46 protein-coding genes and 3 pseudogenes (1 of these 49 running past the window's edge) are annotated in these 57,671 nt (G+C 38.7%); 13 read left to right on the top strand and 36 right to left on the bottom strand.

Translation table 11 applies throughout. The features are described 5' to 3' along the window. Nucleotides 1–421 carry the 3' portion of an EamA family transporter gene (locus tag H9631_RS14050; protein WP_191813824.1) on the top strand. Its footprint begins 443 nt before the window's first position, so only the last 421 of its 864 coding nucleotides appear in the window; its start codon lies beyond the left edge, outside the window; it ends in the stop codon at nucleotides 419–421. Between the two features lie 201 nt (nucleotides 422–622). Here the strand turns inward: H9631_RS14050 and H9631_RS14045 are convergent, their stop codons facing one another. Together H9631_RS14045 and H9631_RS14040 are read right to left on the bottom strand one after the other, a co-directional pair. Then, nucleotides 623–823, bottom strand: a complete 201-nt coding sequence (locus tag H9631_RS14045) for a cold-shock protein (protein WP_191813822.1) — start codon at nucleotides 821–823, stop codon at nucleotides 623–625. A 966-nt stretch (nucleotides 824–1,789) separates the two neighbouring features. Next, nucleotides 1,790–2,341, bottom strand: a complete 552-nt coding sequence (locus H9631_RS14040) for a hypothetical protein (RefSeq protein WP_191813821.1) — start codon at nucleotides 2,339–2,341, stop codon at nucleotides 1,790–1,792. Nucleotides 2,342–2,688: 347 nt separating this feature from the next. Between H9631_RS14040 and H9631_RS14035 the strand changes: the two genes are divergently transcribed. From H9631_RS14035 to H9631_RS14025, 3 genes are all read left to right on the top strand, one after another. Next, nucleotides 2,689–3,564, top strand: coding sequence for a YitT family protein (locus H9631_RS14035; RefSeq protein WP_191813818.1), 876 nt, complete (start codon nucleotides 2,689–2,691; stop codon nucleotides 3,562–3,564). 517 nt (nucleotides 3,565–4,081) lie between these two features. Then, on the top strand, nucleotides 4,082–6,403 hold the full coding sequence (locus H9631_RS14030; RefSeq protein ID WP_191813816.1) for a glycerophosphodiester phosphodiesterase family protein: 2,322 nt from the start codon (nucleotides 4,082–4,084) through the stop codon (nucleotides 6,401–6,403). 1,117 nt (nucleotides 6,404–7,520) lie between these two features. Then, entirely contained in the window at nucleotides 7,521–8,273 is a 753-nt protein-coding gene (locus H9631_RS14025; RefSeq protein ID WP_191813814.1) for an IclR family transcriptional regulator, read from the top strand. 60 nt (nucleotides 8,274–8,333) lie between these two features. Here H9631_RS14025 and accC read toward each other — a convergent pair whose 3' ends face one another. The 10 genes from accC to H9631_RS13975 all read right to left on the bottom strand — a co-directional run bounded on the left by accC (nucleotide 8,334) and on the right by H9631_RS13975 (nucleotide 16,891). Beyond that, complete coding sequence (gene accC, locus H9631_RS14020) at nucleotides 8,334–9,689, bottom strand: acetyl-CoA carboxylase biotin carboxylase subunit (protein ID WP_191813812.1); 1,356 nt, start codon at nucleotides 9,687–9,689, stop codon at nucleotides 8,334–8,336. 11 nt (nucleotides 9,690–9,700) lie between these two features. Next, on the bottom strand, nucleotides 9,701–10,210 hold the full coding sequence (gene accB / locus H9631_RS14015) for an acetyl-CoA carboxylase biotin carboxyl carrier protein (RefSeq protein WP_191813810.1): 510 nt from the start codon (nucleotides 10,208–10,210) through the stop codon (nucleotides 9,701–9,703). Nucleotides 10,211–10,351: 141 nt separating this feature from the next. Further along, nucleotides 10,352–10,534, bottom strand: coding sequence for a helix-turn-helix domain-containing protein (locus tag H9631_RS22885; protein WP_404801746.1), 183 nt, complete (start codon nucleotides 10,532–10,534; stop codon nucleotides 10,352–10,354). Nucleotides 10,535–10,596: 62 nt separating this feature from the next. Further along, a complete protein-coding gene (locus H9631_RS14005) occupies nucleotides 10,597–12,030 on the bottom strand; it encodes a sodium:solute symporter family protein (protein ID WP_191813806.1) in 1,434 nt (477 codons plus the stop codon). Nucleotides 12,031–12,042: 12 nt separating this feature from the next. Then, nucleotides 12,043–12,210: a hypothetical protein gene (locus H9631_RS14000; protein ID WP_185830664.1), complete on the bottom strand. Its 168-nt coding sequence runs from the start codon at nucleotides 12,208–12,210 to the stop codon at nucleotides 12,043–12,045. Between the two features lie 24 nt (nucleotides 12,211–12,234). Beyond that, nucleotides 12,235–12,999 carry a LamB/YcsF family protein gene (locus H9631_RS13995; RefSeq protein ID WP_191813804.1) on the bottom strand — a complete coding sequence of 255 codons (765 nt, stop codon included), beginning with the start codon at nucleotides 12,997–12,999 and terminating at the stop codon, nucleotides 12,235–12,237. A 21-nt stretch (nucleotides 13,000–13,020) separates the two neighbouring features. After that, nucleotides 13,021–13,944: a 5-oxoprolinase subunit C family protein gene (locus H9631_RS13990; protein WP_191813802.1), complete on the bottom strand. Its 924-nt coding sequence runs from the start codon at nucleotides 13,942–13,944 to the stop codon at nucleotides 13,021–13,023. Nucleotides 13,945–13,983: 39 nt separating this feature from the next. Next, nucleotides 13,984–14,706, bottom strand: a complete 723-nt coding sequence (gene pxpB / locus H9631_RS13985) for a 5-oxoprolinase subunit PxpB (protein WP_191813800.1) — start codon at nucleotides 14,704–14,706, stop codon at nucleotides 13,984–13,986. A 562-nt stretch (nucleotides 14,707–15,268) separates the two neighbouring features. Beyond that, nucleotides 15,269–15,553, bottom strand: a complete 285-nt coding sequence (locus H9631_RS13980; RefSeq protein WP_191813798.1) for a hypothetical protein — start codon at nucleotides 15,551–15,553, stop codon at nucleotides 15,269–15,271. Nucleotides 15,554–15,688: 135 nt separating this feature from the next. Next, nucleotides 15,689–16,891, bottom strand: a complete 1,203-nt coding sequence (locus H9631_RS13975) for a CdaR family transcriptional regulator (protein WP_191813796.1) — start codon at nucleotides 16,889–16,891, stop codon at nucleotides 15,689–15,691. A 551-nt stretch (nucleotides 16,892–17,442) separates the two neighbouring features. Between H9631_RS13975 and H9631_RS13970 the strand changes: the two genes are divergently transcribed. Beyond that, nucleotides 17,443–18,924: a sodium/proline symporter gene (locus tag H9631_RS13970; protein ID WP_191813794.1), complete on the top strand. Its 1,482-nt coding sequence runs from the start codon at nucleotides 17,443–17,445 to the stop codon at nucleotides 18,922–18,924. 352 nt (nucleotides 18,925–19,276) lie between these two features. Here H9631_RS13970 and H9631_RS13965 read toward each other — a convergent pair whose 3' ends face one another. Beyond that, entirely contained in the window at nucleotides 19,277–20,290 is a 1,014-nt protein-coding gene (locus tag H9631_RS13965) for an ornithine cyclodeaminase family protein (protein ID WP_191813792.1), read from the bottom strand. A 468-nt stretch (nucleotides 20,291–20,758) separates the two neighbouring features. Here H9631_RS13965 and H9631_RS13960 point away from each other — a divergent pair, with 468 nt between their 5' ends. The 3 genes and pseudogenes from H9631_RS13960 (at nucleotide 20,759) to H9631_RS13950 (ending at nucleotide 23,483) form a co-directional block, all read left to right on the top strand. Next, a complete protein-coding gene (locus tag H9631_RS13960) occupies nucleotides 20,759–21,544 on the top strand; it encodes an SDR family NAD(P)-dependent oxidoreductase (RefSeq protein ID WP_191813790.1) in 786 nt (261 codons plus the stop codon). 70 nt (nucleotides 21,545–21,614) lie between these two features. Next, nucleotides 21,615–22,778 carry an NAD(P)/FAD-dependent oxidoreductase gene (locus H9631_RS13955; RefSeq protein ID WP_191813787.1) on the top strand — a complete coding sequence of 388 codons (1,164 nt, stop codon included), beginning with the start codon at nucleotides 21,615–21,617 and terminating at the stop codon, nucleotides 22,776–22,778. Nucleotides 22,779–23,210: 432 nt separating this feature from the next. After that, nucleotides 23,211–23,483 (top strand): annotated as a pseudogene (locus H9631_RS13950) (VOC family protein). Nucleotides 23,484–23,744: 261 nt separating this feature from the next. Here the strand turns inward: H9631_RS13950 and H9631_RS13945 are convergent. From H9631_RS13945 to H9631_RS13900, 10 genes are all read right to left on the bottom strand, one after another. Beyond that, nucleotides 23,745–24,587 (bottom strand): malate synthase, encoded by an 843-nt coding sequence (locus H9631_RS13945; RefSeq protein WP_191813786.1) that lies wholly within the window; start codon nucleotides 24,585–24,587, stop codon nucleotides 23,745–23,747. 1,051 nt (nucleotides 24,588–25,638) lie between these two features. After that, complete coding sequence (locus tag H9631_RS13940) at nucleotides 25,639–27,318, bottom strand: hydantoinase B/oxoprolinase family protein (RefSeq protein ID WP_191813784.1); 1,680 nt, start codon at nucleotides 27,316–27,318, stop codon at nucleotides 25,639–25,641. Nucleotides 27,319–27,331: 13 nt separating this feature from the next. Then, nucleotides 27,332–29,365, bottom strand: coding sequence for a hydantoinase/oxoprolinase family protein (locus H9631_RS13935; protein WP_191813782.1), 2,034 nt, complete (start codon nucleotides 29,363–29,365; stop codon nucleotides 27,332–27,334). A gap of 201 nt (nucleotides 29,366–29,566) precedes the next feature. Further along, nucleotides 29,567–29,806: a hypothetical protein gene (locus H9631_RS13930; protein WP_191813780.1), complete on the bottom strand. Its 240-nt coding sequence runs from the start codon at nucleotides 29,804–29,806 to the stop codon at nucleotides 29,567–29,569. A gap of 25 nt (nucleotides 29,807–29,831) precedes the next feature. Further along, on the bottom strand, nucleotides 29,832–30,836 hold the full coding sequence (locus H9631_RS13925; protein WP_191813777.1) for a DMT family transporter: 1,005 nt from the start codon (nucleotides 30,834–30,836) through the stop codon (nucleotides 29,832–29,834). Further along, complete coding sequence (locus tag H9631_RS13920) at nucleotides 30,817–31,146, bottom strand: hypothetical protein (RefSeq protein WP_191813775.1); 330 nt, start codon at nucleotides 31,144–31,146, stop codon at nucleotides 30,817–30,819. The genes H9631_RS13925 and H9631_RS13920 overlap by 20 nt, the downstream gene beginning before the upstream one ends. 349 nt (nucleotides 31,147–31,495) lie before the next feature. Beyond that, entirely contained in the window at nucleotides 31,496–32,215 is a 720-nt protein-coding gene (locus H9631_RS13915) for a FadR/GntR family transcriptional regulator (RefSeq protein ID WP_191813773.1), read from the bottom strand. A gap of 957 nt (nucleotides 32,216–33,172) precedes the next feature. Further along, a complete protein-coding gene (locus H9631_RS13910) occupies nucleotides 33,173–34,066 on the bottom strand; it encodes an endonuclease/exonuclease/phosphatase family protein (protein WP_318246812.1) in 894 nt (297 codons plus the stop codon). Between the two features lie 337 nt (nucleotides 34,067–34,403). Then, nucleotides 34,404–34,613, bottom strand: a complete 210-nt coding sequence (locus H9631_RS13905; RefSeq protein WP_191813769.1) for a hypothetical protein — start codon at nucleotides 34,611–34,613, stop codon at nucleotides 34,404–34,406. 582 nt (nucleotides 34,614–35,195) lie between these two features. Then, complete coding sequence (locus H9631_RS13900; RefSeq protein ID WP_213021246.1) at nucleotides 35,196–35,504, bottom strand: helix-turn-helix domain-containing protein; 309 nt, start codon at nucleotides 35,502–35,504, stop codon at nucleotides 35,196–35,198. Nucleotides 35,505–35,714: 210 nt separating this feature from the next. Here H9631_RS13900 and H9631_RS13895 point away from each other — a divergent pair, with 210 nt between their 5' ends. From H9631_RS13895 to H9631_RS13875, 5 genes are read left to right on the top strand one after another with little or no spacing between them, the layout of a single operon-like run. Continuing rightward, complete coding sequence (locus tag H9631_RS13895) at nucleotides 35,715–36,833, top strand: ABC transporter ATP-binding protein (protein WP_191813767.1); 1,119 nt, start codon at nucleotides 35,715–35,717, stop codon at nucleotides 36,831–36,833. Between the two features lie 28 nt (nucleotides 36,834–36,861). Continuing rightward, nucleotides 36,862–37,767 carry an ABC transporter permease gene (locus H9631_RS13890; RefSeq protein WP_191813765.1) on the top strand — a complete coding sequence of 302 codons (906 nt, stop codon included), beginning with the start codon at nucleotides 36,862–36,864 and terminating at the stop codon, nucleotides 37,765–37,767. 2 nt (nucleotides 37,768–37,769) lie between these two features. After that, a complete protein-coding gene (locus H9631_RS13885) occupies nucleotides 37,770–38,552 on the top strand; it encodes an ABC transporter permease (RefSeq protein ID WP_191813763.1) in 783 nt (260 codons plus the stop codon). 17 nt (nucleotides 38,553–38,569) lie between these two features. After that, complete coding sequence (locus tag H9631_RS13880) at nucleotides 38,570–39,628, top strand: polyamine ABC transporter substrate-binding protein (protein ID WP_191813761.1); 1,059 nt, start codon at nucleotides 38,570–38,572, stop codon at nucleotides 39,626–39,628. 36 nt (nucleotides 39,629–39,664) lie between these two features. After that, nucleotides 39,665–41,059: an NAD(P)/FAD-dependent oxidoreductase gene (locus H9631_RS13875; protein ID WP_191813759.1), complete on the top strand. Its 1,395-nt coding sequence runs from the start codon at nucleotides 39,665–39,667 to the stop codon at nucleotides 41,057–41,059. A 657-nt stretch (nucleotides 41,060–41,716) separates the two neighbouring features. Here the strand turns inward: H9631_RS13875 and H9631_RS13870 are convergent. The 13 genes and pseudogenes from H9631_RS13870 to H9631_RS13815 all read right to left on the bottom strand — a co-directional run bounded on the left by H9631_RS13870 (nucleotide 41,717) and on the right by H9631_RS13815 (nucleotide 57,605). Next, the gene (locus H9631_RS13870) at nucleotides 41,717–41,869 is read right to left on the bottom strand and encodes a hypothetical protein (RefSeq protein WP_191813757.1); all 153 of its coding nucleotides are present in this window, start codon (nucleotides 41,867–41,869) and stop codon (nucleotides 41,717–41,719) included. 120 nt (nucleotides 41,870–41,989) lie between these two features. Further along, nucleotides 41,990–42,283: pseudogene (locus tag H9631_RS22880) on the bottom strand (transposase); the annotation flags it as partial. Between the two features lie 403 nt (nucleotides 42,284–42,686). Continuing rightward, nucleotides 42,687–44,528: an AIPR family protein gene (locus H9631_RS13860; protein WP_191813753.1), complete on the bottom strand. Its 1,842-nt coding sequence runs from the start codon at nucleotides 44,526–44,528 to the stop codon at nucleotides 42,687–42,689. A gap of 12 nt (nucleotides 44,529–44,540) precedes the next feature. Next, complete coding sequence (locus tag H9631_RS13855; RefSeq protein ID WP_191813751.1) at nucleotides 44,541–45,554, bottom strand: PD-(D/E)XK motif protein; 1,014 nt, start codon at nucleotides 45,552–45,554, stop codon at nucleotides 44,541–44,543. After that, nucleotides 45,547–48,240 carry a Z1 domain-containing protein gene (locus H9631_RS13850; protein WP_191813749.1) on the bottom strand — a complete coding sequence of 898 codons (2,694 nt, stop codon included), beginning with the start codon at nucleotides 48,238–48,240 and terminating at the stop codon, nucleotides 45,547–45,549. The genes H9631_RS13855 and H9631_RS13850 overlap by 8 nt, the downstream gene beginning before the upstream one ends. Beyond that, nucleotides 48,221–49,702, bottom strand: a complete 1,482-nt coding sequence (locus H9631_RS13845; protein ID WP_225221043.1) for an ATP-binding protein — start codon at nucleotides 49,700–49,702, stop codon at nucleotides 48,221–48,223. The genes H9631_RS13850 and H9631_RS13845 overlap by 20 nt, the downstream gene beginning before the upstream one ends. Before the next feature lie 94 nt (nucleotides 49,703–49,796). Beyond that, on the bottom strand, nucleotides 49,797–51,560 hold the full coding sequence (locus tag H9631_RS13840; protein ID WP_225221042.1) for a DNA cytosine methyltransferase: 1,764 nt from the start codon (nucleotides 51,558–51,560) through the stop codon (nucleotides 49,797–49,799). A 392-nt stretch (nucleotides 51,561–51,952) separates the two neighbouring features. Further along, nucleotides 51,953–53,584 (bottom strand): DUF2075 domain-containing protein, encoded by a 1,632-nt coding sequence (locus tag H9631_RS13835; protein ID WP_191813744.1) that lies wholly within the window; start codon nucleotides 53,582–53,584, stop codon nucleotides 51,953–51,955. A 689-nt stretch (nucleotides 53,585–54,273) separates the two neighbouring features. Next, complete coding sequence (locus tag H9631_RS22875) at nucleotides 54,274–54,642, bottom strand: cytochrome P450 (RefSeq protein ID WP_191813833.1); 369 nt, start codon at nucleotides 54,640–54,642, stop codon at nucleotides 54,274–54,276. Continuing rightward, nucleotides 54,579–55,076, bottom strand: a complete 498-nt coding sequence (locus H9631_RS22610; RefSeq protein ID WP_191813742.1) for a cytochrome P450 — start codon at nucleotides 55,074–55,076, stop codon at nucleotides 54,579–54,581. The genes H9631_RS22875 and H9631_RS22610 overlap by 64 nt, the downstream gene beginning before the upstream one ends. Continuing rightward, nucleotides 55,076–55,254, bottom strand: a pseudogene (locus tag H9631_RS22375) (DEAD/DEAH box helicase family protein); the annotation flags it as partial. The pseudogene H9631_RS22375 and the gene H9631_RS22610, both read right to left, overlap by 1 nt. Before the next feature lie 189 nt (nucleotides 55,255–55,443). Beyond that, nucleotides 55,444–56,085 (bottom strand): DUF6037 family protein, encoded by a 642-nt coding sequence (locus H9631_RS13820; protein WP_225221041.1) that lies wholly within the window; start codon nucleotides 56,083–56,085, stop codon nucleotides 55,444–55,446. Between the two features lie 590 nt (nucleotides 56,086–56,675). Continuing rightward, nucleotides 56,676–57,605, bottom strand: coding sequence for a reverse transcriptase domain-containing protein (locus tag H9631_RS13815; protein WP_191813740.1), 930 nt, complete (start codon nucleotides 57,603–57,605; stop codon nucleotides 56,676–56,678). Nucleotides 57,606–57,671: the final 66 nt, after the last annotated feature.

The following is a 57,671-nucleotide window of genomic DNA, read 5'->3' as shown; positions in this document are numbered from 1 at the left end:
AAAAGCTGTTTTCTACGGATTATTGACTGGTTTACTCATCTCTTTCTACACCCTGTTGGATAAGGGAGCTGTTAGTTTTATTCTTATATCTCCATTACTGTTAAACTATGGTTCCATCCTTGGGCAATTTCTGCTGATGACTCCTTTGGCTTTAAAAAAGAAACAAAAAGTGAAGAAAGAATGGAACTTGAATAAAAAGAAGGCAATCGGAGTGGGTATTTTAAGCCCGCTTGCTTATCTTCTCGTGTTGATAACGATGCAATTTACACCCGTGAGCCATGTAGCTCCCGTTCGAGAGATTAGCATTCTAATCGGAACAGTCATGGGAACCAAAATACTGACAGAGGGAGTGGGGATAAGAAGGCCCACTGCCGCAGTCATCATGGTCATTGGAATCATCTCCGTGGCCTTAAGCAATTGAGTATGGGGTCAGACCCCTTTAATGAAGTAAAGGGGTCTGACCCCAGCAACACAAAAGATACATATTCTTTCATACTCAAGTGTGGTAAGCTTATTTGAACAGACGACCAACATTTTTGAGTTAATGGCTGACAAAGCAAGGATTTTTTGTATTTTATGCATAAAAAAACAGGCCCCGTTCAGGACCTGTCTTAGGCTCATATTAAACCTTTTGAACGTTTGTAGCTTGTGGGCCACGTTGACCTTCTTCAACATCAAAAGTTACCTTTTGACCTTCGTCTAAAGATTTGAAGCCTTCACCTTGAATCGCTGAGAAATGAACGAATACGTCTTCTCCTGCTTCGCGCTCGATGAATCCAAAACCTTTGTCTGCATTGAACCACTTAACTGTACCTTGTTCCATAATTGTTGCCTCCTGGTGCGATTATCCGCACATTGTGTTACTATCCTTGCTCAAATACTTAGACGAAAATCAAAAACTCTTCTCAATCTGAAAGAGAGCAAAAATAACTCCTCTTAAGAGTAACAAATCTGTCTTAAAATAGCAAATCTTTCGACCCTGGTCTGTGCATAAAACTTAGCTAGAACTATAATAACCGATAACTTTCTAAGAAAAATTTTAATATTTGGTTTAGAATAAATGACGAAAAAACAGACATGTCTTTAATGGAGTGGGGTTAGCTTAAAGCTGATAACTACGCGGCTAAATGGGTTATAAATTAGTTGTGACATTTTATTTTTTTCAACGTGAGCTTTAAACTTCATAAAAAATTTTAAAAAAACAAAAAATAATTGGATTTAAGATGATTTTCTGGAACTTTCCGGTAATATGTAAGTAAAGATATTTCTTAGAAATAAAATGATACTTTCTGCAGGCAGGTGATATTTCAACTGGCATAAGACATTTAATAGACATCTTAAAAGCTAGTGACGTTTATTAAATTTGATACATAACAGCTCTTTTTCAAGAGACTTTATAAAGAAAAGGAGATTCATTTATGGAAGTTCAAAAGGATTTTTTAGTGCGTTTTATAATTTATCCAGTTTTTTTTTGACTGGGGTTATAGTCCTTTGTACTATACGGAATAACTGGGAAGATCTTGATACTACGGTAGGAATTCTCCTAGCCTACTATATTCTTATGTCTTTTTGGTTTTACTATGATTTGAGAAAAATGGAGAAGTAAGGATTGACGTCTGTCTGCTTTTATATAAATGGATGTTTAAAAGATGTTTTTTCATTGGTTTTGATAAGTGAATAGGAGAACAAAACCTTGTAAATCGGTGGAACAATTCCTAGTAGTAATGAACCTGCTGATTGTTTTTGGGGGCTTGAAAAAGCCCCAGTTCATAACATCATGCTGCATTAATTATTCATAACTGATTTCCGGAATTTCTCCGAACGCTTCTTCTGCATTCAATTCCGTAGCAATTTCGTCTGTGCCCGGATGATAAAAGTAAAAAGCTCCCATCCGTTCTCCGATCGCCGCCAAATAAATCATTTTTGTCCCATCACTTAACTGAGCATCACTCAAACCAAGTGCCCGAGATTTATCATCCAATACCTCTGGATTTAAGAAAAATAATTTCGTCACTGCAGCAAATTGTTCTTCTTTCGTCACCTCCAACTGATTTGGTTCATCATGAATGCGGTTCATCACTTCCACGTACTTAGCATTATTCGCCAACTCCGGATGAATATAGCTTTCATCATTTTGATTTTCCGCATTAACGTTTGGTTCTTCCTCTTCAGCAGCCTTTTCCTCTTCTTTCTCCGGCTTAGAGACTTCTTCTTTCTTAGACTCGGATTCTTTTTCAACAGCCGCCTCTTTCGGAGTCGAAACTGGGTCACCCTCTCCTTTGCTGCAGGCCGCTGTCAGCACGACAACTACACTAAGAAAAATGTACGCAAAATATCTCATTCTATCTCTTCCCCCTTAAGTTTTACCCAAAAGTAAGTCTACCATAAAAATTAGAGGGTTCCTGTTCATTCATAATCTGCTTCTGAATCAATGATAGCCAACAACCAGCTTAACCTGTAAGCTTATCCACTACATTTTATGGACAAAATGAAAATAGTCCATCACTAATATGGAAAACAAAGAAACTATCAGGGAAACGAAACTGCAAAAAGTGGTTGATGAAAATTAAGCCTCGCAAATCTTATGTAAAAATGCTTCTTGACGTGATTTTTCCACTTCTCAATCCTTTACAGCTTTCCTCTATTCTATGTTAAGATGGCAATGGCATTTTTTAAAGAAAGGACTGAATGAAAATTTTAAAGCCAAAACCAAAAGCAACATTGATTATTGAATATCTTTCCATCATTTTTGGCGCCGCTTTGGTCGGTTTAGCCTATAATATTTTTTTCCTGCCGGCCAGACTGGCAGCAGGAGGAGTATCTGGTATCAGTACAATCCTATATGAGTTGTATCAATATAACCCCGCCTATGTGCAATGGCTCATCAATATCCCGGTCTTTTTCGTCGGTCTTGCGCTTCTTGGCAAAGATTTCACCTTAAAGACGCTGGTCGGAACTTTCTTCGTTCCATTCACCATCTGGCTCAGTTCTGACATCCCTTTTACGATTGATAATCCTTTACTGGCAGCCATTTATGGGGGAATACTTCTAGGCATAGGCCTTGGCATCGTTTATCGTGGAAAAGGATCGACCGGAGGGCTTGCGACTGTCGCACAAATCGTAAAAAAATTCACAGGCCTATCCAGTGGCTACTCACAGCTCATTGTCGATGGGCTCGTTGTTATCACTTCTGCATTCGTCTTTAACCTCGAACTTGCTCTGTACGCGATGATGGCCATTTATGTGACAAGTAAAGTGATCGACTTTGTCCAATTGCAAAGTTCACCATCGAAGCTGGTGCTCATCATCACCGAGCAGGAAGAAAAGATTCAGACCATCATTAAGGAGGAAATTGACCGTGGTTTGACAAAAATCCGTACAATCGGCGGATTCTCTAATCAGGAAAAAACAATGATCCTTTGCGTTGTTGAACAGCAGGAAGCTGTTTATTTGAAAAAAGTACTACAAGAACAAGAACCTGCTTCTTTCGTCGTCTTCCTCAATGCATCCGAAATTCTTGGAAGAGGCTTTTCCTTATCTAAATTTCACGAAACCCCAAGGTAAAAAAGTTAAACCCATGATCCGAAACAGAATTGTTTTCGGGTCACGGGGATTCTATAGGATGATCCAAACTTCAATGCTATGTAATTCTCTCTCCTCCTTGAAGGCTTCGAGCTTAAACAATAGCCACAACTCCCGCTAATACTGTAATTACCATTCAAACAGGACTATTACACGTGAACTGCGAAGCTACACTGATAGAGCCTCGCAACCCAACAATCAATTCCACCAACAACAATCATGACAAGATTTTCCACTTTCTATTTGTCTTTGATAAGACGCCAAACTTTTGCCTTCATAATGCGAGCGTCTTAACAAATGACAAAATATTACACAATCCACCTTATTTCTCCCTATGCAATATTTAGTCCAAGCTGCTCACGCCTTAGCAAAAAAGAACTACCTTTGTAAAATTACAGTAAATCTATTGTAAATATTTGTATATTAGTCTATCTGGAGAATGATGAATGCTTTATACTTCTGACTGTGATTAGCATCTCTTTTATGAGGAGGAATTGGAATGGAAAACAAGAAAGTTATGAAACTAGCTCTCACCACCATCATTATGTTTATCACTGCTGCAAGCTTTACCTTCAATCCTGGCAATACTGTCCATGCAGAGCAGTCGGTATTGGTAGAAGAGAATTTTGATCAGGTGAATGGCGATTTGCCAAATGGGTGGAAAACCATTGAAGGACAAGCTACAGTCGAGAATGGAAAGTTAAAGTTAACCTCACCATCTTCTTTAGCACCAGCCAGAGTAGTCGTACCCCTCCCCGATAAAAATGAAAACATTGTTTTTGAAGCTGATATGACATTTGAATCCGCAGTCGAGGACACGCGCTGGGCATCCTTGATGTATAGAGTTCAATCTGAAAACTATCCCTATTACCAAACTGCCATTCGAAGAGGAACAACTGCCCTAAACGGGGTTGAATTTGCTGAGCGCAATGCTCAAAACCAATGGGTTGTCCCGGAAGCAACATTTTTCACGGAAAAATTTGAGTACAATAAGCCGTACCGGATCAAGATCATCGTTAGCAAAAACCGTGTACAGCAATTTATTAATAACAAGCTTGTCATCAATTCAGACCAGGCAACAAACTTGACGAACGGCGACATCGGCTTTCAAGCAAACGGATCAACTGTCCTTTTTGACAATGTGAAGGTATCGACATTTGACCAGGACCTGCCTCCAGTCGATAACTCAGGTGCTTTCCTTCCGGTAGAAACTGAAACAAATATTATTAATGCACCAACATTGATCGGCAGCTCTCTTGCAGAAGCAACCAATTCAAACACAGCATCCGTCCTCCTGAAAGTTGAACGGGATGGCTCCGGAAAATTAATGACAAACGATCAGCCGCTTTCTACAGCACTGTCATCCGTTCAAAATAAACACATTCCAATCCTGCAAATCGAGCAAAAGGGGATGGAGGAAGATGTTGTTGCGATTTTAAATGAGACACAGACAACAGACGTACATATCGTCTCTTCCAACCCGGCAATAGTAAAAGAAATCACAACGCTGATGCCAACAGCTCGCGGTGGAATCGTATATACTAAAAATTCTTTTAACAAACATGACCTTAATCAACTCGTTCGTACTGTCCATTCAAGCAATGCCAAAGTTGCGCTCATCCCGCAAAAAGTACTCACGTTAGAAACTGTTCACTACTTGCATACAAGAATGGTGTCAGTGTGGGGATTGGGAGCCGAAACAGAGGATGCTTCCCATCATCTTATCCATACTGGTGTGGATGGAATCATCATGGGCAATCCGGCTGTCACTATTGAGGCACTGGGAAAATACCCAGAGAATACAATTGTTCAACGACCAATCGTTGCCGCACATAGGGGCGTTCCGTCTTTGGCTCCGGAAAATACAATGGCTGGTTATCAGCTTGCATACGATTTGGGTGCGGACCAAATTGAAACAGATTTGCAGCTTACGAAAGATGGACACCTCGTCATCATGCATGATACCACTGTAGACCGGACAACAAACGGGAAAGGAGCAGTAAGCAGTCTCACATTGGAGGAAATCCGCCAGCTTGACGCTGGAATCAAGTTCGGCGAAGAATTCGCTGGTGAAAAAGTTCCAACCTTTCAGGAGTTTTTACAAGCATTCAAAGGAAAGGATGTTATCCTTCTCGTTGAATTAAAAGATGAAGGCATTGAGGAGCAAGTGATGAAGGAAATTCAGGACAAAGGCATGATTGACCAAGTCGTACTTCAAAGCTTCAATCTTGGCAGCATGGTGAAAAGCTATGAATTGAACCCTGAAATTCCAATTGGATATCTCTACTCTGCTGGAGTCCCAGAGGCACAAAATGCAAAAATCAAAAATGCAAAAAAAATGATGAACTATGGAACAACTCACAACGTTACACTCAATGCAAGCTACGGAAGCACCTACACGGAATTCATCCAATACATGCGACAACGCGGCATGCTGACAATGCATTGGACCTTCCGTGATGAAGAACCGTTCCGTGACAAACTAGCACAAGGACTGATCGGACCAATCACCGACTACATGCAATGGCTCACAGATTCACCAATCAGCTTGGAAACGCCAATTAAGAAAATCAACCTTAAAACAGGTAAAACATCCACTGTCCGTGCAAAAGCTTTCGTAGACTACCGTACTGCAAAAAAAGAAAACATCGCTTCAGAACTGTTCGTAACAGAAAATACTGATGTGGTCAAAATCAACGGCAATACAATCGAAGCCGTCTCCCCTGGAACGGCCCAAGTATTCGTGAAACACACCTTCACCATGTTGGGGCAGGAATGGAATGTTGTCGGCGAACCCATTGAAGTACATGTAAATAAATAAAGCTTCTACAGAAAAATCCGGAACGAATCGGTGTTATCGAAAGACTGTTAACAAATTATGAAACAGATAAAAGACAAATGATGATACCAGGTTTCTATTATATCGCCCTCACTCCTAAACTTTTTATAATGGCTATTCTCGAATCTACTCTTTTTAGAACATAGCTTTATAAGAAGCTCTGGAGCGAACAAAACTTGAAAAAGCATTAAATAACTGAAAAACCACCACTGATTCGTATAGCCTTGGCACAAAAATTATTTGGTCAGTTTGATTTTCACACACCTTGTCACCCCATTATGATGTTGATTTAGATTTTAATCCTCATCATTTAAGGGATGACAGGTGCTTTTTATTATTTTGCAAAAATACATAGATAGTGAAGAGTATCATATTTCCGAAAAACTTTTATGAACTTTGTATGTTATGATTTCTGAATAAATTTCATTAAATATTTTGTATAACTTCGCTTTTTGTTATTGTGAGATTTAATAGCTCTCCCCCTCAAACTCTATCTTTCCTCCCCTAACTTAATAAAACCGGATTCATCCACGGTAAGGCCCTTCGTTAGGCTGCCATAAACCAGGAAACTTCAAACCTAATAAAGACCAATAACCATAGTTAGAGAAATTCCTAAACTTTTCAATAAAACTGGCATTAATAATATTCCAAATGAAGGCCCCCCCAATTCTACTCATAACTGTCGCAAATCCAACTACCATAGAACTCACTTCATTAGAAACAAGCCATTAAGATATATAAGGTGGGTAAATGAAAGCATACCGATTCATAAAAGTAGGAAATCTTAAACAGCCGTATAAGAACTGACCGACGTCTCATGTTTCTCATAAAAACAAAAACTCCGGATATCACTCCCATTAAACCGAATAACTAGCGGCACTTAAGAACAAGGTGTTTAAAGCCGTTCAAGTGAATCGGTTCAAATAGGTGATAGGAGCAAGATATAAACAACCTAGTCTAGAAATCAGTGTCTCTATAGAATCTCATTAAAAGATTATCAAGAGTATGCTAAACTAAACAGTAATCACTAACTAAGCAATAAAATAGGATAATTATTTTTTTACTAATTTTATACATGCATTTTGAAGGAGACAGACCAATGAATGTAACGATTGTCCGAGCAATGGATATTCTTGATCTTTTCATTTTTCACTCAAAATTAAACTTGCAGGAAATCATTCAGCTTTCAGGCAGGCCAAAAACTTCAATATTAAGAATACTGCAATCATTTGAGACTATTGGTTTTTTGGAAAGAGACAGCAATGGAGACTATTCTCTTGGATTAAAGCTTCTACAGCTAGGACATCTAGTCTCGGAAAGGTTAGATATCAATCAGCTTGCCATGCCAATTATGGAGGAGTTGTATCAAAAAACAGGAAAAACTATCATGCTGTCCTTGCTACAAGGGGATAAAGTGATTACAGTTGCATCTTTGGAGACCGAGCATCCGATAAAAATTGGTTCAAGTATAGGCAGACAGACACCCCTTTATGCAGGTTCCCCCGCACGGATAATTTTAGCTTTTCAACCGGAGAAAAAGCAAAAAACATATTTAGATAGCATCTCCCTGCAAAAAATTGCGTCCAATACAATTACGGATAAAGATCAGTTAAGTGAAGTTTTAAACAAGAATATTAAAGACAAATACGTCCTTAGTCATTCAGAAGTAAATGATCATACAACAGGATTGTCCGCGCCGATCTTCAATCATAAAAACGAGGTTTTTGCAGCCATCACCATTGCGGGAATCTCCGCAGACTTTACAGAGTTGGAAATACCGGAACTTATTAAGGAGGTCCAAGCAGCGGCTTTGGCCATATCTTCGCAATTCGGATATCAGGGTACTTTTTAAAGATTCCATCCAATGAAAAGACGTTTTCAATCTATCAGACTGGAACGTCTTTTTAATATATCAATCAATATTCATCACAGTATTCAATTCAAGAAAGTTCGTGCTGAAATCCCCGCTCACAAACGTTTCATTTTCAAGCAGTTTCAAGTGGAAAGGAATGGTCGTGTGAACCCCTTCGATGATGAACTCCTCAAGCGCACGTTTCATTCTGGCTATGGCTTCTTCCCGCGAAGAACCATAGGTAATCACTTTTGCAATCATCGAATCATAGTAAGGGGGGATCGTATATCCTGGGTACACACCCGAGTCTACCCGTACTCCCATACCGCCTGGCGGAAGATACATTTCAATTTTCCCTGCTGAAGGCATGAAGCCCTTCTCCGGATTTTCTGCGTTGATTCGGCATTCGATGGACCAGCCATTGAACTCTACCTCTTCCTGTTTCACGGACAGTTCCCTGCCTGAAGCCACATAGATTTGCTCTTTAATGAGGTCAATCCCTGTCACCATTTCTGTAACAGGATGCTCCACTTGGATCCTAGTGTTCATTTCCATGAAATAAAATTCTTGGTTCCTGTGGTCGAAAATGAACTCGACGGTGCCCGCACCGGTATAATCAACCGCTTCTGCCGCCCTTACAGCAGCCTGCCCCATTTTTTCCCGCATTTCCGGTGTCAACGCAGGCGACGGAGTTTCTTCCAGCAGCTTTTGGAGTCTCCGCTGAATGGAACAGTCTCTCTCTCCCAAATGGATAGTGTTTCCATGAGCATCTGCCAGCACCTGGATTTCCACATGGCGGAAATCAACGATATATTTCTCAATATAGACTCCTGGGTTTCCAAATGCGATGGCAGCCTCCTGCTGAGTAATTTCAATACCTTTAATCAGGTCTTCATCCGTATGAGCTACCCGGATTCCTCGGCCACCTCCTCCCGCTGTGGCTTTGATAATCACGGGATATCCGATTTTTTTAACAATTCTCTTCGCTTCCTCCATCGTTTTGACTACACCGTCTGAGCCTGGTACAATCGGCACCCCGGCAGCTTTCATCGTGGTGCGGGCCACATCCTTGGTCCCCATTTTCGTAATGGATTCCGGGCTCGGTCCGACAAATATGAGATTGCATTCACGGCACAGTTCGGCAAAATCCGCATTTTCCGCCAGGAACCCATAGCCCGGGTGGATGGCATCGCATTCCGTCAGCTTGGCTATACTGATGACATTGACTGAATTCAAATAGCTGTCTTTGGATGCGAGCGGTCCAATGCAATAGGCTTCATCCGTCAATCGAACGTGCAGCGCCTCTTTATCGGCCTCGGAATGTATAGCAACTGTTTCAATGCCCAACTCCATGCACGCCCTTATGATACGGACGGCAATTTCTCCCCTGTTTGCTATTAAAAGTTTCTTTATCATTTTTACGCTCCTTACTTAGGCTCGACTGAAAACAACGGCTGGCCGTATTCCACAAGTTCTCCATCCTTCACTAGGATTTCTGCTATTTTCCCTTCGATTTCCGCTTCGATCTCATTGAATAGCTTCATTGCTTCTACGATGCATACGATGGAGTCAGAATTGACTTCAGAACCGACTTTCACATACGAGTCGCTGTCAGGGGAAGGAGCCTGATAAAAAGTGCCGACCATAGGAGAGACAATTTCATGTAAATGGCTTTTCTCTTCAGCTTCGGAAACTGAAGTGGATTCAGTTACTAAAGATCCCGGTTCCATAGCCGGCTGTTCAGATTTGGTTTCCTGTTGAGTGGCTGGCTGAAGGGCAGGCACAGGTTCTGTCACATATCGTACGGTTTCCTGTACAGGACTTTTACCTTTCTTTTTCAATTCAATTTTTAAATCGTCTTGCCTATAAACAAATTCATCAATATCCGACTCGTCAATCAATTTAATAATTTCGCGGATTTCCTGTACTTTTAACATGGAGAATACTTCCTTTCTTTCATTAACGACTTCATATGAAATGTCTCATGCGGATTCATAAAACAACTTTTGACAGATGATTATGTCTTATAGGTTTGACAGCTTCATATCATCTAAAACCTTAAGGAATTTTTATCTGTTTCAGCCCGAGCCGGTAACGGCCGAATGTTTGGATTTCACGACTAACCGCGTACGCTCCAGGAACGACAATAACCGGAATACAGTCGCTTTGGACAATATCGGTCGCTGTACCAGCTCCCTCAGATTGAAAACGCTCTCAGTTTCAATAAAAAGGTTCAAGACCCCCCAACGTTTTAATAACACTTTGATTCTTTTACATGCTTGTTCTTTTTTTAAAAAGAACCGTCAAAAGCAATAAACGCATTTTAGCTTACCATTTTTTCGAAAACAGCTATCATTTTTTTCGACGGCTTTGTCAGCTTGCTAATAATAATTATGACAATACATGTAACGATTAATGTCGGGATCATTGGATCAATTTCAGCAGAAATAAAGCTAAATCTCTGCATGAGCTTCCAACTGATGGCAATGATACTTCCGGATATGATTCCGCCCCAGGCAGCCTCTTTTGTCATACTACGGTAATACATGCTCATAATGATGATTAAGCCACCTGTGCTTCCTGCAATGAGATATGCAAGATTCATCATCTCCATAATATAAGCCGGGCGCCAGATGCCAATCGGTACTGAAAGGGCTCCCAAAAAAAGAACAAGCAATTTGGTCACAACAAGAAGCTTCCTTTCAGAAACATCTTTATTTAACAGTTTTTGATAAATATCCCTTCCCAAACTTGTTGCTCCTGCTAAAAGCCAGGTATTTGCAGAGGATAGTATGGCTACAAAAAGTCCTGCCATTGCAATCCCCACAATAAATGGAGGAACTAGATCAAACGTATAGGTTAACCAAATTGTTTCTGGATCTTCTATATTCGGGTAAATTGTTTTCGCAAAGAATGAAGACCCAAAAAATATAAATGACACCGGAAGATAAATCAATGCAATGGCCATGCCTGCTTTAACAATATCCTTGACACTCGAAGCCGCATAGAATCTGGTTAAATAACCGGGATTCCCTAAATAGCCAAACAGCCAGATGAAAAGCCAAGAGAATGCCATGAAAGGAGTCAGTTCACCAGCATTTGTAAAATAGTCGGGCTGCGCCGCACTTACAGCTTCAGTTACCGGTCCCCAGCCTTCGGTAGCTTTAACCAAAAAAGGCACTGTGATAACCAATGCGGCAGTCAGTATAATCATGGCGATAAAATCGGTATTAAGAACTACTACCATTCCTCCTAAAATCGTGAATATAATTACCATGGCGCAAACAATAATTGTGCTGGAAGAATAACTCATACCGAATAGTTCTGAGAATAATAATCCTCCCTGTACATAGAGTGATCCCAAGAGAACAATCATCCAAACAGAAGCAATGATGGAAAATACCGGTCCTAGTAGTGGACTGTCAAATCGACTTGCCAGATAATCAGGAATTGTAAGTTGACCAAACCTACGCAATTTCGGTCCAATAAAGAAACAGAGAACGAAATAGCTCCACGCAATTCCTATGTTAATCCAGAGAGTCCCTGCTCCAAGGTTATAATAGTAGGACATCATTCCCAAAAAGGAAGCACCGCTAATACCAGAAGCGAAAAGAGAACCTAGAATGAGGTACCATTTCCCTCCTCTTTCCGCTATATAAAAAGAAAGCAAATCTTTTGATTTCATATAGGAATAAAAAGCTACCCCAAACATCAACAGTAAGACAATAGCTATACCGAGTAAAATATGTGCATTCAAGTTGTTTCCTCCCTAGGATGTAAAACTTTTTGCTGTATCGGTTTCTTTATCCTCAAGCTGATCTGTTTTTTCCCAAGGAAACCTATCATTTCTCAAATAGTAAGTACCAAACACGAGGGACAAAATAATCGGAGCCGCACCAAACAACCAGATCCAAAACATATCGGTAAACCAACTCATGGTAACCACCTCAGTTGTTATTTTTTAAGCAAACGGTGAATTCACCTCAATTCCGGCTTCTTCCAATCTTCTTTTTATAATCTTAATCATTTCCAATGCTGTCGGAGTGTCCCCATGGACACAAATCGTTTCCCCATTCACTTCTATCTCTTCTCCTGTGATCGCTTTTACCTTGCCTTCCGTAACCATCCGGATGATCCGTTCTGTTACGAACTCCGGATCTGAAATCACGGCTCCTTCTTCTCTTCTAGAAACTAATGAGAAGTCCTTATGGTAAGCTCGGTCCGCGAATATTTCCAGCTTAAACGGAAGCCCCTTCCTCTCGGCCACCTTATGAAGCTGGGAATGCGGCTTTACAAACACCGAAAGATCAGGTCTAATAGATAGGATGGAATCAACGATATTGATCGCCAGTTGTTCGTCAGAATCGGCCATATTGTTCAAGTTTCCATGTGGCTTCACATGCGTCATATTTACTCCGTGTTTTTGACAAAATATATCCAGAGCACCGATTTGATATATAATCAGGTTCATCAGTTCATCTCTAGGAATGTCCATATTCCGTCTCCCAAATCCAGTTAAATCTGGGAGGCTGGGGTGAGCTCCGACTCCCACACCATGCTCTTTGGCAATCTTTACGGTATGATCCATAATATTCGGATCTCCCGCATGAAAGCCGCAGGCCACATTTGCCGAAGAGATGTATTGAATAACCTCGTCATCATTTCCCAGCTTGTACTGGCCGAAACTTTCTCCCATATCACAATTCAAATCGATCGTTTTCTTCATTATGGCTATTCCCCTTCCCTATTAACAAGTCACTTGTAAAATCCGAAAGTTATGTTCCTGCTTCTTTAGCTCTTCCTGTGCTTCCTCAATGGAAATCTCGGTGAACGTAACTGTATCTCCTGGCTTTACCTGTCCGAGTTTCGGTAGATCGACACCGATCACTCCCCCGATTTTGGTATAGCCGCCAATACTCTGTCTTCCAACAAGAAAAATAATGGGCTGTCCATTTTTTGGCACCTGGATGGCCCCGTAAAAAATACCTTCCGAAATGATATCAGCCGACTCCAGATGTTCAATGACAGGACCATCCAGTCTGCATCCCATCCTGTCCACTTGTTGTGTGACCTTGTAAGTGGAGGAGAGGAACGTTTGAATTCCCTCTTCTGTAAAAGATTTATCCTGCGGACCGAGAATCACTCGGATCTGGATGTCACCTCTATACTCGGGGATAAGGTCATTAGGTAGGCGCCTCCCCTTCAGGCGGCCACTCGATTTCGGAAAGACCCGGAGAATATCCCCTTTTTTCAGAGCCCTTCCTTCCATTCCACCTATTTTTCCAACAAGATCGGTAGCTCTGCTCCCCAATACCTGTGGAACATCAAAGCCTCCGGCCACAGCCAGATATGACCTGCATCCCGAGCGTGCGCCCTTAAATTGGATCACGTCTCCCTCTTCAACTTTGATAGACTTCCACATTGGCGCCTCTTTCCCGTTTATATCCGGACTAAGGTCTCCGCCGGTGACGGCGATGATGCCCGGTTCTCTCACAAGCAATTTCAGCCCCATGAGAGTCACTTCCAACAACGCTGCGTTTTCATCGTTTCCTACTATAATATTGGCCATCCGGTGGGAATACCCATCTGCGGGTCCCGATACCGCCAATCCGTATTTTTGATAGCCGTGCCTTCCCAAGTCTTGGATTGTTGCCAATAATCCCGGTTTCAATACTTCAAATATGATAATCTCCTCCTTTCCCTTGTTGCATCATCTCTTTATGCGTTGGGAAGAGTGGATGTTCCAGGTTTCATTGTTTTCCTCTATCTCTTCAAACTCTTCTTCGGTAATTTCCTCGAAAAACACCTTGTCCCCCGACTCCAGGAGGAAGGGATTCTTTTTTTCCGGGTCGTACAGGCGCAGAGGCGTACATCCGATCAGCCGCCAGCCGCCGGGACTCTGAACAGGATAAATTCCAGTTTGGTTGTTGGCGATCCCAACACTTCCTGCGGGTATGGAAACCCTTGGGGAAGGCAGCCGCGGAGTACTGATTTTCTCCGACATGCCTCCCAAAAACGGATAGCCCGGAGTAAAGCCCAGAAAATAGACCAGATATTCTCCACCTGAATGGATGGAGATGACCTCGTCTGAACTAAGGTCGTTCTGTTCGGCTACATCCTCCAGGTCCGGTCCTCGCTCGCCGCCGTATAAAACAGGAATGTGAACCTCCCGGCCGCCGGATGAACCGACGGTCGAAGCGTCCTTTCCCCATCCCTGCAGCTTTTCCTTCACCTCCACATAGGAAAGCTTCACAGGATTATAGTGGATCAGCAAAGAGCGATAACCGAGAATTACCTCCCCCATACCATCGTCCGATTCCTTCTCCGCCAAATGGGCCAGCTGGCGCACCATTGTGTTTGTCTCTTGATCAATCATATTTTCGAACTCGACAAGTACAGCCTGGTCACCCGCTGGCTTACATACAAATTTCATGAATATCACCCTAGCTTTTCACCTTAATGGAAATTCGAGCGTACTTTTCACTTTTTTGCCTGATGGAACCGACTGATTATTGCTTGAAATCTGTTCCTGGTTCGTCATTACTTCAATGACGCATGCTTTTCCGTAAACTGCAACGAGAGAGGCTCTCCATCGAAAGCAATTACACCTCCTCCAGCTAATATAACCCGGGATTCTACATTCCCAAGGAGTCTTGTACCGGGCAGATTTCTTCCAGAGCTGGCTGTTGTAGGAAAGGTATGCTGACACGATTACCAAATGTCATTTCTGTCTCTTCCACCAAAAGCTCTTCCGGCAGGAGACAATGACCAGGACCACGATACACGGTTTGAACAAATCGAAATGCCCGTTGAATCAGCTCAGGTGTTTGTCTGCATCCCTTAATCAACTGTTCATTTGGCTATCTGGCCAAAAATATTGCTCCAGAATCTCTTCCCTTGAACTTCCTGTTTAGGGACCTGGACCAAGAAAACGACCATCAAAGTCGAGGCCTGAAAAGCCGTATGTACTCCTATCGCAAGTTTGCTCCCCTCCGCTAGTGACCATTACAATATCCGGTTTTCTTGTCGGCTTGCCTTACGTTTTCACCATGAATACGGTCCCTCCTTTTCTTTCCCAAGCGTAATGCCCAGCTCTCGCTGCTTATGTGCATCATGAACTCCGCCTTTCCGGTAATAGCTGCCAGTAAGATGCCCGCCCCTATGGACTTCGACATCACGGTTATGGAAATGTAATCCGTCTGCTGCCGCCGTCGGTAATCACGGATGAACAATTTAACAGAACAATTTTTCAGTCCGTGCAAAGCCGAATTTGATTTCATCCGCGGCCCCCTTTGGTAGAAGTTATGATAACCCTTACATTTCCTTTTGAATTTCATTAAATGAACTGTCATTTCAATCTATGGTCTCAGTATAGCGAGTGACTTTTAAAATTTCAATTTATTTTTAAAATTTTATTAATATTTTTTTCCTGCCCCTTTCATGAACAACGGATTTCTCTCCCTTTTCTTCAAAGCGATGTAAAGGATCATACACTGTTCAAATGATTGGGGATTGATTCGACTCAGCTCACTAATCTTGTTTAGCCGGTACATCAATGTGTTTCGATGGATATAGAGAGTTCTCGCAGCCTTACTGACATTCATGCTGCTTTCACAGTAAGCGATAAAAGTTTCAATCAGCATATCAGATTCAGGGAACTCCCAAATGTTCCGTATATCGTCGGCAAAGAGCTCAAGAAAACGAAGATCGATATCTTCCAGAAAGATATCCGGCATGATGGACCAACTGTCAAACGAATATACTCTTTTTCCCGGATCACTTCTCAGACCAGCCTTTATAGCTTTTTTGGCCTGTTGATAGGAGCGGGCTGCCCCTTCCAGTCCAGTATAACTCTTCCCATAAGCGATAGTGACCCCACCCCGGACACCTTCTCGATCCATAAAAGCAGTCAGTTTGCCAACAGCACTGGTACATGTCCTTTTTAAGTTGGGCTCATCTTTCGAATTAACGATTTTGAAAACCGCCCACTGGTCTTGATTGACTGGACAAACAATGTCCTCATTGCTTCCTCTAAACAAGTGTCTAATCAGGCTTTGCAGTTGTGTTTGCAGCGGGGATGCCTGCGAGGTTAATTCCCTAAGGGCAGGAAAATGAATCAGCAAACATACCCTCGACCCGTTGAAATGCACTCCGAGCAATTGGCAGTATTCTTCAAGTTTGCTTGTATCCTTCCAATCCCGATAATGAATTAGGTGCTGTACGAATAGTTCCGTCGTCTTCATTTGGACGAGCTCTGACTCTGTACGGAAGCTCTCTTTGAGAAACATCTCAATATGGTTGCGGATAAATTTCACATACTTCCTGACACTTTCTGGATCACCAACAATGCCTAAAACACCGATGATCTTATGATCAAACCAAATGGGAGCCGCAATTCCCGGCAAAACATTCTCCAGGTTATCCACCTGCTCCTTCGTGAATACTGTCTCTCTTCCCCCTTCAATCACCCGGGAAGATACCGGATGCAATGTCCCAATCCTCTCTTTATTATCAGAACCGATTATGATACCCTTTTCGTCTGTAATACTGAGAGAGATACCCAGCAAAGATGATGTCTGTTCTACTAGAGATTGTGCAACCTGCTCAAAAAGCTTCATTTCCTTTACCTCCCAACTGTCACGACTCTAGCATAGCAATGATTATACCAAGATACTCGCAATATAGTATTCTAAATTTTGTGCATATTGTTTCTTGAAAGAGAAAAAGACTAAGCTATAATTACATGTACATAACGACTGCCAGGGGGACTGATATAGAAAAAATCTGAGATGCAGTACGTAATAAGAGAATCGCCAGACGGATATGTAGAAACTTTATCTATTGCATCATTCCATATGAGATCCGAACCAAGATCTATCCCGATAAACGAATGTACACGTTTTGAAGCATCCCAATTTGTAAGCGCTTTATTTATTTTTATTCTTTTTATAATTCAATCGTAGCATTCATATTTTAAACTTACTACAACAAGTGTTCATTGGATTTCTAAACATTCAGACCATCTTCAGTCCGACCGTCAAATGCAGCGGCACGGCATTTCAACGAATAATAAAAACCAGAAAAATCATCAGGTCACGAGCAGAATTAACGCCTTTGCCGATTTATTATACTCAGCTTTTCCCAATCAAACAATAAGGGAGTAGATTATATGCATACAACTATTTTAGTAGAATTCATCCTCTACTGTCTCGCCATGGTCGCTATAGGTTATTATTTTAGCAGGAAAGAGATGGAACACTCAGACTTCCTGATTGGCGGTGGCAAATTGCCCGGCTGGGTTCTCGCTTTTTCCGAGAGGGCCACGGGAGAATCAGCCTGGCTGCTCTTGGGTTATACGGGGTTTGTCTTCATGACGGGATTCTCCGCCATCTGGGTAGCAGTCGGAATTGGACTGGGGGTTTCCTTCTCTTGGCTCTTCCTTGCCAGAAGATTTATGGACGAGGCGAAGAAGTATAATGTCATGACACTTCCTGGATATCTTGCAGCAAGATTTGAATCAAAAGGAAAAATCATCCTTTGGCTGGCAACAATCTTAATTGGTAGTTTTATGATGTTCTACTTCGGTGCCCAGATTGCCGGGGCCGGAAAAACCTTGTTCACCGTCTTTGGAATTAAGCCGCTAACTGGTATTCTCATCAGTTTCGCTATCGTCATCGCCCTTTCGTATCTTGGAGGGTTTGTCGGTGTTGTCTGGACGGATATGATTCAGAGTGTCATGATGCTCATCACACTCGTCGGTCTTCCTATTATGGCTTTATTCAAAATCAACTCTGAAGGCTTATCAGTCATGGATGCTGTTGTAGCAGCAGGTCCTACAATGGACTCTTGGACAGGTGGATTAACTGGATTCGCTTTGGGGCTTTTGCTCTTCAATAACTTCGCCTGGTTCTTCGGATTCCTAGGCGGACAGCCTCAGCTCAGCGCCCGCTTTATGGCATTGAAGGACAAGAAAGAGGCAAGAACAGGGGCGACTGTTGCAATCGTATGGGTTATTCTAGCTTATGTAGGCGCCTTTCTCATCGGTTTGACCGCATTGACTCTTTACCAGGGACAGACATTCGCAGATGTGGAGACGATTCTTCCGTTCATGATTCTCGACCTTTTCCCTGAATGGGCAGCCGGCATCTTACTTGCTGGTATACTGGCCGCCATTATTTCAACAGCAGACTCACAGCTTCTTGTTATTACAAGCTCAGCAAGTGAGGACATTATCCGCAATGCCCTTGGCATCAAATTAAGCGAAAAGAAACTTGTATTAGTATCAAGGATGACCATTGTTGGCGCCGGGATCGTCGGTCTAATGATCGCCCTGTTCTCCAAATCGCTAGTCTATCTTGTTGTCGGGTGGGCGTGGGCTGGAGTCGGATGTACACTGTCGCCTGCGATCATTCTTACATTCTTTTGGAAGAAATATTCCGGAGCTGGAGTTCTCGCAACCATCATTTCCGGATTTATCTCAACAGTCATATGGATCTCCACGCCGCTTGAGGAAATCATCTCTTCTCGGTTCACAACGTTCTTCATCGCCTTGGCATTCGGTATTGTCTTCAGTCTATTATTCCCTGAGAAGCAGACTGGAGCTTCCGAAGATAAAGAAGAACTATCTACGGAAAAGGCAATTAATGTTTAATCTTGCAACGAAAAAAGCGACGGGTTTTAAACCCGTCGCTTTTTGCTTATCACTTTGGAGCTTTAAGGAATTCTTGACCTCCATTTTCTCGTGATTACTCGGGAGCCTCTAGGCACCCCTAAAAGATATACGCCTCATGGCAATTTTTGAATCCCCTTTTTACTGATAACCCCAAATACAAGACTCGTATCTGTTCCATGTTTTCAGATATCACCATTCACACTAGATGAATACACTCCCCCTTCCCACAATTCACTCACACAAAAGACCGCCCAAATATCACATTCCGTGGTATTTGGGCGGTCCCTGTATTTATATTTCACCCCTCATATAGGCGTTCCAGTATCCAATATCAAACTTCCATTTTTGGTGAGAAAGGAGAAATAGTATCCAATGAAATTTTTTGGCCCACCTGTTTCTTGATTGCTTTTTCATAAAAGTATCTGGCAACTGCCACATCAGCTACAGCCAATCCTACTGATTTGAAAACCGTAATCTCCCGGTCACTATCCCTGCCCGGCAGCTGACCACTGATAATAAGTCCAAGCTCCCCATGGATGCCGTCTCTATGAAACTTTCCTTCATTGATTGGAATCAACAAGTCACCCGCTTCTTCTAATGCTGAATCGATTGATTCCACTACTACCTTGTCCGCATTTGCTATGACATTGCTGGGTAGTTCTTGCATAGATGGGATATAGGAACCGATCGAATTGACATGGACACCAGGCTCAAGAGCTTCCGAGAATACCGGTTTGCTGGAGCTTGTAGCCGTCACGATAATATCCGCTCCCCTAATCGCTTCATCGGAATCAGAATGGATGGATACGCCTACATCATGCCTCGCTTTGATATACTCCGCAAGGACTTCAGCCTTTTCTCGCGTCCGATTATATAACTTCAACTGGGTAATGTCCCTTACTGCCTTGATGGCTTCGAATTGTCCAATCGCCTGCTCGCCAGTACCGAGAATAGCCAGCACTTTCGAATCGGCGCGTGACAAATATTTGGATGCCGCCCCGGAAAGCGCGCCTGTTCGCATAACCGTTAAATAAGACCCCTCTAATAGTGCAAGCGGCTCCCCCGTATCTGTGTCTGCCAACAGCACCACTCCATTGATAGTTTTTTTTCCAAGAGCGGTATTTTCGGGAAAGACGGCAACATATTTCATTCCAAGACTTTTTAACCCCTCCGCAACAGCAGGCATAAATATGGCATTGCCTTCCTTCTTTTCCAACTGCAGGACAGTCCGAACCGGTGTTGTCGTCCTGCCAGCCGAGTATTCTCTCAGTGCCTCCCCAACATTTTCCACCATTTCGGACATATTCAGCAACTTCTGTTGGTCCTCAGCATTGATAATCAGCATGTTCTAGCCTCCTTCGCATTTTTTAACAGCTTAACAGTACTCGCTAGATAACTGTTCATGACAAGCGGCTACAACCCCCTCAGAAATAACCTGACTATTCTATCACTATACCGACTTGGTATGAAAATTCATATGGGCACAATTGACAAAAAAAGCTTACAATTTGTTGACTATGCAGATTTTATATTTCTTGAGGAAAAGCCACCTCCTTTTAAAAAGGGTATACTTTGCGTCGTTCGTCCTTCCCTCTAAATACCTCCCCACACATAGGCAACATCCTTAATCCCACTTCCTTTTTGAAAAAGCGCTTGCAAAAGATAGAAAATTTATACTATAATTACTTTAATTCATTCCGAAAAAAGGTTATTATATTCCGAATTTCGGAATAATCCATTTCAAAACTAATCATCGCTTTAGAAAGCAACCAGCATTTTGGAAAACAAACATCTACAACCGGAGGGTTACAAAATGAGATTACAAGATAAAGTAGCAATTATTACCGGCGGAAGCCAAGGAATTGGTGAAGGTATCGCCCGAACGTTTGGCAAGAATGGAGCAAAGGTGGTCATCGCTGATGTGAACGAAGAAGCAGGCAAGCAGGCAATAGACCAGTTTATCAACGAAGAAATTGATTGTCTTTTCGTCAAAACAGATGTCAGCAGTGAAGATAATGTTAAGAACTTGATCAGCACAACAGCCGAACATTTTGGCGGTGTGGATCTCCTCATCAATAATGCAGCAGTCAATATTCGGAAATCTGCTGTAGACACTTCTTTTGAAGAATGGAATAAAGTAATCAGCGTCAATTTGACAGGAGCTTTCCTCTGCTCAAAATATGCAATCCCTGAGATGGAAAAGCGCGGCGGAGGGGCCATTGTCAATATCGCTTCCTGGCATGCAGAGAAAACAATTACAAGACTGGCAGCTTATGCGGCTTCCAAAGGTGGAATGACAGCCCTTACAAGACAAATGTCTCTTGACTGCGGTCCCCTGAATATCCGCGTAAATGCTGTATGCCCAAGTTCAGTCGACACCCCACTGCTGCATCAGACATTCGCCAGCCTGGAGGATCCCGATGCTGCATTTGAAGAAACGCTCAGATTCCAGCCGATGGGAAGAATCGGAGTAGTGGACGATATTGCCAACGCCTGCCTGTTCATGTGTTCGGACGGAGCCTCTTACATCAGCGGCCAGACGCTTATGGTAGATGGAGCAGCCATTAATAAAATTGCACGCCCATTGATGTTTGATTAATTCAGCTTTTTCTTTTACCGCTTCATTGCTGCATTTTACGAAAATATGTCTAGTAAAGGGTGGTTTCTAAATGAATAAATATGATGTGATTATTGCTGGCGGAGGCATCATGGCCTCCAGCCTGGCCTACAACCTACGTAAAGACGGATTCACTGGAAGTATTGCAGTCTTTGAAAAAGACCAAATGTATGAATTCTCTTCCACTCCGCGCAGTGAGGGCGGTATCCGCCTCTCATTCACGACTGAAATCAATATACAGATGAGCAGTTACAGTCTGGACTTTTACAAAAGTTTTGCAAAAGAAATGGCAGTGAACGGCGAATCTCCGCAAATTGATTTTAAGCAGACCGGATATTTGTACCTAGGTACGAGCGAAACAATGCCGAGATTGATAGAGGAGGCCAACTTCCAAAACCGGTGCGGAGCCAATATGGAAACCCTATCCGTAGAAGAGATCCGTAATATCGTTCCAGAACTAAATACGGGAGATCTGGCTGGAGCTACGTTTGATACAGATGCAGGATATATGGATCCATATACAGTCCTTCAATTCTATGTGAAAAAGTCAAAATCAATGGAAGTGGATTATATTTACCAGCCAGTTCAATCACTCCTTGCAGAAAATGGGAGAGTAACAGGTGTCCGACTTGAGTCCGGAGAGGAATATCATGCTCATATCGTTGTCAATGCATGCGGCGCATGGTCCGGCGCACTTAGCGAGACAATCGATATCGACATTCCTGTCAAGCCGTTTCGCTATCAGATTTTCTGCCTGGATTTGACAAAGACATTCTCTAAATCGCTGCCTCTTGTTTTCGATCCGACCGGATTCTACTTCCGCGAAGAAGGAGAGAAAGTGATCACCGGTATGCCTCATAAAGATCCGTACAGCTTTGAATTCTCTTCGAATAAGTCCACTTTCGAAGAAGAAGTATGGCCAATCTTCTATGAAAGAAGCCAACTGTTTGAACAGCTGAAGGTGGAACGCAGCTGGGCTGGATTATATGACTTCAATACAGTAGACCAAAATGCGATTATCGGCGGACATCCGGACATGAAAGGTTATTTCATCATTACCGGTTTCAGCGGACATGGGTTCCAGCAAGCGCCAGCAGCAGGAAAAGGACTTTCTGAAATGATTCGTCTTGGAAAATATGAAACTTTAGATTTGTCCTCCCTCTCTATTGAGAGATTTGCCAACAACCAGTTGGTTCTTGAAACAGCCATTCATTAATTACTTAGCGGGCCAAAGCGGGTTCAGAGTACTTCCAGTGATTCTAGGAGATCAGCTGTTATTCCCGGGCCCGGCATGGATTTAAAAGATAAGGATTATCATTTCTTCCACTTTTGTGATCAATACATCTTCAAAGCCAGGGATTTTATGCTAAAATTCAATTGCACGCAACTCCAATCTTTGCTTGTTTCTCGACAATTCAAGTATAAAAGAATTGGATGTTTGCGTGTATTCTTTTATATGCAAATTGTGTGGTAACCCCAACATTTAGTATAAATCCAAGATGCACTTAAGCTAAAGGTGCTTTACTTGAAGGTCCTTGAGCTATTTGATGGCTCTTTTTTCTTATTGAATAAAGCAGCAGTTTAGTTGAAGGTGGAGTTTAACAATAATCGAAAAACTAAAAGTTTAAAGACAGACAGGAAAGATACGATGATAAAAGGTTTGGGAGGAATATTTTGGAGGTCCAAATAAAAAAATGGTACAGCGAAGTGAAGATTGGAATAGAGAATGGGATTAAACCCCAAATAGGAAATGAGAAGGGCAGCTATATTCCAACAGCACAACAAGTAATGTAAAATTCTAGGTACATAATCTAAACAAGACGATTAAGCATCTTGAACTTATTGGTGTAGTACCTCTTGTAAAGAAAAAAAGATTAGTGAATTTGGAAAGTTTATTTGGATTAAAGACCCTGACGGCTGACTGGTCGAGCTTTGGGGGAAATAGCAGGTTGTAATCATTTGCTACTAACCTAACGGGGGTTTTCATTCAATAAAGCTTTCAACAATCGGGCGCTTATCGGGAATACTGATGGCGCCCTATTTAGCAGAATCCAAGTTGTGGAATAGAGATGTTCAAACAACACAAAAGTTTAATCATTTCCTAAGCAGAGGGAAAGCTTGGGAAAGGAAGTTGTTTGACAGATGTTTTCAGATTTGTGAACCGTCTCCGTATACCATCTGATTATTGTTGCTTTAAAGCTCCGTTCGCCACTGGGATATTTTCCATGTCAAGGGCATTCATTTGGCAGAAGTATTCCAGAAAGTTTTTAGCTTCTTTGATTTGTTCTTCATCCGTTTTTAATGCAATGATATCTTTTAGGATTTGAGCAGTCCAAACATTATCAAAATAACGAAATTTACCAGAATTCCATGTAGTTCGGTGAGGGTAGTTTTTATTGACATAATAATTCCAGAAAAGCATCTTCTCCGCTTCTTGATCCGTGAGCTCGATTCTAAATTCTGCATGAGACGGGACCATTCCATCTTCGCTAAGATTCCCGGAAAACATTTCATTTACCATGTAGAGGCCTAGAATCCGCCTTCTTGTTTCTGGTTGATCCGACTCTCTTGCAGTCAGAAGACCTGCGCTGTTTGGACGCAAACGAGCTACTCTGTTTAGCTGACCTTTATTTTTTCCACTTTGAATCTTGCCAGTAGATACTTGCCAGTCGTTAAATACACTTTGCTGCTCTTCTTCGTCCAGCCAGAAAACAATTTGTGAGCTTTCAGAAATTCTAGGGTTCTTCAGCTTTTCCCTGCGCCGCTGTTCAAACGCCTGTCGTTCTTTCTCTTCTTCACGTTTCCTTTCAAGTGCTTCTTCTTCCAATTTCCTTTTCAAAAGGACTTTCTTCAAAGTTTCTGCAACATTCCGGTCATTTAGTGTAATAAATTTTCCAAAAGCATCAGGATAAACAAACTTCTTTACATCCTCGTTAAAATCAACGGTGATGACAGATTCATCATGATCCACAATACTTCCTTCACCAAAGACTTTATGAGTTACTTCTTCATTAATTAAATTCACTAACTCACTCTCCTTATATAAAAATATTCAGGTATTTATTGACACCTAATTAGCCTGCTTGAATGGCACGAAAATAAGTTTTTAAATTAAAAAATCGTACTCAAACTCTGTCTAGAAGAAGTTGCGTACGATAATCAAATGCTGTCTCAAAACTATTCTAACTGTAGAATATCATATAATCCATATTATTGCAAATTTTTGATTGACAACGGTAATTTGTTTATCGTATAATAATTATTTATTTTAATATATAAGTGACCAGAGAGATGAAAAAATGATAGATCCATTTTGGCATTTCTATCAATGATTACTGACAAAAGACTCAAATTTAATGCCTGAAAAAGATACGAATTATTATATATGCTGCTCAAACGCTTGGTATCTTAGACTTATCATTACCTTAAAAAACCTCGCTTGGCTACTTCTCCAACATGTTCAGCGGCGACTGTCGTCGGCGGATCTCATCTCTATGAAGCGCTTGAATCTCCCGCAATTCCTGATCGATCACCACGGAATCATACCCGATTTAATACATCTGAATTTGATAGGCACGGTCAATCATTGCTCATCAAGCTTTGCACAAACCTTCTATATCAAACGGTAAAGCATCCACCCTAGCTCTATCTACTTCTTCACTGATGATAAAGTATTGTATTTGCGCATTAAAGAACTCGAAACAAAATGGGATGGACCATGGTCAGGAACCAATGGCTCCTTCAAGATGAGTTTTAAGATATTTGAACAAAGTGAACTTACACACTTCATTTGACAAACCCACTTTTTTCAAAAAAGCAAGAGCCCCCGGCCCTTGCTTTTACCTAAACTCTAATATTAATTTGACTTGACCAAAGCTTCCCGCTTAATCTTTTCTCTCTTCTTTTCCCAGTCTACGCACCATTCGGAACAATACAGCGCAGGTTCTTCATTTATGTTTACTTGTTCTATGCGTTCCTCGTATACCAGCTTTCCGCATACAGAACATTTCTCATATTTTTCGACATAGTAACCGTTACTTGAAAATTTCATGAGAACAGTCCTTTCTTAAAATATTTTAATAGGTTGTCTCCGCTGATTTTTTGGAAATAAATCCATCCAGTACATCTTCCATGATCATGTTTCTATCCCTTTCCTTCGGTGAACCATAGCCGCCACCGCCCGGTGTGACGATTTTGACTCTATCTCCTCGTCTTATCGGGATATTGGAGAACTTACTGGACGAAACTTTTCCATAGCCCTCGACAACATCTTTCCAATCTTCCTCGCCATTTTTCTGAACCAATGTAGCTCCAAATCCGCCTTCTTTTCCTTCAAATAATCCATACGGAGCAATATGATGTCGATCTGTCATTTGGCTAATCGTGATTAAATCGGCATTACATTTGAGTATTTTCTCAGCACCCAAGCCTCCGCGATATTTTCCTGCACCGCCAGAATCTTGATTTAGATGAAATGATTCGACGAGCCAAGGAAATCTAGTTTCAAACACTTCAACAGGTGTTGTTCGGCAGTTCCCATTGATCGAGTCAACCATATCATTTCCGTCAGCATATGGACGGGCTCCCCAGCCAACCGCTTCCAAATCATAACAAACATAATATTCCTCATAATCATCATGATACCCGCCAAAAACGAAATTGAGATGGGTACCGCCCTCGCAGGCAATGACTTTTTCCGGAACAGCTTTAGAGAAGGCTCCAAGAACGGCAAATGCAATCCTTGGATGAGTTTCTGTATTTCCTCCTACTTCCGGTGCAGGGTAATCAACGTTTACCACTGTTCCTGGGGGAGCCACTACTTTAATGGGCCTAAAGCAACCGGAGTTTTTAGGAATGGAAGCATCCGTCAAGTTTAGCATTGCATTGTAGGCTGCTGACACGGATACTCCATATGTTGCATTGATAGGACCTCTGGCTTGCGGGGAAGTCCCCTCATAATCGATAATGACTTCCTCATCTTCAACATACACATTTGCTTTTATCGTAAAAACTTTATCTTCAATTCCGTCATTTTCTACATAATCCTCAAATTGAAATAAACCATTTGGAATTTCTTTGATTTCTGCACGCATCCGGCGTTCGGAGTAATCCATTAAGTCATCCACTGTTTTCATGAAAAAGTCTTTTCCATATTTAAGAATTAACCCTTTTAATCTCTCTTCACCGAGATCAGCGGCACTGATAAGAGCCCTTAAATCTCCAAAGTTATATCTTGGTGTTCTCACGTTTGCGAGCATGATTTTCCATACTTCTTCGTTATCTTTTCCTTCTTTGACGATCTTGACAGGAGGAAGCCTAAGTCCTTCTTGGAAAATTTCAGTAGCCTCTCCAGCGAATCCTCCCGGAGTCATTCCCCCTACTTCGGCCAGATGTCCAATGGCAACTGCATAAGCCACCACTTCACCATCAATAAAAATGGGTTTGAAAACAGTGTGCTCCGGAAGATGGAGTCCACCTCTATATGGATCATTGTGAAGGATCACATCACCCGGATTCATTTCTGATGCCGGAATCTCTTTTATGCAGTTTTCGATCAAAGTCGGCATTCCGCCAATCATGGCTGGGCAGTAATCTGCAACAGCAATAAGTTCGCCTTTCGCATTGGCGAGCCCGCAAGTAAAGTCCAACGCTTCATTGAAAATAGTTGAATACGATGTCTTCATAAGGGTAATCCCCATCTCCCGACAGACAGATACCATTGAAGAGTTAATAATATTAACTGATACTACATCCATATTGTTTACACTCCTATCTTTTTTCGATATGCATATTTCCAAAAGAATCAACCGTTAACTTATGCTGCGGGCCTACTATTGTGGAAGAAGCATTTTCCTCAACAATCGCCGGTCCAACAATTTCATGGCCGTCTAATAGAGTTTCCCGATCATAAATAGTCGTCATAAGAGACTCTTTATCAAAACGGACCATTCTCTCATCTTTCGGCACAGCTTGGCTTCCGTTTGCTCTATCAATCTTTTTAGCTGCAGGCTTGTCCGTTTTACTGATAATCGTTACTTTAAATGTAACGACTTCCATCACTTCTCCATCAATCTTGAAACCAAATCGATCCTCATGCATGGAATGGAATGTATTCCATATCGTTTGGACGTTTTCTTCATTGATTTCCTCTTCATTAAAAGGAATATCCAACTCATAGTTCTGGCCAAGGTAACGCATTTCAATCGATGTGATGATGTCGTACTTATCCGTATAACCCTGTGAAGATAAATCCTCTAGACCGGCTTTCCTCAGCTGCTGAAAAACTTCATTAGCTCTGGCAATATCAAATTTATTAGAGGTCATTTGAACCGTACGCTGGAGGTCGACACGGGCATCTGAATACATAAAGCCAACAGCGGAAAACTGTCCAGGATGCATAGGGATTACAGCTCTTGGAATCTCCGCAATCTCCATGAGATCACTTGCATGCAACGGGCCTTCTCCGCCAAAGTTCATCAATGTGAAATCTCTTGGATCATGTCCTTCCTCTACCAATACCATTCTCAGCGCGCCCACCATGCTGTTGTTGGCAATTTTAATAATGGAATCGGCTGTCTCTTCAGCTGACATGTTCAGCTTTTTACCCAGTCTCTCCAAGGCTTGGTGGGCCGCATCATAATCAATCTCCATTGATCCGCCTAGGAAGTTATCCGAGCTTAATCTTCCTAGAATAAGATTGGCATCTGTTACTGTTGGGTTTTCTCCACCTCTCCCATAACATACAGGTCCAGGATCAGCTCCAGCACTTTCCGGTCCTACGTTAAGCATGCCGCCATTATCAATCCAAGCTATACTTCCGCCGCCTGCACCGATCGTTCTGATATCAATCATCGGCACCTGAATCGGAATACCCCATTCAATTTCAAAATTAGTTGTCAGTTCTTCGTTTCCATTTTTAATGATCGCGACATCTGTACTCGTACCGCCCATATCTAAAGTAACGAGATGGTCAATGTTGCATTGTTCCGCAATCCTCTTTGCTCCTACCACTCCGCCTGTAGGACCTGAGACAGCAGTATTGATCGGAGCTTGTCTAGTAGCAGCCAAAGTCATAATGCCGCCATTGGACTTCATAATCCCCACGTTTTTTGTGATATTTTTTTCTTGAAAGCGCTCACCTAATTGGTCTAAATAAGAAGAAACAATTGGTTTAATATAAGCATCGGCGATGACAGTGCTTCCTCTCTCATACTCTTTCCATTTCGGCAGCACATCATAGGAAATGGAAATCGGCATACCAGGGAGGTATTCCTCTAGTAAACTTCTTAACTTTTCTTCATGTTTAGGGTCAACATATGAATAGAGTGTACTAATGGCGACTGCATCTATATTTCCTCTCTCTTTAATTTGCTCCGCCACTTGTTTTACTTCTTCCACATCAATTTCTGCTAAAGTCTCCCCTTTATGTGTTAGACGCTCATTAATTTCAAAGCAATTTCGTCGCTTCACAAGCGGTTTGGGCTTGATCCAGCTTAAATCATAATGCGACTTTCTATTGGCTCTCTGGATAAAAGGGACATCTTTGAAGCCCTTAGTGGTAATATAAGCAATCTCTGCTCCTTTTCTTTCTAGTATCGCGTTGGTTGCAATCGTTGTACCATGTCGGATTTGGTCAATATCTTCTACATTTTCAAATTCGCTTAAACCAGTTAATACCCCATTAATGGGGTGGCCAGGAGTTGTGAGGTTCTTCCAAACCTTCATTTCCTTTGTTTCTGGATCAAACGAAACAAAATCAGTAAATGTACCACCTACATCTATACCACTAATATAATTACTCATGGATGTTCCTCCCTTATAAAAACTGATGATGTAATCAAATGAATTTGCGTCCAAACTTTATCGGGCTTAAGCTCGATACATTTCCTCTGAAAATCTTAAGCATCTACCGGAGTTTTTGAACCCCCACTGAATAAAATTCTAATAGGCATTCATCCCACCGTTTACAGAAGTAGGAAACTTCTGCTGAATGAAGTTAAAGGATTAATGCTTCCGATAGAATTTATCAAAAAGCAATGAAACGTAAATCAGTGATAATAATACGATGGAGGTGAAAACCCATTTCCAGCCAGCTGAAGCTGATCCTAGAGGTTCCCACCAACCATTGGCAATAATGATAAGAAACGGGACAACAAAGACCATTGAGGCTAAAATAACTCCGACAGCCAGATACTTATGCTCGCTTTTCGTAACCTTTATATATTCGTCTTTTAACTGGTCCATATTTGTAACCCCTTTCAAAATAGAGTCAACTTCGTACTTTCGCTATCAATTCGGCCGGTCTTAAAAGCATAACGCCTATTCCAAGGAACAAGATTAAACTTCCAAGCATTAAAGAAGTACTCCAGTTTCCGCCATAAACAGTCATCGAAAGGAAAGTGGTCCAAACAAATCCTGTGCTCGCAAGCAAACCTCCTCCGACAGTTCCAGCCGTGTTAATACCGATGTACAATGAAACAATCATATAAGTTCCCCATGCTCCTCCAGTAACAGCAGCATACGCCCACCATTTTGGATCTTGCAGCATGATACTAGCAATATCTGTGAACTTCGGCATAATTACAAAGTTTATGATGACAGCACCAACTAATGCCCAGCCTGCTCGCCAGAAAAGCGAACTTTCTTCAGGCATCATATCTGATCCTGCAGCAATCGCAAAGCTTTCAATTCCATATACAATCGCGGCCAACAGCCCCATACCTGCACCAATTAAAATGGCAGTAGATGAAACACCTGCAGGTGCAGCCAGCGCCATCCCGCCTGAAGCGACCCAAATGCCGATGACAATAAATGCAATTCCAATTAAAGTCCATTTCTGCATGATCTTTTCTCTATATACGATAGAGGTGACGACAGCTCCCCAAAAACCAAACAACCCCGCTAACGGACCTGCAATGGCTCCTCCTACTATTGCAGAAGATGCGAAAAACAGGAAATCTCCCATCATGCCAGTCATTGCCATAAAAACGCCATACCAGGAAATTTTCGATCTGAATACCCTGAAATTATCTTTGGCAGTCCCCACTATAAATGAATAGATAAAGATCGTAAGGACTCCAAACATATATTCAAAGAATTGAAAGGTCATAGGACCTGTAGGATAAGCCATGTCAAATGGGTGCAGTGCACCAGCCATTCCTGCAAACCCAAATGCCAAACCTAGCATGGGTGCTCCAAGAGCGGCATAGACCATTCCGATGCGAACCTTCCGAGATTCTTGAAGAAGCTTAATTTCATTTAGCGACTGGTTCATGCTTCACCTCTCCTTTCGCAACATCCAATCCGAGTTCCTTTATTATCGTAAGAGGTGAAAGCTGATAATCTACAAATTCTCTGTGACGTTCTTGGAGTTTATATTTTCTAAAAACGGTTTCCCCGTATACTTCTGCCTCAACTTCATCAGTCCAGCTTTTATTGTGTAATTCTAGGAGGATGGATCTTAATTTACTTAATGCCCGAGAGTTATAGTGCCCCTTCAATTTCTCATAAATCTCATACTCCCAAACCCCAGCCTCAGAAGCGTACAAAACAGAATATAAAGCAAACTTTAAAGGTGGTTTCACTTTTTATCCCTCCAAAATCAAATTCGCCTTGGCGTATTTGCACCCAGATTTTATCAAGCTCCGCTCGATAAATCCCTCTGAAAATCTGTGGCATCCGCCCGAGGCTTTCACTTTATTCAGCTGGAGTTTAAACCCCCACTGAATACCTCAACACATACAGAAGCGGGATACTTCTGCTGAATGAAGTTAAAGGTTCATAATGATATTGAGCCATTTAGCACAAATAATACCTGTAATTAATGCAAAGATGATACTCATGATTGCGGGGATACCCGGGTGAAATTTCGGGAGTTTTTTCTCCATAGAAAACTCCTCCTTTCATTGGGATAACAACAAGCTATTGCTATTGTTACCTCACCTCCTTAAAGTTAATGTTTTTACTCCTCAAAAAATCTACTTCCTCTCTAAACAATTCCATATGCTCTGTCATCGTTTTCATAGCCAAATCCTGATCTCGGGTTTTTAATGCTTCAATCATCACCCAATGCTGCTTCTGTGCCTTACTAATAATATCCAGAAAATTACTTGTATACTTGGTCAACGAAAATGGGGATTCCTCAGTCATTTCAAAAAAGGAATGAACTAAAGCTGCAAATATACTATTTTGGGAAGCATCAGCCAAAGCCTTATGAAATTTCAAATCACACTCTAAAAAACGGCTTACATCCATCACCTGATCCATTTCTTTGCATATGTCGATCAGATTATCTATATCTTTCGGAGTTGCCTTCAGAACCGCTTTAGAGATGACCGATAATTCCAGCTCCTCTCTCACCTCTAAAATCTCTTCTATAGTAGAATCATATTTTTGGGCAACTCTCTTAAAAGACTCCGTTAAAATATCTTCATTGTAGGAGGTAATATAAGCACCCTTCCCAGGAGTGATTTTAATCAACCCCTTTTCCTTAAGAACTGTTAGAGCTTGTCTAACTCCATGCCTACTGATCTCATAAGTTCGCGTCAATTCTCTCTCCGAAGGTAATTTATCTCCTTCTTTCAAATCCCCATCGTTTATCTTTTTTTCAATATCCACAATCACGCTGTTAAAAAGACTGCTACTGACGTTCATATTAATCACCTATTTAAATCATATTATTTTTTTAAAAAATCAAATGCGCCTTAGCGTATTTGCGCCCAGATTTTATCGAGCTCTGGTCGATAAAATCTGTGACATCCGCTGGAGGCTTAACTTTATTCAACCGGGGTTTGAACCCCCACTGAATACCTCACCACTTACAGTAGTGGGAGACTTCTGCTGAATGAAGTTAAACTGCTTCCAGTTATTTGGTAACGCTTGCAATCAAGTAAAATATTTTGATGGCGAAACTGGTGGAACCAGTTCAACCGAATGTAGGATTAATATACTATAACCTTTTTATACTTTCAATACTTTTTTTGTTTTTTATTTTGAAAATTTATCAACCACATGGAATTTTCTATCAACTTGTTATCTAAACTATTTAATCTTTGGAAAAATTAAAAGAGGGATTGGGGGCTAAAAATACTCCCAATCTCTCTTTTATCCTCGCCTAAATCTCTGTTCTAATCACCACATAATTAAGAAAGAGTATGAATAGTAACCGTTTCTTGAAAATTTCTTAAGAGTTCCTGTTTCCGCTGCTTTTTTTGGTTATAAATTTATCCAGTACATCTTCCACAATCATATCTATAGCCCTTTCACCACTGCTTGGCGTGAACCAAAGCACTTACCATGTCTGTTACCCACACATTGATGGCATTAAAAAAATAATACGAAATGGCATATTACCAACAGATATTTCATGTTTATACTTCTTCTTTAGCGCATTAAGGAAGAAAACATATCTTTATTGAAAAACAACTAAATATCACAAGTAAAATAGAGAACGATAAATTACTGAAAAACATAAAGCACATGATAAAACCCTAATTATCCAAATTCCCAAAGATAGGGATAGGGAGAATTAATTACGATTACTTCGCCTATAGTATACAATCTTTTTTGTCCAGTTGCTCCCATCAATGGCACTGGTTTCATTTTATTTACTTAATGATGGTAGGATAAGGTGATGTCAGTAAGCACTGGGAAATGATCACTTGGAAATTGGCCATTCCTTTGATCGTTTACGATTTCAATTTCATTCGTTATAAGGTTTCCTTTCCCAAGAATCCAGTCAATACGCTTGTCAGGCCCTCCACCAAAAGGATCATCAAAACCATTAAATGTTCCTAAGTCTTCATTTATTCTGTTCTCAGCTGTTTCCCATAAATCATCAAATTCTCCATCACTTGTTAAAATGTTGTGTGGAAGACTACCTGGTTTAGCATTGAAATCGCCTGTTAAAATAACCGGTAAATCTGGATCAAGTTTTTTTGTTACTTTAAGAATAAAATGTGCACTTTTTTCTCTTGCATTGGCGGATTGATGATCAAAGTGTGTATTGACAAAATAGAACTGTTTGTTGCTTTGTTTATCAAGAAACTTTACCCAAGTAACCATTCTTGGAACTTTATTTCCCCATGTTTTTGAACCAACGACATCTGGTGTGTCGGATAACCAAAAACGGTCATGCTCCAATATCCTGTAATTTTGTTCTTTATAAGAAATAGCAGAGTGTTCTCCACCATTTCCACCAATCCATTTATAATGAGGTAAATGATTTTTGAGATCTTGCAGTTGCGCTTTTGACACCTCTTGTGTCCCAATGATATCAGGTTCCTTCTTGTTGATCAGTCTTTTAATGGCGGGAAGCCTTTCTTCCCAAGTATGCGGCGAGGGATCATTGCTATGTTTGTTTCTTACATTAAAAGTCATTGCTTTTACATTTACCGACATCCATTGTTTTTTGTTTTCTGCAGCCACCCCGGTTAAAGTTACCGGGAACAAGCCGCTTAGCATAATGAGTAATCCGGCTACTGCTAACATTAGAGTTTTTAGCACTTTCTTCAATCTTGATCCTCCTCGTTACATGATGTGATGGAAGAAAGCGAAATCCTTTTCAAAGGGGTATTACTTAACCAGCTATAGCTAAATGATCACTTATCCCGCTGTAAATGAAAACTTTAGATGAATCGGAATAGCTTAAGCCCGATTCGTTCAACTAACAATCAGTGAGGGATGAATGAAGTTTCACTTTATTATCCCTTTTGTTCAGAAATCCTATTCAATGAAATGGCTGTGATTGCTGAATAGGCATGAAACAAATCACCATTAATATGATGAAGAAAAAAAGAAGAGGGTGAACAAGGACAATCCCGTCCTCAATCAGCCTCTCCATTCACCTAAATATCTCCCCACGAATCATCTTAAACACTCTACTCGGCTGCCTCTCCAATAACTCGAGCGGCAATCGCTGTCGTACCTCTTCTCCGTGCAATACTTGGATTTCTCGCACTTCCCGCTCAAGCACCACAGCGTCATGCCCAATCTGATAGGCTTGAATCTTCTGCGCGCGATCCACATACGATTCATCCAATTCCGTGTGCACCTTGGTAGTAAGCCTCCTGAGCATTCTCCACAGCTTGAGCTCTTCCCCATTTGTCATGAAGAGCTCCGGCAATTCTTTTGCCTGCACTAAGACATGCTTCGTAGTCAGCATATAATGCTGGATGCCGTAACCCACCGGACGGATCGTCTCATTTAATGTCTCCCACCGATCTACGAACAGTCGCTAATCTTTCTCCCTTCGTCAGATACCAGGCTCGCAGAGCTCCTATGTCAATTGCCAAAAAGCGAGTGTAAATTTATTGGATATAGAAAATAAACATTCTACCATTACATACCGTAGTTTTATTGCCAATACCTTTTCTGATATTGAATGTCAATCCTCGACACGTTTTTTAAATAGCATAGCTAATTATTAATACATCCTATATGTTTTCTCGAACATACGAAAAGCTTATGGTTTTCATTCATACAAATAAAGCAAGGCATCCCACTAGGAATGCCCTCTTTACAATATTTAGATGATACAATGATACACTTTCGTACTATGTACATGACTAAAATGTTCTTTTAAATTACTCTGACCAGATCTCGGATATTAACTATAAAAACAGGCTGTAAAATCCTATTGATTCTTAAATGTTTTCAAAAGATCATTAAGCAATTTCTGCTGTTCAGGTGTCAAGGACTTTGTAGTTTCCAATAGTTGCGCAAGGTTTGGTGGAAGTTCTTTTGAATCAGGGGAAAAGAATTCTGCAAATGTAATATTCAAGGCGCTGCACACTCTATCTAAAGCATCTAGTGAAGGTTTACTAACGCCCTTTTCAATCTTTGAAATTTGTGATGGGTCAAGATTAGTTATTTTAGCCAACTGACGACCAGAAATCCCCGCTTGTTCTCGCAACTCTTTAATTCGCATACCAACATTTATCATCAGATTCACTCACCATCTTGAAACATATTCATCTTTTATGATAGCTGAACACAGCTGACAAAGTAATTGATGAATTTAATTCAATAATCTATACATAGATTCTTTACGGATAAGCTTAACCAATTAGATTCTAATTAGTCATTACGTTCACTTGATTAATCTAATGGACTAACTTATCCAAAATAATTTTACATTAAGGTGGGGAAACAAATGCAGATAGACTTACAGTTAAAAAATGTCACAAAGAGTTACAAAAAGACTCTGGCTGTTAACAACGTAAACTTAACAGTTAACCAAGGTGAATTCTTTACAATACTAGGACCCAGCGGTTCCGGAAAAACAACCTTATTAAAGTTAATAGCTGGTTTTGAAACAGTCGATGATGGTTCCATAAAGCTAAAAACTCAGGATATCGCATCAAAAAAACCTTATGAAAGAAACATAGGTATGCTGTTTCAAAATTATGCACTCTTTCCTCATATGTCTGTGTTTGATAATATCGCTTACCCTCTTCGCCGCCGTAGAGTAAATAAGAAAGATATACAGACAAGGGTTAAAAGAGTCTTACACGTTGTACAACTAGAAGCATTCTCTAAGCGTTTCCCAAATCAACTAAGCGGCGGTCAACAACAACGCGTTGCATTGGCCAGAGCTATCGTTTTCGATCCCCCTCTCCTCCTATTGGACGAACCTTTAAGTGCCTTGGATAAAAACCTGCGTCAACAAATGCAATTTGAAATAAAGAGTATCCAAAAAAGGCTTGAAATTACAACGATAAGTGTTACCCATGACCAAGAAGAAGCACTAACGATGTCCGACAGAATTTGTGTGATGAATGAGGGGAGAATTGAACAAGTAGACACCCCCGAGAATATCTATAAACAGCCTAAAAATCGCTTTGTTGCTGAATTCATTGGAGAAATTAATTTAATAAAAGGGCACTTGGTAAACTTAGAATCCCAGTTTGCAAAAATTAAATTGTTGGGCGGACAAATTGCAACCGTAGAATACACTGGCAAATCTATAAACAGAAATAATGTCCTTATTGCTCTCCGTCCGGAAAATATCCAGTTACTAAACGATCCCAATGGTGCGGTGAATAAAATTGAAGCTACGATATCATCTCTGATTTATCTAGGTGATGCCATTGCTTTGAACATTCAAACTGATTATGGTGAAGAGTTAAAAGTTAAAATCCCTTCCATATACTCTGATGTGTTGTCAGAAGGAAAAAAATTAACATTTGGCTGGAACCCTCAATCAGCCACTATCCTTGAAGACCATTTAAAACAAGAGACTACCTATACTTTAAAAGCAGTTTCTTCATAATACCTTTATCAGAAAGGAGAGTTGTCAAATGCTAACTGTAAGAGAGGAAAAACAGCCTCCATCCAACTATAGCGTACCAGTTTCAAGTAAAATTTCGAATATAAACGGATTAAAATGGATGCTCATTCTCGTTCCACTAGCATACATTATCATTTTATTAATTTATCCGATGTATGGATTATTCAAATTAAGCATTATGGATAATAATGGATTTACTTTCCAATACATTCATCATATTTTCTCTAATCCTGTCTATTTAAAGGTTCTTCGGGTTACTTTGAAAATTTCTATCTTAGTTACTGTTATTTCTCTGCTTATTTCTTACCCTATTGCCTACTCGTTAATTAGAGTGCAATCAAAAATATGGAAGAACATTATACTGGCTCTTGCTTTGATTCCTTTCTGGATTAGCCTATTAGTTCGTACCTTTTCCTGGATTGTTGTTTTACAGAATCAGGGAGTCATTAATCAAATCCTTATCGGTTTAGGCATCATAGAGGAGCCGTTAAAGCTTCTATACAGCACTGCTGGTGTAGTGATTGGAATGGTCCATGTTCTTTATCCATTTATGTTTTTTAGCCTTTTTTCAGTCATGAAAGGAATTGACCAGCGGCTTTATCAGGCAGCAGAAGGATTGGGCGCCAGGCCATTCATGGCTTTTTGGCAAATTAATCTTCCGTTGTCGCTACCGGGAATATTAGCAGGTTCATTACTGGTATTTGTCATGAGCTTAGGCTTTTTTATCACCCCAGCACTTTTAGGCGGTGCTAACGAAATGATGATTTCCATGGTGATTGAAAACTATATTAATACAACACTTAACTGGCATTTGGCTTCAGCGTTGTCTCTAATACTCTTTATTGTAACCGTTATCATTTTAACTCTTGCATTTTTTTTACTGCGTAATCATGCAGTTTTAAAGGATGTGATTTAGATATGTGGCTTAAGTGGACTGTAGGAATTATCCTTGCTGCTCTTACTGCACCAATCCTTATCATTTTCATCATGTCCTTTACATCAGTTTCATATTTTCAATTACCGCCGCCTGGATTTTCTACAAAATGGTATCAGACCTTCTTTGAAAACAGTGCGTGGATTGAAAGTTTGTATAGAAGCATGAAGATTGCATTTTTCACAACGGTTTTAGCAACGATTATTGGCACTATTGCAGCGAACGGTGTCATTAGGCTACATTTCCCTGGCAAAAAATTCTTTATGGGACTCATGATTGCTCCGATGCTTATTCCCGTTGTCATCGTGGGCATTGCGCTGTACCGCTTTTTTGCTCCTATACATTTAACAGGAACGATTACTGGGATTGTTTTATCCCATACGGTTCTCGCTGTTCCGATCGTATTTGTCACGGTCTTGGCAAGTTTAAAAGGAATGGATCGTAATCTGGAATTGGCCGCCATGGGTCTTGGTTCCACTCCTATGAATGCCTTTTTTAAAGTAACCGTTCCGTTTATACGGCCATCTTTATTTTCAGGGGCACTGTTTGCATTTCTTATTTCATTAGATGAATTAGTCGTAACTATTTTCTTGGCAGGACCAACCACAAAAACCTTGCCCGTTAAAATGTGGGAGGACCTTCGTACGCAAGTTGAACCGACGGTTGCTGCTATTTCATCCATCTTAATCATCAGCATCATTATCATATACCTGCTGCAAGGCTACATTGCCTCAAATGCAGAAAAAGCAAGAACCAAAAAAATTTAACAATTGGAAGTGATGTTATGTTAAAAAAAGTACTCATGATGGGAGCAATGGCCACCACCATTTCAATGGCCGCAGCTTGCGGAAACAGCAGTTCTGAAAGCGGAAAAGATAAAACTGACACATTGGTGATCACCGATTGGGGAGGAGCCATCACTGAAGCCCGAGAAGATTCCATCTTTGAACCTTTTGAAAAGGAATTCGGCGTCAAAATCCAAGTAGAATCACCTACGGATTACGGAAAATATAAAACTATGGTTGAAAGTGGAAATGTAACCTGGGATGTTGCTAATGTTGGCTCAATGTGGGCTGCGCAGGCAATAAAACAAGATATGTTTGAGCCAATCGATTATGACATTGTCAGTAAAGAGGGATTATTCCCGAACATAGCCAATGAATACTATGTTGGTGCAGAAATGTTCTCAACTGCAATCGCATATAATACGGAAGCTTTTCCTGATGGTAATCACCCAAAAACTTGGGAAGAATTTTGGGATATTGAGAAATTCCCAGGCGTTCGTGCTCTAAGCAAACGACCTTACGATACGATAGAAGCTGCTCTTTTAGCTGACGGTGTCAAACCCGAAAATCTATATCCGTTGGACATAGACCGAGCTTTTAAAAGTTTGGACAAACTGAAATCGCGTACCGAAATTGTATGGTGGGAAGCTGGAGCTCAGCCAGTTGAACTTTTATCCTCCGGGACAGTTGTCGCTACATCTGCCTGGAGCGGACGTATTACTGCGGCAAAAAAAGATGGAGCACCCGTAGATATAGAATATAATCAAGCATTATTAAATAGTGAAGCCTGGTCTATTCCTAAAGGAAGTAAAAATAAAGAATTGGCCATGAAATTCATTAACTTTGCAACAAGAGCTGAACCCCAATCAGCATTCTCTGAAAGTATCGATTACTCTCCTATTAATGAAAAAGCAATTGAATTGTTGCCCAACAATGTGAAAGAAAGGCTTGGTCAGGCTCCTGAAATAGCCGATAAACAAGTACGAGTGAATGAAGAATACTGGGCTGAACATTTTGAAAAGATTAATCAACGATTTCAAGAGTGGCTGCTCAAATAGAGTTGTATAACTATTCCAAATAAGAAGGTGTCTTGAATGGAAGAGAAAAACAGCATAAGTTACTGGCTAAAAACAGCAAATGACGATTTAAGACCACGACAAGCATTAAAAGAATCCATCACAACAGATATAGCTATACTGGGGGCAGGCTTCACAGGTTTATGGACAGCTTATTATTTATTGGAAAAGGATCCCTCATTGAATATAGTCATATTAGAAAAAGAATATGTAGGGTTTGGAGCTTCCGGCAGAAACGGCGGTTGGTGCTCACCTAAATTCTCGGTTAGTCCCGCCACCTGCATAAAAAGATATGGCACAGAAACTGCACGACAAATTCAAATGGCAATGTTTGATTCAGTTACTGAGGTTAAAAGAGTCATTGAAAAGGAGGAGATAGATGCAGATTGGAAATTAGGCGGATCATTGCAAGTCGCACTAGGCGCTCACAATATTCCAACATTGGAAAAGGCAATGAAAACCTATCAAAAGTTAGATTTGGAGAGTCACTTCAAACTGCTTGATCAGGCTCAAACAGATAAACGATTAAAAATCCACGGTACAGCGGGGAGCCTGTTAACAAAAATTTCAGCAGTGCTGAACCCCGGAAAATTAGTAAGGCATCTGGCTAGAACTCTTGAACAAAAAGGGGTGATAATTTATGAAAATACAGAAGTGGTGAAAATTGTCGAAGGCAATGAAAACAAACCTCCCAAACTTGTCGCACACAAAGGGGCTGTAACTGCCAAACATGCCATTGTTTTAGCAGGAGAGGCATATATGTCACAAATGCGAGCTCATCAACGTAACTTAATTCCAATGTACTCCCTCATCACACTCACAGAGCCATTAACAAAGGAACAATGGAATTCGATAGGTTGGGAAGGCAGAGAAACTGTCGGTTCTACACGCCTATCTGTGGATTATTTACAGCGAACAGCTGATGGAAGAATTCTTTTTGGCGGCAGGGGCCAGCCCTATCGTTATGCATCAAAGATAGGTAACTCTTTGGATCTACACGATAAAACACATAATGAATTGAGAGAAAGATTTATTAAATGGTTCCCTTCCTTACAGGACATACGTTTTACAGATGATTGGGGAGGACCAGTCGGTATTACCAGAGACTGGACACCTAACTTTCTATATAATAAAAAATCAAAAGTTGCTAGTGCCTGGGGATATGCTGGGCAAGGCGTATCCACAGCAAACCTTGCTGGGAGGGTTTTGTCAGACCTTATACTAGATAAGAAATCCATAGCAACAGAATTGCCTATGTTCCAGCATACTTCAAGGAAGTGGGAGCCGGAGCCATTTAGATGGATGGGAGTACGTTTTGTCCAATCTGGTCTCTCTCGTATAGATAAAAAAGCAGAGTTAAATGGCAAAGCCCCGAGCGGCAAGACTATAGTAGAACGTTTAAGCAGGAATTGAATATATTTTTCAATGGTAGGGGACGGTTTTTTTAGACATAAAAGAAAATGATTGTCTAAAAATCCCCTAAAATAAACCAGTCGGATATGTTAATTTTTCTCCGACTGTTTTTGAATTTGTAGGATCTCCTCCCGAAGTAGTTGATGGTTGCCTTTGGTTTTGTGCATTAGGCCTTTAACCGGTAACCTGAACAGTTGTCGCACTTTTAAATTTTATAGCTTTTAACATAGCTTAAAGCTTTTTTTGTATTATTGAAACGTTACAGGCACCTGAAAACATCATCATATTCTCAAGAGGTCCGATTTTTTGCGTTTCTAATGCATTTTTATATGTAGATGTTTTCTTTTTTAAATAGGTATTAATAGGGAACAAGATAATCAGATTCGGGCTCTCACGATGGAATACTGGTAGTTTTCCTCACATAGCCTGTATAACTGACAATATTTTTTTGTATCAGTAAAGCAGACTCTGACAATTTATCCATATGAGGAATAAAATAGCGCATTTAACTGGGAGGGTGATGGACTGTATAATAAACGATAAATTAGTTTTATGTGGCTGGCCTATACATTATATTTAGGTTTCAACTGGTCGTTTTTCATAGAGTCTTCATTCATACGCATGAAAATGGCTTCAAAGTCCGTTTTTGAAAAGCTGTTACGGTCCAAATGTCTCATAGTAAAAACGGTATTTGTGGATACGTGGAATACCGTTTTTAATCATCTGTATCGGCTTCCTCAATGCGCCACGGCGCTTCCGAAGTTCTTTCCGAACGGGTACTTCTTCGGCTACGCCGAGTTCTTCCGTCAAGGCATCCACCTTCCTTTAGAGTTGGCCAGCCAATGATAAAGCTGATCAAGAGTCGCTTGCTCTTGTGGCATATCCGCAAGCTCCAAGCTACAATTTCCTGGATATCCTGAACCGTTTCTTTTACCTTCTCTTTTTATTTCTCTTCAAAACGGACGCTGGATTTTTTCCATATAAAAGAATACTTATTGCCAATAGCCCCCAACCTGATACCATCCAAAAAGTAGTTTTCCAATGTAATATGTCCATCTTCAATGGAGGAGCATTCATCAGGTCACTCCGGAAGTCATTGATGGTGCGGAAATCCAGTTGTTGTATGGCGACCAGCCACATGATGGAAGATTTTCTTTGCTCAATTTCTCGGCAAGAATAGATCTTTTGCGAATAGGCATACAAGATAACTTTGAGCATTAATTTTTGAGGGAATGGAGACGTCTACCGCCAGAATAATAGGCGAATAGTTACTCATTAGAGATCGATTCGATTATCTTTATCCACTATTATGGTGTTTGGGGAAAAGCCCTCCACATCCATGATGCAAAGATTTGGGCGGTTGTTATAGGACTTAAATTTACCTCTAATGGAAAAGCCATTTATATGCTAGACTCGCAAGTAATATTCTTCGGATTACTTAAAAGAATCGCCTCCAGGTTATTGTGGTAACTTACATTTTATTAGATGGAACAATTTTTGTATGGACCTTTCGTTATAAAAGAAGAGGCCTGTCACAAAAAGTCAGTTTTCATTGACTTTCTAGATGGCCCCTTGACAAACCCATTTTTCTTGAGTTAAGCATATTTGAGTTCTACTATTCCTTGTATTAGACCATTCCACTTAGCATAATTGACGATTCCTTAATAAACCCTTTCCAACAATCCTCTTTTTTCGCCCATTGTGTAACGTTTTGATCACCAGCAGATTCTCTTAAATAATTTAAGGCATTATTAGCAATAGTTCGGACAATACCTTCCCACTCATTAGGAAGACTTTGTTGTTCCCATATACTCATTAAACTTATTTCTTTTCCATATAAATGATTTAGCATAGCCACTGTATAGTATACTACATTTGCCCTATACCCTTTTAAATTCATACTTTCAACAATCCCAGTTACAAAAGCGTTAATAATTCTTCTAGCAATAAGTTGCTTAAAGTAGTCGCTATCAATGCTTATAATGCTTTTTATTGTTTCATCTTCAACAACGGCACTTTTTTTCCAATATTGGCTATTCAGATCCATAAAGCGTTTAAAAGCCTCTTCTCCACCTTTACTAGAGATATGTGGATAACCTTCCCAAGACATAAAATATTTTGCCATCTCTACCTTTGTTATAACATTTTCTTTTGGGTATATTTTCTTAAAAGCAGTTTGCTCTCTTCCTTTGGAGCGTCTACTAATATCAACCATATACTGTCCACGTGCACGTTCAAAATACCATTTAGACTCCTCTTTACGATTATCTTGCATAGGAATCCATAAATTGCGAGAATGTTTTTCGATATCAGACATAAAGCGAGTATTTGCTAGCAAATCTGATTTGTTAATTTTGTTTTGCGTATTGGCATACTCAGAGATTTTGGCTATCATTTCATCTTCAAAAGCATAATGATCAAATTGATCATTATTATTCTCTGCCTCTACGGGAACATGTATAATTGTCAATTTCGCTTGTATATAGACTCCTTCTAAATCAATATCATTTTTATAAGCTTGATGTATAGAGGCTGTTGTTTGGCCACCATTAACAATTTGCCAATTTGTTAATGTATTAATTTTATAAAGATTAGAGTCTTCAATCTGTTCAATCTCTCCTGCTTTTGCAACACTTGAAATGCCATTATTATAGGCGACAAATAATTCACGTTGACTCTCATCTTTTAGTGTATTTCGGATTCCTTTATTCGTACCTCCGCGTGCTTGTAAAAAAGACCGTACATTTCTCTCTACTAATTTTGGCCCCCAATCATCATATAATTCTGCTAAAAGTTTTGCCGGGATAAAACCAACATAACAATCGATTAACCCTTTTTCAGTTTTATTCGGGACATGCATCATTTGTAATGCTGCGCCATATTCCAAATCAAAGTTAATATCAAATTCTTGTATACCTTGCTCAGCCTCTGACAATCTAAAAATGCGGTCCATATCCCAAACATGTACATTAACTGTTTCTATGCCGGGAATGTTTAAATCAATCGGCTTATTAGAAAGATAAAACTTACTTGTTATTACATAAATATTAATTTCTTCAATCTCATTTTTTTTATCTAAAATCATTTTTGCTACATCATAATATTCAACCGATCGATCTGCTAATTGCAGAATGGATTCTGCATTTGTATAGAAGCGCTTAGCTTTATTCGCGTATTCCTTTAAATATGTCATATTAGCAACTGGCAATTCATCTTCTTCTAAAAATGGCTCATATTCAACTACATACAAGTTTAAAGTATTGATATCTTCTTGATATAAATAACCATTAAGTTGGATCTTTAAATCTTTTTTAACGAAATAAATAATTGCTGGCTCATCTTCTGCATTGATAAAAGGTAGTATTTCCTGTAAAAAAGGCGTTTGCCGGCTTCCTATTACCCGTCCCTTTTGTTCAACCGTGTCAATATATTCATAAAAAAAAGCTAGTTTTCTTTTTGTATCATTCATAATGAATCATCCTTATTTCTTCAAATTGAATATATCTTCCACCGAAACCTCAAATCTTTTACAATGTGACAGATCAATTGAATAAGAAACATTGGTAATTCCAATTGGTAAGTTATTTGATATCAGCTTCGGGAATTCTTCAACTGCATTGTAAGCTAGTTCCTCTTGTACAAAAAAAAGGTTATTATCATATTCTTCGCTCATTACGCCAATCTCAAGTAGTAAATCCTTAAATTTTACCGCTAAAGAAGGTGCCCTGCCAATTAACTGATCTTCAATCATTTCAATCATATTCCACAGCGATTGACCAGTTGTTTCATTAATATCCACTTTTAAAACATATAGAAACAATGTATCAATTACTGGGTTAAGTTCTAATTGCTTTTCATTAGAAATTTTAATCTCATTTCTTATTTTAGGAGGAACCGTTTTAATCTCTACTCCACAATTATTACTAACAAAATCGATTCTGTTTTTTAACGGACCTTTCCAATCTTTAATAATAATAGGTGGTTTTTGCGGGAAAAATTCAAGCCACCTATTAATATAATAAAGCTCGCCAAATAACCCCATCTCTTCCTCTATAGTTAATTTGGTATTTCTCTTTCTCTTAAAGAAATTGTGCCAACGGTCTAAGACTTCATATATTACTGTATAAAGTGGATAATTTTCTTCTATCAAAATATGATCTACAAGATTTTGTAATATCCGTTCAAAAATCTCTTCACTATCCTCAACAACTTGCGAAATTACTATGAAATTCTTTTCTTTCAGTGGGCCAATTTGGGGGAAATATTCTTGATCAATGTCAATACCTCGCCATCTCGGGAAAGACTTCAACTGATCTTCATCCCAACTCTCACTGGTTATATCGATATAAATACGGCGTTGCAAATTGATCAAATCAATTCCAATAAATATAATCGGTTTTTGAAAGTGTATTGGCTCTAGGCGGTAAATTTCATCTGATTTTTCATTTTTTGAGTGTTCTATCAGCAACTTGAATTTTTCGGCGATATTAATCACTACGATCACCCTTACCGACTGTATTGTTGTATATATAATTCTCTTTTTTCTTTACCCTTTCATTTTCAATTCCATCCGATATATCCACAATATCCGGAAATGAAAATGCTAGACCAATCGGTACAAGATTTTGATTAAAATTGATATTTAATTTCTTAAATGACTTGACCTGTGGATGTAATGGGTAAACCAAAAGCAATGGATTTTCATTCATTCTTAGCTCTATATTTGTCTTTTTATCATTAGTTCGATTTTCAATATCAATAAACTCTTGTTTAGCTGCGACAATAGCACCTAAATCTACGACTCCTATTCCTCTGCTTTTATCCTGATCGATACTACGAATGACGGCACTTTCAATCGATACTTTACCTAAATTTACTTTCCATGGTTCGATTCCATTATCTATTGCTTTTTGGCTGTTTAAAGTAGATCTGGTTATATCAACAACCGCAACATTAAATCTCTTAAACCTGTTCTTTTCATTCATATTAATAATATAATCTGCGATTTTCTTGCTATTAACGATTCGCGCTGAAGAGATAGTTTTATACTTTTTTAAAAAATTAATGATAGTGTGACTAGGTACCTCTTTAGCAATATGATACTTAGTGTTATTTGCGGTTATTGTAAATTCTTGTTCTATACTATTAATAAACTCAACCGCAGCAGACATATTATTCGTATAGAATTCCTTATTTTTTTCAAAGCTACGGGTTTGTTGCATTGTTCCCGTATAGGAAATAGGCGACTCAGCCGTACCCATTTTTGCCGGACTAGTAACTTTCATTGTGTGATGGGTTAACATTTTTATAGCATATTCTTCCGGCGATAGGCCTTGTTCGGCAACTTTTTCGAACTCATCTCTTAACTTCTTCATCACGCCAGCAAGGTATTCAAAGTTCTCTGCAATATCTTTACTAGTATAGATTCGACAAAGATCCATATACCCGTTACGAAAGCCAAACCAGCGTCCCATCTGCATTAAAGTGTCGTACATAGAACTCCCACGATAATAATATGAAATTGTTAAACCTTCTAATGTTAATCCACGTGAGAGTTTATTTCCTCCAATTACTATTACATTTAGTCCATTTTCTTTATATTTGTCATACTCAAGGGCATCTTCACTTTCTCCGTTAATCTCCATGACTTCTACCTTGCCTGCTATAACTTTAATTTGTTTATAGATATCTTCCCATGCATACACACTAAAATGTCGAGAAGGCTCAAAACTACATTGTACCTCCACAAAGTCATTTTCATACATTTCCTGGAGTTTCTCTATATATCCGCTTTTACGATTATATAATAAGTCATTTGATAGCTTATTATAGAAATCATTAACTACTTCATACATAGAATTTTGAACATCTGTAAGTCTTGAAGTATGGATTAACATTGAATTATGTTCACTAACCTGTCCTCTTAAGTTTCTTATTGCTGTGGTTAGTAAGAAGGCTAAGATTGCTTCCTCCATAGTCTCGGGAACTTCAGTAAATAACTCAGCATCATCTTTTGTTCTCATTTTGTCTAATACTACTGTGTCCTTTTCGCTCAAGTACCTTATAAACATTGGTTTATTGTCTTCTAAATAACCTGATGTATTGAAATATTCATCGGGTCCACAATACCCCTCTGGTTTAGGCAATGCGACTACAAAATCTTTAGGATATAAATCTTTTCCAACTTCAGGATGTTTTACATCTGCTCTTATCAGCAGATTAGCAAAAGGTGTAGCCGTGTATCCTACATACGACTTTTTATTAAACAAACATAGAAGTTCCCTAATCTGTTGATTAATTTTAGTTGGAGTCTCCGTCTTTTTTCCAGAAGCATCTACGCTAGCTTGATCAGCTTCATCATCTATGATTAATGTTGGCGGATTAACACCTGAGTGGTTAATGCTATTACTTAGCAAATCAATCAATTGAGGCAATACATCTTTTTGTTTTTTTACAACAAGTAAAATTGGCTTATCTAAGTTTTTTATACCAATCGCATTATTACTAGATATATCATCTTGAACTGTAGTCCATGTTTCAATTTGTGTACCGCCTGTATGAACTGCTGCAACACCTTGTTTTTCACCAGTGATTCTATCGACAGTGCCAACTACTTCTTTTTCTAGACGAAGTTGCGTTTGAGAACGCAAATCATTATGCATGCCTGCCAAAACAATTACTAGTTTGTAGCCCACATCAAATGCTTTGTTAATTAAACCTGTAAAATTTGCTGTCTTCCCGGATTGTACATAGCCTAACACTAATCCCCTTTTATCAAATGACTTTATGCTTTTTGGATTTCCAATGTATTTTAAAATTTCAGTAGTTGTTATATCAATTGTTTCTATTGTTTTATCAGGCCATTTTTTAATACCTTTTAAATATTTTTCATACCGATGCCAAAAATAAGGGAATCTGGGCTGTTTATTATCAAACCAAGGAACATTGTCACTGCTTCTAATTGAAATTGCTTTGCGAACATCTATAGAGCCATATTTTGAGTAGGCCTCTAACGAAAGACTTTCCCATTCATTGGAATTTAAATCACCATAATCACTAATGATTTTTTCTTTAGCTGTTTGCATTGCATTATCCAGAGGTTTTGCAATGCCATTATTCTTAAGAGTTGTGAATAAACTACCTACTATCCCCAGGTACTCCTCACGGATTATTTGGTTCATTTATATTCACTTCTTTCTCAATAACTTTTTTAATCGTATCAATTTCTATACCTTCAAAGCCACTCATCATAGAGATTGTTTCCGCTACTTTTTCAGCGTCTAATTCAATATCTGTGCTAAATAAAATTTCCGCATAATCGATTATTAACTTCCTTGACTTCCCATCAACTTGCTGTCTCTCCTTTTTTACCATATTGCCACTCTTTAAGAGGTTATTAGGTGAGCCTAATTCAATTAGTTTTAGATAAATGTTAATTTTTCTCCTTACGTTGTTATCAACAGTTTTCAGAATATCGGTTAAAACAGGATGTGTTCTGTTTAATAAATAAGCGCTATCTATATTATCTGTTGCAAGTTCCCATGTATTTAAAGTACCTTTGATTTTTCCGCCTGTACGAGTAGTTTTTGTACGATATAGCATCATCTCTTGTGATATCTGCCTATAATACTTTGCTATTGCTTTTAAATCTTCTTTAATTTCATCAGGAATAAAAATTGTTGATTTTTTTACATCAATCTTCCAATCATTATCTGCTGCATTAGAAAACTCTATTTTAATTCTAACTAATTCTGACGGTACATCCTTTGGAAACATTCCAAACCAATCTCCGAAACTAACCATTCGATTTTCCCTATAAATATAGAAGCCTTGTTGATCACGCCATCCCTTTACACCACCTGCATATTTATAATCAACTTGATTAAAGGTTGATGGATGGGGCAATACATAGGGTGTGATTCTAATTATGTTTTTATTCACTCTTAAAATTTGCTCTTCCCCCTCAATCCTTCTAGAATTCCCTTCTAAGAAGGGATTCCAGGGGCATAAAGCGTTGCCGTTAATCGTTATTAATAAGTATTTCTCCAACATCACATGAAAAACCATTTCTAAATATTTGTGTATGCGCCTTACTTTTGAATAATAGCTATCTTGTTTCAATACTTTGTGACTGCCATAGCCACAAAAACGATCCAGTCTATCTATGAAAACAATAGTTCCGCTGTTACCCTCTACTTGACCGACTCTATTTCTTACCTCATTTGGAACAGATTTATGTAAGAGCCATTCATTTTTATCACTTACATAATCTAAGTCCCAACAGCGTTCAGAGGTTACCCCATCTTTTTTTGTAATGACACACAATCGTTTCCCCATAGAAAACGAAGCCGTTTTAAGTCCCATTCCAAACCGTCCCAGCTCTTCCTTAGCTCTCTTGTCTCTGGGGTCTTTCGAGCCAATAGTCATTGCCTTCTGTAATTCCCCTTCTGTCATACCTATTCCATTATCCGCTATTCTGATATAGCCATCTCCCATGTCATATTCAAATTCAATATCAATGTAATCTGCTTTTGCATCAACACTATTATCTACAATATCCGCAATTGCAGTTTGTGCATTGTATCCAATACTTCTTAGAGCTTGAATTACTGGTGCAGCAGAAGGTTGTGTATGAATCTCCAAAAAAATTACCACCCAATTTTTTACTTTTATATTATTCTAACAAACTTACAATTAAAAAACAGCAAACCATTCCAAATGGATTGCTGCTTCTTTACTATCTAAATTCATCTTTTAAACATTTTTTAGGTTTTTCCCCTAAATAATATAAAATTTGTTCTGCCATTGCTCTAGCCATTAATGGTGGTACTGCATTACCGATTTGTTGATATTGCTTATCCTTAGAGCCTTTAAAAAGAAAATTATCCTTAAAAGATTGTAGTCTAGCAGCTTCCCTTATACTTAGAGCTACTGCATTGATAGGATGTTGCCACATAGACTTTCGAACATTAATCACCGTTGGAGACGGAATATCATAATCTAATCTTAAATAGATAGTATTTTGAGTTCTAGCTACATCAGTATAGGAAACTTCCTGGAGTTCTTTCGATAGGCTATGGAAATTTCTACCTCCACTTTTCTTAATCTCTTCAAATCTTTGTTTACTTAACGCCCCACTGTCTGTATTGACATGATTATAAATTACTTTTGATTTCATCCCAGAACGATAATAATTTTGCATAATAGTTTTATTCTGCTCAACACTGTAATCTAGGATATTTTCTGTAATATCCTTAATAGGAGCAATGTTTTCTAGATCTCCAATTGCGTCTTTTACAGTAAAACCTTTTTGCGTATATTTTTTCGGGAAAACCACTTCATTACAATGCGTTGCACCTGATTCAATACCTAAGATCATAAATCTTTGACGCTTTTGTGGAACAAAATAGTGATTAGAATTAAGTGTTCCCATAGTAATTCTATACCCTAAATGCTTGAAGAATTTTTCTAGATAGGAAACAATGTTATAGGATTTGACAGCAACTATTACTTTTAATTTTTTATCTCCAATTACTTCGGGGTCTCCGGATGTTAAAATTTTTTCTACTTCAATTTCCTTTAAGAACCGCAACAATTGATTAAAATCAATAAAAATTTCAAGTTTGTCTAACATTTTTTTGTTGTCGGTATTTCTTCCGTAAGCAATCTCTTTAAAGGTATTAATAGTATTGTTTATTATATCTGACAATTCTCTTTCATTATTCAATTTTTCAGATTCATATTTCTCCAGAGAGTTAATAATTTGAAAAATCTCTTTTAATTCTTTCTTTTTCTTATCAGAAGTTGGATTATAGGGTTCTGTTTTCTTTAACTTACGAAATACACTTCTAATTCTTGATAGCTCAACCTCATTTGAAATGAGTGGTTTAACATGCCTCATCTTTACAATTCGAGTGATTAAGTCTCTGTATTCTACTTTATCTGTCTCAAGGAGTATTAATTTATCATCTTCCCAGAACGGATCTTCACTGCCATTTATCTTCTTTAAGTGTTTCTCAGAACTGTAAGCACAGATCGAATGATCATTATGCTCTGTAACAAAAAACTTATGCTTATTAGAATTCATTGCCTTAACATTTTCCATTAGAAAAGCTACAGGCCTAATTTCATCTATTGCGCGTGCATACTCCTTGACAAGCTGATTATTACCTGAAATCAAATAATTCTTTTGCCTATTAGCATTTGAGAAGCCTTGGCACGGCGGCCCACCGATCACGACGGTTTTCGAACGATCTATTCCTTTTTCGTTCATGAATTTATTGAAATCAATTGAAGTTATGTCACTTTCTTCTCTATCAGAAGATCTAATTATTAATTCTTTGTCATTTTGGTGATTATATATAAATGTTTCAACAGCTTCTTTATTAATTTCTACAGCTCCAACTATTTTAAATCTCCCAGTTTGCTCAAATCCGTTACTCAGACCACCTGCCCCTGCAAATAAATCTATTAGATTATACTTATTTTCATTCGCACTCAAATTCTATCGCTCCTAAATAAAACCTTCTACAAGCAGCATATACCATCCAACCACAGAACACAATAAAAAAGCGAACGTATTTTCCTACAAAAGATTGATTAAGATAAGCACCAAAGGATAGATCCTGCGCTTCTGAAAAAAGGAAGGCCTAAATATGCTACACTAAGTTGGATTGAAAAAATAAGTGGATGTTAACTTTGATGAAATTGGTGAATCTCATGTAGATATTGATTTAATCTGCCAACTCGTCTTTCATACTTTCAAAATTTCATTCTAGAGCTTCATCACTCGTTTTAAAAAAACGATAAATCCTTTGGATTATGAAACTGTTTCCAATCTCTTTCACCTATAAATTTTACTGCCACAAATCACCCATACCTTCACCTACTCTATTAAAATTGTAACAACTTTCTTCTTAGTGAATCGTCACTTGCATAGATAAATAACCCTTTTATACCTCGTTTCATAAGAATATTGATTGAATTCAGTATAATTCTTTCTTTAGCCTTCTCAACATTACCAACTCCATCAGTACCTGTATATGCTCCTGTATCTTTATATAACTCTGTTTTAATGACTAACTGTTCTTTTTCCACATCGTAAGTAACAGAAGGACCTAGAATTACCCCTACATAATTTAAGTCGAACCCTTGTACTGTATAAATAGAGCCTGCTTCTCTAACGGTTGTTTCTTTCTCTGCCCAAGTAGAATTTCTATCTGTAATATTCCATGGAATTTGATATTCTCCCTGATCTTCCGTTATGTAGTACACCTCTCCGTCCTTTTTGTGAACATAATCGAATGTAGATACTACACGGCTTAATCCATGTTGAGTGTCTTTCAGAATTATAGCTTCATGCATATCCTTTAATGATTTAAAAACTTTTATTTCATATGTACTGTCTTGTGGTATTGGCAGTACACGCTTTTGTTTAAAATTTTTTATCCACTCTAGTATTTCATCATTTGCATGCATTCTAAACTGATTCGTTAGTTCATATCGTTCATGATGTGAACTTTTGTCGATTAGATTTTGCAACGTTTTCTCTTCCCATAAACTTTTTAACTTTAGAACTTGATCTTGATCATAAACCATGACAACCACTTTTGCTAATTTCAATAATTCTTCTAAATGGTTGTCTGAGTGAAAATTATTGTATTTATCTTGTCGGGTTAACAACAAGTGAGCTTCATCTACCAAAATAATATCTACTTTCTTGTTCTGTTTTTTTAATCGATTAATCAAAGGTGTCGGCTTATCAAAATCTTTAATCCTCAAATGTTTTAGCTGAGCTGCAATTCCTTTATATGTTTTATACATCTCTTCATGATTAACAATTAGATAATTCTCCGTTTGAAATAAAGGAGAAGAAGCTTCAGTTTTATATTCTTGTATCGTGTTAAAAATTGAACTTAATACAACACTTTTTCCAACACCCGCTTCACCTTCAACTAAAAACAAACTTCCATACTCGATATTATTTTCCACTTCAATTTGTTGCTCACAAAATTGTATGACTTTTTCCTTTAAATCTAATTGTTCCAACGATAATTCTTTAAATGGAGATATTTTAAAGATATCTTTATTTTCTATAACATGCTGTGGATTGTTAACAATTCCATTTTCATATAATTTTCCCCACAACTCATCAAACACCGGTTTGTCATAATAAGGTTTATTATAATAATTATGAGTAAGATCACTTGCAATCTTACTTTTATTTTGAAGTGTATATTTTTCATCACCTAAAAAGTAGTTGATCAGCTTTGTTTCTAAATGAAATGTTGCGGATTGATTAAATTTTTCATGTTTTATTAAATGCATTTTATCTAACTTTTTACGAACTTTATCTTTTATGTGTGCTTGCATTCTTCGCTTAAAGTAAACAGTTTCGCCAATATAAGCTTCCTTAGCATTATTCAATATATACACTACTGGGTAATTCACATATGATGCCGCATTGTTAATTTTTTTTATTTCTTTCTCCGCAAAGTCCCATGTCACTACCTCTACATTCCCCACTAATTTTCACCCACTCACAAAAACAATAGATCATTATTTCGTTAATTTTTAAATACCAAAATTATTATATAACTTACATTATCATAAATTAATGAACGACATAACCAAAAGGGGCAGAGGTAAGATTTTTAAATTAGAAAGTTTTGAGCAAACCTCGCCGTGTTCTAATTTTTCTCCCTAGCTTCTAATGGTTTTAAATAGGAAATACACCTATTTACCGTTGGACGGTAAAGTATATGGGGGAAACCATAAAGAGACTGAGAATAAGAAATCAATTCTCACAGGTGGATCTGGCGTGGCGTTCTTCTCTTAATAATAAGAAGATAAAAAGACTGGGCACGATCCAACAGGAGCCCCTCGCCAGCACCATTATCGCTCTCGCTGCCGCTTTGGAATTGGATCCCTCCAAATGGTGACAAAAATCAAAATAAGTGCTTCGTTCTAAAATAATTCATAGAACAAAGCACTTATTTTAAAGTATTTCAAAACAATTCCTTACCATCACAGCTAGTGACCCTTTTGATAATCATTCGTGAAGCATTACATTATTGATTTGTAAAAATGTCAGATAAAATATCCTGAGTGGGAATAAAATCAACTCATGGTTTTTTACAGTATTTATTAACTTCTTGACTAAAAGTAATGACAAGGTGCTAATTTCTTTTCCAATACTTATAATATGATAGTTCTTATGAAGCTCTAAATTCAAGCTTTAAAGATTTTGGGCCCCTCGTGTACAATCCGTGTTCAGCATATACAAAGTTTTTCTCATATTCCAAATTTTTAAGCTTGTCCAGTATAATATTGGCAACAAGCTCCAACTGAATAAGAGAAAGTGAGGCTCCCACACACGTATGTGTCCCATACCCAAATGATAGATTTTGTGAATGGGTACTGAATACTTTTTGATGATTTAATTCTCTATAAATGTTAAATCTATCAGGCTCAGTGAAAAACTCCAGATCTCTGTTTGCCGCTCCTATCATACATATAATTAGAGCATCTTTAGGCAAAGGAATGTTTCTAATTTCCGTGTTATCAGCAAGTTGTCTCGGTATAAATTGGACTGGAGATTTAAATCTAAGTGTTTCTCTCTGATTCCATTTTTTAGCAACTTTCGATCTTTTTCAACTTTGGCAAATTGATCAGGGTTTTCAAGTAAATGATAAAATAGTAAAGCTAATGTTTTATCTACTGGTTCAGTAGCTGCTAACAAGATATTGAGTGTTAATGCTAAAATTTCTTGAGAAGTCATTTTCGTATCAGTAGTCTCGGATTGATGAAGCAGAGAAATTAAATCTAAATGTCTGGAATTTTTTCTTTCCTCAATGATTGGCAATAGATATTTTTCTAACTGTTCACTGCACCAAAATGAATACTCTTGTTCCTCTTTCGTTTGATTAAAGGAAGTTATAAAATTAGCAATTCCTTGATACCATTCAGCAATCTTATTTTGATTTTTTCCTTTTTTTAAATAGGGATTTAATATCAATCATGAATGGTGCAGGCTAATCGTCCTTTAGCTTGTTTCTTATTCACATCAAAGATCGGTGTACCTGTAAATCCAAACCATGTAGAATTTGGAAAGAAGCCCTTATCACTTCCATCCCTTCTGCACTTAATGCTCGATGGCATTCATCTACGATAAACACAATATGTTGTCCAAGGATTTAAACCGTTCGTTCTTTTACATTCTCAATGTCACAATAGGCGGAGTGAACCAAGCTCCAACGAGTTCACCTTCATGTACTTGCGGAGGTTGGCAATGTAGACTTGCATTTCCATATCGTTTCACTTCCTTATTTTTAAAAAATGGGCACAAAAAAGCAGTAAAGAATCATTGTCTACTGCAAAAAAGTTTATCGACTTGCAAATGCTTCTCTAATTTCATTATCGCTTTTTTCCAGTTCTTTTTTATCTGAAAAGTAAAAGCTCAGATTTGTCTCACTACAAAATTGTTCATATAGTTCCGGACGTAGTGATTGTGCTTTATTACTATTCTCAATTCTACGTCTTTTGGGTGATCCATCAGATTTTCTACCGTTACGACGTATTTCATAGCAGTATACTGCATTAGGATTATTTCCCTCTGCACGACTACCAATTAACTTTCTTTCTGTATCACTTTTCGTAATTATTTTTTCTTTAGGAATAAAATCAGAAAAAATTCGAGAAAAATCTTTGAATAAATCTCTCATTGCATTTCCACTTTCTACATCAAAAAAATCACAAAACTCTATTACATTGTTAAAACGAACTTCGTAGAAATCAACATATCCTTTAATGGAATGATTAGTATTGTTATTTTTTACAAATTCAACTTTTGCTTTAGCATACTTACTTGGTTTTCGTTCCTTTTCTTTATACAGAGTTAATATGACAATATACCGTTCTTTTTTGTATTTAAAGATAAATGAATCAATAATCCATTTCTTTTTTTCCATATCTTTTAATAAAAGTGGTAAATTTTTAAAACGTATTTCGGTTTTTTTGTTCTTCAAAATCATCCCCCCCATTTTTGGAGCCTATTATATCATAATATTCACTCCTATCACTGAGTTACTTGTTGTTTGAAAGTATAAGAAAATGCTTCTACCTTATTGAAGAATAGATGTGAATATTACGCCCCAATAATTCGATTAAAAAGATTCAACAGTACATTTTTTACGCCGCCAGCATTAAAGACTAGACCAACAACGATCAAGGCAATATTCAAAAGGCCAATCAGCTTAGAAAACTCACGCTTAAAACTTCGTACCATGTACATGACTAAAATGTTCTTTTAAATTACTCTGACTAAATAACATGAGGAGAAAAAATCTCGGATGTTAACTATAAAAGCAGGCTGTAAAATCCCTATTGATTCTTAAACGTTTTCAAAAAATCATTGAGCAATTTCTGTTGTTCAGGTGTCAAAGACTTTGTAGTTTCCAAGAGTTGTGCAAGGTTTGGCGGAAGTTCTTTCCTTCACAAAAAAATACCACAGTCTAAATGACTATGGTAGCCTCCCTAAATTTCAGATTTTTATTAAGATACCTTTACTATACCATTGAGATTAAGATATGAGCTTTATACTAAGAACCACATAATACTAGAAAAAACCTGTCGGATCCTCATCTACATCAATACTTACAGCTGATTGTCTATACTCCAATAGTTCATTGTCAACCTTTTCATCTCTTAAGTTATATTTACTTAAGTACTGCCTTCTGCTCTCTAGCATTTCTATATATTCATAAAAAATAAAGGTGTCCCTTTCAATATTAAACCTCAACATTTGATCATTCTTATAATATTTATCAAGATCACTATGAAAGTCTTGTTTTTCCATTGTATTTAATTCTTTGTATAATTTGTTTCTATTATATGCTTTTACCGTACCATCAAAATACTTGTAATCCTTTTTAATTAGGCTATTAATATAATCTAAAACCTTTTCTTTAAAGCCTTTTTCAATCGAGTCAATATAAGAAACATACCCTAAAATTTTAGAACTTTCTTTATAATCACCAGAAACAATTGATTTATGAATCATTGCTCTAACTTTTTTCTTTAAGGTTTTATTAACCTTTAGTTGCCTTCTACTATCGATAGTTATTCCAGTTATATTTTTATGAGAAATAGGAGACAGGAATCTTATTTTTGATTTATTTAATTCAAACCCTTCATCTTCCAATATTTCCTTTATCACATTAAATAAATTTTTCAGTATCTCTTTATTATCACATGAAAAAGTTAAATCATCTGCATATCTAGTATAAATAATATCCCTTTTTCCACACAGTCCCTGTAATCTCCTATCCAAACTATAACATACCAAGTTTGACAAATAAGGTGAAGTAACACCACCCTGTGGTAAAGAACCATTGAGTGTACAAAGGTTTGCTAAAACGTTAGAAATAACATTATTGTAACCTGTGTTTTTGAAAATATAGAAAACTCTCTCTTTAGAAATAGAAGGAAAAAAGTCTTTTATATCTAACTGAAGAAGATACAGACTGTATGTATGAGGGTTTGTCAAATAAAGTGTGTAAGTACACTTTATTCAAGGTATCTTAAAACCCTATCTTTCAGTTCGTCGTGAAGG

The sequence above is a fragment of the Bacillus norwichensis genome (assembly GCF_014836955.1).
In the GTDB taxonomy this organism is placed as follows: Bacteria; Bacillota; Bacilli; order Bacillales; family Bacillaceae_C; genus Siminovitchia; species Siminovitchia norwichensis.
Note: the sequence above shows the minus strand (reverse complement) of the source record. Positions and strands in the feature narration are given on the sequence as shown.

Excerpts from the sequence above, each read along its gene's own strand:
- accB (WP_191813810.1), bottom strand. The coding sequence starts at position 10,210 with ATGTTAAAAGTACAGGAAATCCGCGAAATTATTAAATTGATTGACGAG.
- H9631_RS13940 (WP_191813784.1), bottom strand. The coding sequence starts at position 27,318 with ATGGATGTAGTATCAGTTAATATTATTAACTCTTCAATGGTATCTGTC.
- H9631_RS13955 (WP_191813787.1), top strand. The coding sequence starts at position 21,615 with ATGAATAAATATGATGTGATTATTGCTGGCGGAGGCATCATGGCCTCC.
- H9631_RS13930 (WP_191813780.1), bottom strand. The coding sequence starts at position 29,806 with ATGGACCAGTTAAAAGACGAATATATAAAGGTTACGAAAAGCGAGCAT.
- H9631_RS13875 (WP_191813759.1), top strand. The coding sequence starts at position 39,665 with ATGGAAGAGAAAAACAGCATAAGTTACTGGCTAAAAACAGCAAATGAC.
- H9631_RS14035 (WP_191813818.1), top strand. The coding sequence starts at position 2,689 with ATGAAAATTTTAAAGCCAAAACCAAAAGCAACATTGATTATTGAATAT.
- H9631_RS13850 (WP_191813749.1), bottom strand. The coding sequence starts at position 48,240 with ATGAACCAAATAATCCGTGAGGAGTACCTGGGGATAGTAGGTAGTTTA.
- accC (WP_191813812.1), bottom strand. The coding sequence starts at position 9,689 with ATGATAAAGAAACTTTTAATAGCAAACAGGGGAGAAATTGCCGTCCGT.
- H9631_RS13890 (WP_191813765.1), top strand. The coding sequence starts at position 36,862 with ATGCTAACTGTAAGAGAGGAAAAACAGCCTCCATCCAACTATAGCGTA.
- H9631_RS13980 (WP_191813798.1), bottom strand. The coding sequence starts at position 15,553 with ATGAAATCAAATTCGGCTTTGCACGGACTGAAAAATTGTTCTGTTAAA.
- H9631_RS14045 (WP_191813822.1), bottom strand. The coding sequence starts at position 823 with ATGGAACAAGGTACAGTTAAGTGGTTCAATGCAGACAAAGGTTTTGGA.
- H9631_RS13915 (WP_191813773.1), bottom strand. The coding sequence starts at position 32,215 with ATGAACGTCAGTAGCAGTCTTTTTAACAGCGTGATTGTGGATATTGAA.
- H9631_RS13995 (WP_191813804.1), bottom strand. The coding sequence starts at position 12,999 with ATGAAGAAAACGATCGATTTGAATTGTGATATGGGAGAAAGTTTCGGC.
- H9631_RS13895 (WP_191813767.1), top strand. The coding sequence starts at position 35,715 with ATGCAGATAGACTTACAGTTAAAAAATGTCACAAAGAGTTACAAAAAG.
- H9631_RS13900 (WP_213021246.1), bottom strand. The coding sequence starts at position 35,504 with ATGATAAATGTTGGTATGCGAATTAAAGAGTTGCGAGAACAAGCGGGG.
- H9631_RS14025 (WP_191813814.1), top strand. The coding sequence starts at position 7,521 with ATGAATGTAACGATTGTCCGAGCAATGGATATTCTTGATCTTTTCATT.
- H9631_RS13860 (WP_191813753.1), bottom strand. The coding sequence starts at position 44,528 with ATGAATGATACAAAAAGAAAACTAGCTTTTTTTTATGAATATATTGAC.
- H9631_RS13935 (WP_191813782.1), bottom strand. The coding sequence starts at position 29,365 with ATGAGTAATTATATTAGTGGTATAGATGTAGGTGGTACATTTACTGAT.
- H9631_RS13965 (WP_191813792.1), bottom strand. The coding sequence starts at position 20,290 with ATGCTGATTATCAATGCTGAGGACCAACAGAAGTTGCTGAATATGTCC.
- H9631_RS13925 (WP_191813777.1), bottom strand. The coding sequence starts at position 30,836 with ATGAACCAGTCGCTAAATGAAATTAAGCTTCTTCAAGAATCTCGGAAG.
- H9631_RS13970 (WP_191813794.1), top strand. The coding sequence starts at position 17,443 with ATGCATACAACTATTTTAGTAGAATTCATCCTCTACTGTCTCGCCATG.
- H9631_RS13960 (WP_191813790.1), top strand. The coding sequence starts at position 20,759 with ATGAGATTACAAGATAAAGTAGCAATTATTACCGGCGGAAGCCAAGGA.
- H9631_RS14000 (WP_185830664.1), bottom strand. The coding sequence starts at position 12,210 with ATGAGTTGGTTTACCGATATGTTTTGGATCTGGTTGTTTGGTGCGGCT.
- H9631_RS13885 (WP_191813763.1), top strand. The coding sequence starts at position 37,770 with ATGTGGCTTAAGTGGACTGTAGGAATTATCCTTGCTGCTCTTACTGCA.
- H9631_RS14030 (WP_191813816.1), top strand. The coding sequence starts at position 4,082 with ATGGAAAACAAGAAAGTTATGAAACTAGCTCTCACCACCATCATTATG.
- H9631_RS13880 (WP_191813761.1), top strand. The coding sequence starts at position 38,570 with ATGTTAAAAAAAGTACTCATGATGGGAGCAATGGCCACCACCATTTCA.
- pxpB (WP_191813800.1), bottom strand. The coding sequence starts at position 14,706 with ATGAAATTTGTATGTAAGCCAGCGGGTGACCAGGCTGTACTTGTCGAG.
- H9631_RS14040 (WP_191813821.1), bottom strand. The coding sequence starts at position 2,341 with ATGAGATATTTTGCGTACATTTTTCTTAGTGTAGTTGTCGTGCTGACA.
- H9631_RS13975 (WP_191813796.1), bottom strand. The coding sequence starts at position 16,891 with ATGAAGCTTTTTGAGCAGGTTGCACAATCTCTAGTAGAACAGACATCA.